This window comes from Streptomyces sp. NPDC024698, from assembly GCF_055559015.1.
Genome location: NZ_JBVHLK010000021.1, coordinates 1 through 57,032, shown reverse-complemented (window position 1 = coordinate 57,032; position 57,032 = coordinate 1). Strand labels below are relative to the sequence as shown.

50 protein-coding genes are annotated in these 57,032 nt (G+C 72.0%); 8 read left to right on the top strand and 42 right to left on the bottom strand.

Translation table 11 applies throughout. The features are described from left to right. Nucleotides 1–354: 354 nt before the first annotated feature. Nucleotides 355–1,575: an ROK family transcriptional regulator gene (locus ACZ4AA_RS31530; protein WP_467610309.1), complete on the bottom strand. Its 1,221-nt coding sequence runs from the start codon at nt 1,573–1,575 to the stop codon at nt 355–357. Between the two features lie 131 nt (nt 1,576–1,706). Here ACZ4AA_RS31530 and ACZ4AA_RS31525 point away from each other — a divergent pair, with 131 nt between their 5' ends. Continuing rightward, on the top strand, nt 1,707–2,918 hold the full coding sequence (locus ACZ4AA_RS31525) for an MFS transporter (RefSeq protein ID WP_467610306.1): 1,212 nt from the start codon (nt 1,707–1,709) through the stop codon (nt 2,916–2,918). On the opposite strand, the gene ACZ4AA_RS31520 is transcribed toward ACZ4AA_RS31525, so the two are convergent. Beyond that, nucleotides 2,878–3,336 carry an acyl-CoA thioesterase gene (locus ACZ4AA_RS31520; protein WP_467610302.1) on the bottom strand — a complete coding sequence of 153 codons (459 nt, stop codon included), beginning with the start codon at nt 3,334–3,336 and terminating at the stop codon, nt 2,878–2,880. The genes ACZ4AA_RS31525 and ACZ4AA_RS31520 overlap by 41 nt on opposite strands. A 349-nt stretch (nt 3,337–3,685) precedes the next feature. On the opposite strand from ACZ4AA_RS31520, the gene ACZ4AA_RS31515 reads away from it, so the two are divergent. From ACZ4AA_RS31515 to ACZ4AA_RS31505, 3 genes are all read left to right on the top strand, one after another. Further along, complete coding sequence (locus ACZ4AA_RS31515) at nt 3,686–5,077, top strand: uracil-xanthine permease family protein (RefSeq protein ID WP_467610299.1); 1,392 nt, start codon at nt 3,686–3,688, stop codon at nt 5,075–5,077. 138 nt (nt 5,078–5,215) lie between these two features. Then, nucleotides 5,216–5,890, top strand: a complete 675-nt coding sequence (locus ACZ4AA_RS31510) for a DUF5995 family protein (RefSeq protein WP_467610296.1) — start codon at nt 5,216–5,218, stop codon at nt 5,888–5,890. Nucleotides 5,891–5,982: 92 nt separating this feature from the next. After that, entirely contained in the window at nt 5,983–6,912 is a 930-nt protein-coding gene (locus ACZ4AA_RS31505; protein ID WP_467610293.1) for an LLM class F420-dependent oxidoreductase, read from the top strand. Between the two features lie 28 nt (nt 6,913–6,940). Here the strand turns inward: ACZ4AA_RS31505 and ACZ4AA_RS31500 are convergent, their stop codons facing one another. From ACZ4AA_RS31500 to ACZ4AA_RS31455, 10 genes are all read right to left on the bottom strand, one after another. Then, nucleotides 6,941–8,635 carry a flavin monoamine oxidase family protein gene (locus ACZ4AA_RS31500; protein ID WP_467610290.1) on the bottom strand — a complete coding sequence of 565 codons (1,695 nt, stop codon included), beginning with the start codon at nt 8,633–8,635 and terminating at the stop codon, nt 6,941–6,943. A gap of 77 nt (nt 8,636–8,712) precedes the next feature. Further along, the gene (locus tag ACZ4AA_RS31495) at nt 8,713–9,519 is read right to left on the bottom strand and encodes a carbon-nitrogen hydrolase family protein (protein ID WP_467610285.1); all 807 of its coding nucleotides are present in this window, start codon (nt 9,517–9,519) and stop codon (nt 8,713–8,715) included. A gap of 262 nt (nt 9,520–9,781) precedes the next feature. Continuing rightward, the gene (locus ACZ4AA_RS31490; protein WP_467610455.1) at nt 9,782–10,123 is read right to left on the bottom strand and encodes a DUF742 domain-containing protein; all 342 of its coding nucleotides are present in this window, start codon (nt 10,121–10,123) and stop codon (nt 9,782–9,784) included. 46 nt (nt 10,124–10,169) lie between these two features. After that, nucleotides 10,170–10,673: a roadblock/LC7 domain-containing protein gene (locus ACZ4AA_RS31485; protein ID WP_467610281.1), complete on the bottom strand. Its 504-nt coding sequence runs from the start codon at nt 10,671–10,673 to the stop codon at nt 10,170–10,172. Then, nucleotides 10,663–13,035 (bottom strand): sensor histidine kinase, encoded by a 2,373-nt coding sequence (locus ACZ4AA_RS31480; protein ID WP_467610276.1) that lies wholly within the window; start codon nt 13,033–13,035, stop codon nt 10,663–10,665. The genes ACZ4AA_RS31485 and ACZ4AA_RS31480 overlap by 11 nt, the downstream gene beginning before the upstream one ends. A 175-nt stretch (nt 13,036–13,210) precedes the next feature. After that, entirely contained in the window at nt 13,211–14,749 is a 1,539-nt protein-coding gene (locus tag ACZ4AA_RS31475) for an HAD-IA family hydrolase (RefSeq protein ID WP_467610273.1), read from the bottom strand. 202 nt (nt 14,750–14,951) lie between these two features. Beyond that, nucleotides 14,952–16,013 (bottom strand): ABC transporter ATP-binding protein, encoded by a 1,062-nt coding sequence (locus ACZ4AA_RS31470; protein WP_467610270.1) that lies wholly within the window; start codon nt 16,011–16,013, stop codon nt 14,952–14,954. A 2-nt stretch (nt 16,014–16,015) separates the two neighbouring features. Further along, a complete protein-coding gene (locus ACZ4AA_RS31465; protein WP_467610267.1) occupies nt 16,016–16,834 on the bottom strand; it encodes an ABC transporter permease in 819 nt (272 codons plus the stop codon). Next, nucleotides 16,822–17,727: an ABC transporter permease gene (locus ACZ4AA_RS31460; protein ID WP_467610264.1), complete on the bottom strand. Its 906-nt coding sequence runs from the start codon at nt 17,725–17,727 to the stop codon at nt 16,822–16,824. The genes ACZ4AA_RS31465 and ACZ4AA_RS31460 overlap by 13 nt, the downstream gene beginning before the upstream one ends. Next, nucleotides 17,724–18,881: an ABC transporter substrate-binding protein gene (locus tag ACZ4AA_RS31455; protein ID WP_467610262.1), complete on the bottom strand. Its 1,158-nt coding sequence runs from the start codon at nt 18,879–18,881 to the stop codon at nt 17,724–17,726. The genes ACZ4AA_RS31460 and ACZ4AA_RS31455 overlap by 4 nt, the downstream gene beginning before the upstream one ends. A gap of 210 nt (nt 18,882–19,091) precedes the next feature. On the opposite strand from ACZ4AA_RS31455, the gene ACZ4AA_RS31450 reads away from it, so the two are divergent. Continuing rightward, nucleotides 19,092–19,832: a GntR family transcriptional regulator gene (locus ACZ4AA_RS31450; protein WP_467610260.1), complete on the top strand. Its 741-nt coding sequence runs from the start codon at nt 19,092–19,094 to the stop codon at nt 19,830–19,832. A gap of 127 nt (nt 19,833–19,959) precedes the next feature. Here ACZ4AA_RS31450 and ACZ4AA_RS31445 read toward each other — a convergent pair whose 3' ends face one another. The 7 genes from ACZ4AA_RS31445 to rpe form a co-directional block, all read right to left on the bottom strand. Beyond that, nucleotides 19,960–20,412 (bottom strand): Lrp/AsnC family transcriptional regulator, encoded by a 453-nt coding sequence (locus tag ACZ4AA_RS31445; RefSeq protein WP_037621108.1) that lies wholly within the window; start codon nt 20,410–20,412, stop codon nt 19,960–19,962. 30 nt (nt 20,413–20,442) lie between these two features. Next, the gene (locus tag ACZ4AA_RS31440; protein WP_467610258.1) at nt 20,443–21,927 is read right to left on the bottom strand and encodes an amino acid permease; all 1,485 of its coding nucleotides are present in this window, start codon (nt 21,925–21,927) and stop codon (nt 20,443–20,445) included. A 308-nt stretch (nt 21,928–22,235) separates the two neighbouring features. After that, nucleotides 22,236–23,678, bottom strand: a complete 1,443-nt coding sequence (locus tag ACZ4AA_RS31435; RefSeq protein ID WP_467610452.1) for a GuaB1 family IMP dehydrogenase-related protein — start codon at nt 23,676–23,678, stop codon at nt 22,236–22,238. A gap of 107 nt (nt 23,679–23,785) precedes the next feature. Continuing rightward, nucleotides 23,786–24,163: a barstar family protein gene (locus ACZ4AA_RS31430; RefSeq protein WP_467610254.1), complete on the bottom strand. Its 378-nt coding sequence runs from the start codon at nt 24,161–24,163 to the stop codon at nt 23,786–23,788. After that, nucleotides 24,160–24,606, bottom strand: coding sequence for a guanyl-specific ribonuclease (locus ACZ4AA_RS31425; protein WP_467610251.1), 447 nt, complete (start codon nt 24,604–24,606; stop codon nt 24,160–24,162). The genes ACZ4AA_RS31430 and ACZ4AA_RS31425 overlap by 4 nt, the downstream gene beginning before the upstream one ends. A 52-nt stretch (nt 24,607–24,658) precedes the next feature. Continuing rightward, nucleotides 24,659–25,702 (bottom strand): sugar-binding transcriptional regulator, encoded by a 1,044-nt coding sequence (locus ACZ4AA_RS31420; RefSeq protein ID WP_467610248.1) that lies wholly within the window; start codon nt 25,700–25,702, stop codon nt 24,659–24,661. Nucleotides 25,703–25,780: 78 nt separating this feature from the next. Further along, nucleotides 25,781–26,467 carry a ribulose-phosphate 3-epimerase gene (rpe, locus tag ACZ4AA_RS31415; protein WP_467610245.1) on the bottom strand — a complete coding sequence of 229 codons (687 nt, stop codon included), beginning with the start codon at nt 26,465–26,467 and terminating at the stop codon, nt 25,781–25,783. 134 nt (nt 26,468–26,601) lie between these two features. Between rpe and ACZ4AA_RS31410 the strand changes: the two genes are divergently transcribed. After that, the gene (locus tag ACZ4AA_RS31410) at nt 26,602–28,854 is read left to right on the top strand and encodes an MMPL family transporter (RefSeq protein WP_467610242.1); all 2,253 of its coding nucleotides are present in this window, start codon (nt 26,602–26,604) and stop codon (nt 28,852–28,854) included. 129 nt (nt 28,855–28,983) lie between these two features. On the opposite strand, the gene ACZ4AA_RS31405 is transcribed toward ACZ4AA_RS31410, so the two are convergent. Both ACZ4AA_RS31405 and fmt read right to left on the bottom strand, forming a co-directional pair. Beyond that, nucleotides 28,984–30,417, bottom strand: coding sequence for an RsmB/NOP family class I SAM-dependent RNA methyltransferase (locus ACZ4AA_RS31405; RefSeq protein ID WP_467610239.1), 1,434 nt, complete (start codon nt 30,415–30,417; stop codon nt 28,984–28,986). Between the two features lie 62 nt (nt 30,418–30,479). Next, nucleotides 30,480–31,412, bottom strand: coding sequence for a methionyl-tRNA formyltransferase (fmt, locus tag ACZ4AA_RS31400; RefSeq protein ID WP_467610236.1), 933 nt, complete (start codon nt 31,410–31,412; stop codon nt 30,480–30,482). A 621-nt stretch (nt 31,413–32,033) separates the two neighbouring features. On the opposite strand from fmt, the gene ACZ4AA_RS31395 reads away from it, so the two are divergent. Continuing rightward, complete coding sequence (locus ACZ4AA_RS31395) at nt 32,034–32,576, top strand: hypothetical protein (RefSeq protein ID WP_467610234.1); 543 nt, start codon at nt 32,034–32,036, stop codon at nt 32,574–32,576. A 94-nt stretch (nt 32,577–32,670) separates the two neighbouring features. On the opposite strand, the gene ACZ4AA_RS31390 is transcribed toward ACZ4AA_RS31395, so the two are convergent. The 14 genes from ACZ4AA_RS31390 to pyrR all read right to left on the bottom strand — a co-directional run bounded on the left by ACZ4AA_RS31390 (nt 32,671) and on the right by pyrR (nt 49,374). Beyond that, nucleotides 32,671–34,827 (bottom strand): primosomal protein N', encoded by a 2,157-nt coding sequence (locus ACZ4AA_RS31390; RefSeq protein WP_467610232.1) that lies wholly within the window; start codon nt 34,825–34,827, stop codon nt 32,671–32,673. Nucleotides 34,828–35,040: 213 nt separating this feature from the next. Next, nucleotides 35,041–36,249 (bottom strand): methionine adenosyltransferase, encoded by a 1,209-nt coding sequence (gene metK / locus ACZ4AA_RS31385; RefSeq protein WP_467610230.1) that lies wholly within the window; start codon nt 36,247–36,249, stop codon nt 35,041–35,043. Nucleotides 36,250–36,486: 237 nt separating this feature from the next. Next, the gene (gene coaBC / locus ACZ4AA_RS31380) at nt 36,487–37,689 is read right to left on the bottom strand and encodes a bifunctional phosphopantothenoylcysteine decarboxylase/phosphopantothenate--cysteine ligase CoaBC (protein WP_467610228.1); all 1,203 of its coding nucleotides are present in this window, start codon (nt 37,687–37,689) and stop codon (nt 36,487–36,489) included. Nucleotides 37,690–37,781: 92 nt separating this feature from the next. Next, complete coding sequence (gene rpoZ, locus ACZ4AA_RS31375; protein WP_003982715.1) at nt 37,782–38,054, bottom strand: DNA-directed RNA polymerase subunit omega; 273 nt, start codon at nt 38,052–38,054, stop codon at nt 37,782–37,784. Between the two features lie 37 nt (nt 38,055–38,091). Further along, entirely contained in the window at nt 38,092–38,685 is a 594-nt protein-coding gene (gene gmk, locus ACZ4AA_RS31370; protein ID WP_467610226.1) for a guanylate kinase, read from the bottom strand. A 37-nt stretch (nt 38,686–38,722) separates the two neighbouring features. Then, nucleotides 38,723–39,046, bottom strand: a complete 324-nt coding sequence (locus tag ACZ4AA_RS31365; RefSeq protein WP_081223334.1) for an integration host factor — start codon at nt 39,044–39,046, stop codon at nt 38,723–38,725. Nucleotides 39,047–39,354: 308 nt separating this feature from the next. After that, nucleotides 39,355–40,197 (bottom strand): orotidine-5'-phosphate decarboxylase, encoded by an 843-nt coding sequence (gene pyrF / locus ACZ4AA_RS31360; protein WP_467610223.1) that lies wholly within the window; start codon nt 40,195–40,197, stop codon nt 39,355–39,357. Then, nucleotides 40,194–41,300 carry a quinone-dependent dihydroorotate dehydrogenase gene (locus tag ACZ4AA_RS31355; RefSeq protein ID WP_467610219.1) on the bottom strand — a complete coding sequence of 369 codons (1,107 nt, stop codon included), beginning with the start codon at nt 41,298–41,300 and terminating at the stop codon, nt 40,194–40,196. The genes pyrF and ACZ4AA_RS31355 overlap by 4 nt, the downstream gene beginning before the upstream one ends. A gap of 99 nt (nt 41,301–41,399) precedes the next feature. After that, nucleotides 41,400–44,708, bottom strand: coding sequence for a carbamoyl-phosphate synthase large subunit (gene carB, locus ACZ4AA_RS31350; RefSeq protein WP_467610217.1), 3,309 nt, complete (start codon nt 44,706–44,708; stop codon nt 41,400–41,402). Then, nucleotides 44,701–45,873 (bottom strand): glutamine-hydrolyzing carbamoyl-phosphate synthase small subunit, encoded by a 1,173-nt coding sequence (gene carA / locus ACZ4AA_RS31345; protein WP_467610215.1) that lies wholly within the window; start codon nt 45,871–45,873, stop codon nt 44,701–44,703. Before carA ends, carB begins: the two co-directional genes overlap by 8 nt. After that, nucleotides 45,870–46,436: a PH-like domain-containing protein gene (locus ACZ4AA_RS31340; protein WP_467610213.1), complete on the bottom strand. Its 567-nt coding sequence runs from the start codon at nt 46,434–46,436 to the stop codon at nt 45,870–45,872. Before ACZ4AA_RS31340 ends, carA begins: the two co-directional genes overlap by 4 nt. Next, nucleotides 46,433–47,719, bottom strand: coding sequence for a dihydroorotase (locus tag ACZ4AA_RS31335; protein ID WP_467610211.1), 1,287 nt, complete (start codon nt 47,717–47,719; stop codon nt 46,433–46,435). The genes ACZ4AA_RS31340 and ACZ4AA_RS31335 overlap by 4 nt, the downstream gene beginning before the upstream one ends. Before the next feature lie 4 nt (nt 47,720–47,723). After that, nucleotides 47,724–48,701, bottom strand: a complete 978-nt coding sequence (locus ACZ4AA_RS31330) for an aspartate carbamoyltransferase catalytic subunit (protein ID WP_467610209.1) — start codon at nt 48,699–48,701, stop codon at nt 47,724–47,726. Nucleotides 48,702–48,783: 82 nt separating this feature from the next. Further along, nucleotides 48,784–49,374, bottom strand: coding sequence for a bifunctional pyr operon transcriptional regulator/uracil phosphoribosyltransferase PyrR (pyrR, locus tag ACZ4AA_RS31325; RefSeq protein ID WP_467610207.1), 591 nt, complete (start codon nt 49,372–49,374; stop codon nt 48,784–48,786). 245 nt (nt 49,375–49,619) lie between these two features. On the opposite strand from pyrR, the gene bldD reads away from it, so the two are divergent. After that, the gene (bldD, locus tag ACZ4AA_RS31320; RefSeq protein ID WP_037621142.1) at nt 49,620–50,120 is read left to right on the top strand and encodes a transcriptional regulator BldD; all 501 of its coding nucleotides are present in this window, start codon (nt 49,620–49,622) and stop codon (nt 50,118–50,120) included. A gap of 194 nt (nt 50,121–50,314) precedes the next feature. On the opposite strand, the gene nusB is transcribed toward bldD, so the two are convergent. The 7 genes from nusB to aroC form a co-directional block, all read right to left on the bottom strand. Further along, nucleotides 50,315–50,749 (bottom strand): transcription antitermination factor NusB, encoded by a 435-nt coding sequence (nusB, locus tag ACZ4AA_RS31315; protein WP_339128176.1) that lies wholly within the window; start codon nt 50,747–50,749, stop codon nt 50,315–50,317. Nucleotides 50,750–50,751: 2 nt separating this feature from the next. Continuing rightward, nucleotides 50,752–51,318 carry an elongation factor P gene (gene efp, locus ACZ4AA_RS31310; protein ID WP_261702763.1) on the bottom strand — a complete coding sequence of 189 codons (567 nt, stop codon included), beginning with the start codon at nt 51,316–51,318 and terminating at the stop codon, nt 50,752–50,754. A gap of 59 nt (nt 51,319–51,377) precedes the next feature. Next, on the bottom strand, nt 51,378–52,481 hold the full coding sequence (locus ACZ4AA_RS31305; RefSeq protein WP_467610204.1) for an aminopeptidase P family protein: 1,104 nt from the start codon (nt 52,479–52,481) through the stop codon (nt 51,378–51,380). 242 nt (nt 52,482–52,723) lie between these two features. After that, nucleotides 52,724–53,677 carry a Pro-rich N-terminal domain-containing protein gene (locus ACZ4AA_RS31300; protein ID WP_467610202.1) on the bottom strand — a complete coding sequence of 318 codons (954 nt, stop codon included), beginning with the start codon at nt 53,675–53,677 and terminating at the stop codon, nt 52,724–52,726. A 191-nt stretch (nt 53,678–53,868) separates the two neighbouring features. Then, nucleotides 53,869–54,960, bottom strand: coding sequence for a 3-dehydroquinate synthase (gene aroB / locus ACZ4AA_RS31295; protein WP_467610200.1), 1,092 nt, complete (start codon nt 54,958–54,960; stop codon nt 53,869–53,871). Beyond that, nucleotides 54,957–55,439, bottom strand: coding sequence for a shikimate kinase (locus ACZ4AA_RS31290; RefSeq protein WP_467610450.1), 483 nt, complete (start codon nt 55,437–55,439; stop codon nt 54,957–54,959). Before ACZ4AA_RS31290 ends, aroB begins: the two co-directional genes overlap by 4 nt. 29 nt (nt 55,440–55,468) lie before the next feature. Then, nucleotides 55,469–56,653 (bottom strand): chorismate synthase, encoded by a 1,185-nt coding sequence (gene aroC / locus ACZ4AA_RS31285; protein WP_467610198.1) that lies wholly within the window; start codon nt 56,651–56,653, stop codon nt 55,469–55,471. Between the last annotated feature and the right edge of the window lie 379 nt (nt 56,654–57,032).

Here is a 57,032-nt window from a genome sequence, read left to right as displayed (position 1 = left end):
TTCGCGCAACTGGTCCATACCTATTGACGCTCTGGTCTAGTCCTCTTAATGTCCTCGATCAAGACTGCGTGATCATTCATTGCCGGTCCCCCCACGATCGACCCGGCGGCGGTGACGAAGGCCCTTGCCCCGCCGCCGGGTCTCCAACCGGCCGCGACCGCCCAGAGAGTGCCGGGCATCGCCGGGCACGCGCGGCTTCGCGAACGCCGGCGGCTTCACGGATACCCGCGGCTTCGCGGACAGGCGCGGCTTCGCGAACACCCGCGGCTTCGCGGACACCCGCGGCTTCACGGACACGCGCGGCTTCGCGGACACCCGCGGCTTCACGGACACCCACGGCTTCACGGACACGCCCTACCGCGACGAGGCCGGGGCGAACAGCTCGTCCTGGGCACCGTCGCGCGCGGTCAGCAGGGCTCCGCGCAGCACCGCGCCCCCGCCCACCGTGGTCGCGCGCACCTCGGTGGGGAGCGGCGAGATCCGGGCGAGCCGCCGCTCGACCCGCGCCGCGAGCGCCGCGCCGCCGGCCTGGCCGACCTCGCCGCCGAGGACCACACAGCCGGGGTCGAGCACCGCGCCTACGGACGCCGCCCCGATCGCGAGGCGCTGGGCGAGAGCGTCGAGGAAACCGTCGGACGCCGGGGAGCCGGGGGCCGCCAGCGCCTGCCGCACGAGCGCCGCGGCATGCGGTTCGTAGCCCTCGGGCCGCGCCGAGACGCCGTGCTGCGCCGCCAGCTCCGTGATCGCCGCGGACCCGACCAGGGAGTGGAAGCCGCCCCCGCAGTCGGTCGCCGAGGGCAGGCCCGTGGTGCCCGGCACCGGCAGGAAGCCGATCTCGCCGGTTCCTCCGGAGGCGCCTCGGCGCAGGGCGCCGTCGAGGACCACGGCGGCGCCGGTGCCGTGGCCGAGCCACAGCAGGACGAACGTGTCCCGGTCGCGGGCGACGCCCTCGCGCTGTTCGGCCAGGGCCGCGAGGTTGGTCTCGTTCTCGACCAGGACGCGGGCCTCGGGAAGCCGTTCCTGGAGGGCCGCGACGAGCCTTCGGTGCCACTCGGGCAGCCCGGTGGAGTCGCGGAGTTCACCGCTGGCGGGATCGATCAGACCGGGCGCCCCGATGCCGACCGTGTGCAGCCTGCCCCACCCTCCGGCCCCTTCCCGTTGGGGCGCGCCGGCCTCCTTCGCCACCCGCTCGACCAGCGCGACCGCGCGCTCCACCGCCGGTCCGGTGCCGACACCCTCGCCGATGGGCGCGGACGCCTCGGCCAGGACGCGGCCGACCAGGTCGGAGACGACGACGGAGACTCCCTCCGTACGGACGTCCAGCGCGGCCAGGTGGGCGCGGTCCGCGACGATCCCGTAGACCCGGGCGTTCGGCCCCCGCCGCTGCTCCCCCGATTCCCCGACGACGGTGACGAGACCGGAGACCGTCAAGCGTTCCACGAGGTCGGCGACGGTCGGCCGGGACAGTCCGGTGAGCTGCTTCAGCCGCGTGGCCGTCAACGGGCCTTCCTGCTGCAACAGCCGCAGGGCGAGCCGGTCGTTGATGGCCCGTGCGGTGCTCGGGGATGCGGGCATGGCGGGAATCCTCCCAGATCGGCGAGGCCACCGGGCGACCGGGCGGCGAGCGGGCATCTATTTATCAGGCAGGGTTCCTGATAGTTTACGGCGGCACACCGTGGAAGCATCACCCGGGGAGGGGCCCGAGCATGAGTGGAGCGGTCGAGGACCAGCGCGAGGTCAGGCGCGCCCGGTACGCCGTGGCGGCCGTGTTCGCCGTGCACGGAGCCGTCACCGGGTCCTTCGCGACCCGCGTGCCGTGGATCCAGGACCACGCCTCGGTCAGCGCGGGGCAGCTCGGCTTCGCTCTCGCCTTCACCGCGCTCGGCGCGTCCTGCTCGATGCCGCTGGCGGGCCGGATCACCCACCGCTTCGGCAGCCGCAGGGCACTGCGCGGGCTCATCGCGCTATGGACACTCGCACTGGTCCTGCCGTCCCTGGCACCGAACCTGCTCACCCTGTGCCTCGCGATGTTCGTGTACGGCGCCACGGCGGGAATGGCGGATGTCGCCATGAACGCGCTGGGCGTCGAGATCGAGAACCGGCTCGACAAGTCGATCATGTCCGGGCTGCACGGCATGTGGAGCGCGGGTGCGCTGATCGGCGCGGCGGCCGGCACGCTCGCCGCGCACCTGGGCGCGGACGCGCGCCTGCACCACGCCCTGGCCGCGGCGACCCTCACGCTCCTCGGTCTCGCCGCCTGCCAGTGGGTGCTCGATCTCCAGCCCACCGAGGACGAGGAACCGCCGCCGCGGTTCGCGCTGCCGCCCCGGTCGGCCCTGCTCATCGGCACGGTCGGCTTCTGCGCGGTCTTCGCGGAGGGCGCGAGCCTGGACTGGTCGGCGGTCTATCTGCGTGACCGGCTGGACAGTTCGGCCGCTCTCGCCGCGGCCTCGACCACCGGCTTCATGCTCACCATGGCGGTGGCCCGACTGGTCGGCGACACGGTGGTGAACCGTTTCGGCGCCGTGCGTACCGTGCGGGCAGGCGGTGTCCTCGCCGTGTTCGGCGGGCTGCTGATCGTCCTCGCGGAGGGTCCGGTGGTGGCGATGACCGGCTTCGCGCTGCTCGGACTCGGCATCGCGGTCGTCGTCCCGCTGTGCTTCGCGGCGGCCGGACGCAGCGGCCCCAACCCCAGTCAGGCCATCGCGGGCGTCGCGACCATCACGTACACCTCGGGGCTCATCGCGCCGAGCCTGATCGGGTCGGTGGCACAGGCGACGAACCTGATGGTGTCGTTCGCCCTGGTCACGGTCCTGGCGTTCGGGCTCACCGCGCTCGCCGGCGTGCTGCGCGCGGGAGACCGCACCCCCGCGAAGGTCACTCCCCCGAGCGCAGCAGTTCCCGGCCCACGGTCCTGAACCGCTCGCTCCACGGCGCCGGGCGCAGCGTCCCGGCGTCGAGCCGGACCAGCACCCGGGTCCCGTGGGCGTAGGTGAGCGCGCCGTCGGACGAGCAGAAGCGGAAGCCGTACGTCAGCCCGGTGGTCCCGAGCCTCTCCAGCCAGAGGTGAACGGCGTACCCGCCGGGGCGGTTGACGGGGGCCTCGTAGGTGATCCGCAGTTCCTTGACGGCGTTGCACGAGTCGCCCGCCGCCTCCCAGTCGCCCTCGAAGCCGAAGCCGCGCTCGTTCCACAGCGCGGTCCAGGCGCGCTCCACCAGGACCGGGTAGCGGGCGTTGTGCAGCAGTCCGAGCGCGTCGAGGTCGTCGAAGTGGACGGTGACGGGCAGCAGCCGTCCGTACGGGAGGGCGGGTGCTGCGAGGGCTTCGGCGGTCACGGGCGGGGCTCCTGGGACGTGCTGCGGCACGCGGGCGGGCGGGCCTGACGGAAACGACACCCCCATCCTAAGCAAACGCTCAGGAGATCCTTCCGGGCGGGATCGGCCCGCGGTCGAGTCGAGCCGCTCGGCGGCCGGCCCGGCCGCCACAGATCAGCGCCGGGCGGCGCCTCCGCCTTCGGCCCGGCGCACCCACGCGGCCCGGACCCGCACGGGTGCGCCGGAGTCGGCCGACTCCGGTCATACATATGAATGATGTTCATGAGGTGGACCGGGTGAACCTAAAGCAGCTGGTCGGACGTGACAATGGTCCGGACACATTCACGTACGGAGAAAGCGACCTCTCGACATGGACCTAGGCGTGCGCTGGAAACTGCACGGCGACGGGCGGACCCCCGCCCCGGGAGCTGTCGTCCGCCCCGACGAACGCCTCTCCTGGCCCCGGACCTTCGGACTCGGCGCCCAGCACGTGGTGGCCATGTTCGGGGCGTCCTTCGTGGCTCCCGTCCTGATGGGACTCGACCCCAACCTCGCGATCATGATGTCCGGTGTCGCGACGGTCGTCTTCCTCCTCGCCACCCGTGGCCGGGTGCCCAGCTATCTGGGCTGTTCGCTCTCCTTCGTGGGCGTCGCCGCCGTGATCCGCGCCCAGGGCGGCACCAGTTCCACGGTGACCGGCGCGTGCTTCGTGGTCGGCGTCGCGCTGTTCCTCGTGGGTCTGACCGTCCGGCGCTTCGGGGCGAGGATCATCCACGCCGCGATGCCGCCGATCGTGACCGGCGCGGTCGTCATGCTGATCGGCTTCAACCTGGCGCCGGTGACCGCGTCCACCTACTGGCCGCAGGACCAGTGGACCGCGCTGCTCACCATGCTGGTCACCGGCGCGGCCGTGGTGTGCCTGCGCGGCTTCTGGTCACGCATCGCGATCTTCCTCGGACTCGTCTTCGGCTACGCGATCTCCTGGGCCTTCGACCGGATCTTCGGCCGGATCCACGCGGCGGACGCGAGCGGCAAGGTCACCGACCACTGGCGTCTGAACCTCTCCGCGGTCGAGCAGGCCGACTGGATCGGGCTCCCCTCCTTCCACGGACCGACGTTCCAGTGGTCCGCGATCCTCGTGGCGCTGCCCGTGGTCATCGCGCTGGTCGCCGAGAACGCCGGACACGTCAAAGCCGTCGGCGAGATGACCGGTGACCCGCTGGACGACGAGCTGGGCACCGCGATCTCCGCGGACGGCGCCGCCTCCATGCTCTCCACCGCGGTCGGCGGCCCGCCCAACACCACCTACTCCGAGAACATCGGCGTCATGGCCGCGACCCGCGTCTACTCCACGGCCGCCTACTGGGCCGCCGCCGGCTTCGCCCTGCTCTTCGGGGTGTGCCCCAAGTTCGGCGCGGTGGTCGCGGCGATCCCGGGCGGTGTCCTCGGCGGCATCACCGTCATCCTCTACGGCATGATCGGGCTGCTCGGCGCCCAGATCTGGCTCAACGCCCGGGTGGACCTGCGCAATCCGCTGAACCTGGTACCGGCCGCCGCGGGCATCATCATCGGCATCGGCGGGGTCTCCCTGAAGTTCACCGACCACTTCTCCCTGAACGGCATCGCGCTCGGCACCATCGTCGTGATCACCGGCTATCACGCGCTGCGGGCGATGGCCCCGCCCCACCTGCGCACCGAACCGCTGCTCGACGCGGGGACCTCGGCGTACGACGATCCAGGGGACCAGCGCGCCGGCGCCTAGGCGGAGTCGGCCCGTGCCTCGGCGCGGCGGGGGGACTCGGGCGTGAGCGTCCCGTGCCGCCCGGCCGCGTTCCCCCGTTCCGGGGAAACCGGCGGCCCGGCGGCGCGCCGGCGGGCCCGGTGCTGGGACGCTGCCGTCATGGCCCAGCCGGCACAGCTCACCACCCCCGTCGACATGGTCGTCGCCCGGATGCGCGCCCTGGACACGACGCTGCCCGCGCGCGACGGACTCGCGGTCTTCAACCGGGTCTACCTCACCGTCACCGAGGAGTTCGACCGCCGGCTCGACGCCGGGGCCTTCCCCGACCGGCGGGCCGCGACGGCCCTGGACGTGCGCTTCGCGGAGCGCTATCTGACGGTGGCCGAGGAGGGCCCGGCACCCGCCTGCTGGCGCCCGCTGCTGCGCTTCCGCCGCCATCCCGGGGTACGACCGCTCCAGTTCGCGCTCGCGGGCATCAACGCGCACATCGGACACGACCTCGCGCTCGCCGTGGTCGACAGCTGTCACACGCTCGCCTGCGAACCGGCCGACCTGGAGGACGAGTTCGACCTGGTGGGCGATCTGCTCGTCTCGCTGGAGGAACGCGTCCGCGAGGAGCTGATGCCGGGCCCCGACCTGCTCCAGATCGCCGATCCGCTCACCCACCTGCTCGGCTCCTGGAGCCTGGAACGGGCCCGCGAGGCGACCTGGGCGGCGGCGCGGGCCCTGTGGGCGCTGCGCGGACTCCCGGACCTGGCCGAGGAGTTCGGCGACCGCCTCGACGCGGCGGTGGGCCTGGCCGGCCGGATGCTGCTCACTCCCCTGCCGGGCTGATCCGGCCACCCGGCGCGGTCCTCGCCGGAACATCCGGACGCTCACTGTACGTTGACACGTCGGCACACCCCGATGCGAAGGAGTACACCGGTATGACGACGCGACTCGGCCTCGCCCTCCCGCAGATGAAGCAGTACGACCTCGGACGGGACGTGCCCGACGTGGCACGCGCCGCCGAGGCGATCGGGTACGACAGCCTGTGGGTCTTCGAGCGGGCCCTGTTCCCGGACCCGCCGACCCAGGGTCTCTACGGCATCGAGGGACTGGCCTGGCCGGACGCCTACCGGGGTGTCGCCGACCCGCTGGTGACCCTGACGCTCGCGGCCGCGGCCACCGAGCGCGCCGAACTGGGCACCAGCGTGCTGGTCGCGCCGCTGCACGCGCCCTTCCAGCTGGCCAAGGCCCTCGCCTCGCTCGACGCGGCCGCCGGCGGCCGGGTCGTGGCGGGCCTCGGCACGGGCTGGTCGCTCGACGAGTACGCGGCGGCCTCCGCGCGGCCCTTCGAGGAGCGTGGGGACGCCCTGGACGAGGTGATCGCGGTGTGCCGCGCGGTGTGGGGTCCCGACCCGGTGGTCCACGATGGTCACCTCAGCAGGATCGCCTCGGCCGCGGTCGGACCCAAACCGGCCCGGCCGATCCCCGTCCTGCTCGCCGCCAACACGGGAAGGGCGCGGCGCCGGCTCGTCGACCGGGCCGACGGCTGGATGCCGATCGGCATGGGGGTCGAGCGACTGACCGCGCAGTGGCGGCAGTTGCGGGACCTGGCCGACGAGCGCGGGCGCACCAGGCCGCTGCGGACCGTCCTGCGCACCAACCTCGTCTACACGCCGAAGCCGTACGCGGGCGACGACCGTCAGCCCTTCCAGGGCGCCGTCGACCAGATCGTGGCGGACCTGGTCGACCACGCCGGGATCGGCCTCGACGAGATCTTCCTCGATGTGCAGAGCCAGGTGCGGGACGCCGCGGAACTGAAGGACGTGGCGGCCGAGTTGTACGAGGCGGCACGCGCGGCCGGGGTCTGACCCGGCCGCCCTCGCCGCGGGGTGGGGATCAGTCCTCGGGCAGTTCCACCGGGGCGATCTCGTCGTAGACGTCGCCGGGACCGGGGTTGGTCGGGTCGGTCGTGCCGCCGAGCTGGTGCATGACGCCCCAGACCGCGTTCAGCGCGGTCTGGACGGCGCCCTCGGCCCAGCCGGCCGTCCAGGAGATGTCGTCGCCCGCGAGGAAGATGCCCCGCTTGTCCTCGGGCAGCGACTCCTGCATGAAGTGCGTGAACAGGCGGCGCTGGTAGCGGTAGTGGCCCGGCAGGTTGGCCTTGAACGCGCCCATGAAGTAGGGCTCGTTCTCCCAGGACACGGTCACCGGGTTGCCGATGATGTGCCCCCGGATGTCGACCTTCGGGTAGATCTCGCCGAGCGACTTCAGCATGACCTCCATCCGCTCGCTCGCGGACAGCGGCAGCCACTTCAGGCTGTCGTCGCACCACGTGTACGAGAGGCAGATGACGGCGGGCTTGTCCGGGCCGTCGTCGAGGAGGTAGGTGCCGCGCGTCATCCGGTCGGTGAGCGTCATCGACATGACGTCACGGCCGGTCTCCTCGTCCTTGTCCAGCCAGAACGGCCGGTCGACGGGCACGAAGAGCTTGCTCGACTCCATGTAGTGCGTGCGCTCGATCGCGGTCCAGTGGTCGATCGGGAAGAGCGAGTCGTCGCAGGCGACCTTGGAGAGCAGCATCCAGGACTGGGCGGTGAAGATCGCCGCCTTGTAGGTGCGGATGTCGCCGTTCGCGTCCGTCACCGTGATGCCGTTGCCCGCGGTGCGGTTCAGCCGGGTCACGGCCGGGCGGGGGGTGCCGTCGTGCAGGGTGGAGAGGGAGGTGCCGTACGCCCAGTGGACGATCTTCTCCGGCTCGCGCTCCCACAGGCGCAGCGGGAGCTGCTGGGAGCCGCCGACGATGCCGCGGTGGTGGTCGTCGGCCTCGGTGTAGACGACCCGCAGGATCTCCAGGATGGAGTTCGGGAAGTCGGTGTCCCAGCCGCCGGTGCCGAAGCCGACCTGGCCGAAGATCTCGCGGTGGCGGAAGGACTTGAAGGACTCGGACTCGCAGAGGAAGCCGTAGAAGGTCTGGTTGTCGAGCTTCTCGACGAGCTTCGACCAGATCTCCCGGATGCGCGGGACGTCGCGCTCCCGCATGGCCTGGTTCATGTCGGAGAAGTCGGCGCCGTCCTCCAGACAGGCGTTCCAGGCGTTCATCACGTCGCGGTAGACCTGCGGGAGGTCGTCGACGGAGGTCGCGTAGTGCGACTCGCCCTTGAGGTCGACGACCGTCGAGGGCGTGGACTCGGCGAGGGGGTTGGGGAACGGGCTGGTCTCCAGATCCACCAGGTCGATGTAGTGCTGGAGGGCGGTGGAGGACGGCGGGAAGCGCATCGCGCCCATCTCGGCGGTCAGCGAGGGGTCGCAGCCCTCGAAGCCGACGGTGCGCAGCCGGCCGCCGATCTCGTCGGCCTCGTACACGACGGGCTTGAGGCCCATCTTCATCAGTTCGTACGCGGCCACGATGCCCGACAGTCCGCCGCCGATGACGGCGACCTCGGTGCCGTGCTCGGTGGCGGGTATCTGGCCGAGGCCGGCGGGGTGCGCGAGGAAGTCGTCGTAGGCGTAGGGGAAGTCCGGGCCGAACATGGTGATCGGCGGCTGCTGCACGTCGGCGTGCTGGACGGCGTTGGGCACGGTGGACGTCATGGGGTACGGACTCCTTGCGCGAAAACTGGTGAGGGGAGGGCTGGTCGGACCGGCCGGGGGCGGGCCGGGCGGTCGATTCAGACGAGGGACCCGTAGAGGCCGGGGCGGCGGTCCTTCAGATACGGGTTCGTCTCGCGCGAGGCGGACAGGAGGACCGGGTCGGCGTCGGCCAGGACCAGTTCCTCGCCGCGGCCGGCGCGGGCGCGGGCGACGCCGTCGGGGCCGGCCAGCGTGGACAGTCCGACGAACTCGAAGTCCCCTTCCGGGCCGGTGCGGTTGACGTAGGCGACGTACATCTGGTTCTCGAAGGCGCGCACCGGGACGACGGACTCGGCGACGAACTGGAACGGGTGCATCTGCGCGGTCGGCACGAGCAGCAGGTCGGTGCCGGCGAGGGCGTGGGCGCGGACGTTCTCCGGGAACTCGACGTCGTAGCAGATCATGAGGCCGACCCGGAGTCCGTTCAGCTCCGCCTGGACGACGGACTGTTCGCCGGGCGTGAAGTGATCGTGCTCGAAGCAGCCGAAGAGGTGGGTCTTGCGGTAGTTCGCGAGCCGGGTGCCGTCCGCGGAGATGAGCTGGACCGCGTTGAAGACCGCCGCCTCGCCGTCGGTGCCGGGGACCTCGCGCTCGGGGTAGCCGTAGGCGACGGCGATGCCGTGCCGGGTGGCGATCTCGGCCACCGCGTCGGCGGAGTCGCCGTCTGCGGGCTCGGCGAGGCGCGCGATGTCGTCGCCGATGGCGTAGCCGGTCAGGAACATCTCCGAGGTCACGACCAGCCCGGCCCCCGCCGCGGCGGCGCGGCCCGCGGCCTCGTCGAGGACCTTGAGGTTCTCGACGACCGAGCCGGGGCGGCCGGAGCTCTGGAGCAGGGCTGTGCGCATGCGGGTTCTCCACCGGTACGAGGGGGTTCGGGGGGTCAGATAGACGGTACGGTCGGCCGGCGCGGGGGGACAAGAAGGACCCGTTGCGCGCCGGTGGACGATTCGTTGCGCGCCTCCGGCCCCCGGCGGCGATTCGTTGCGCGGCCCGTCGCGCTCCCCCGTTCAAGGTCCCGAACGTCCCGAACCCCTGGAGACGCAGGTCACAGGAGGGGCCGGCCCGACATCCCCCGCTCCGGGTTGCCCGGTCCGGCCCGGCGGGCGATCACAGCTCGCGCAGACGCTCCACGATCTCGCGGAGCAGTTCCGGGCCGGCCACGGGGGCGCCGTCCGGGGGGCGGTACGGCTCGGCGATGGTCACCAGGCCCGCCTCGGCCAGATCACCGAGCAGCACCCGTACGACGGTCAGCGGCAGGTCGGCGTCCGCGGCGAGCTCCACGACCGGCCGGGGGCCGCGGCGGGCCAGGTCGAGCAGCGCGGCCGCCGCGTGATCGAGACCGGGCCGGCCCTCGTCGGTCTCCAGGACCGTGACCCGGGACATCAGATCGATGACGTGCCGGTCCGAGGGCCGGGTCCGGCCCCCGGTGACGGTGTAGGGCCGCACCATGGGCCCGGTCTCGTCCTCGTACCAGTGCTCGTCGGTCACAGCCGGGTCAGCGGCCCGCGGGGTCGGCCGCCGAACGGACGGCGGCGGCCATGTGGCGGCCGACGCGCCGGACGAGCAGTTCCATCTCGTGGGCGAGCTGTCCGACGTCCGTCTGCACCTCGCTGAGCACGGCGAGCCTGCTTCCGTCGCCCGCGGGGGTGATGAAGAGGTAGGCGTCGTCGAGCATCACCATGGTCTGGCGCACCCCGCCGGCGGCGAAGCGCTCGCCGACCGAGCGGGCGAGGCTGTGGAAGCCCGAGCAGACCGCCGCGAGGTGTTCGATGTCCCGTCTGCGCATGCCGTCCGAGCAGCTCAGGGGCAGACCGTCGGCGGTCAGGAGCACGGCCTGGCGTACGTGGTCGGTCCTGGCCACGAGATCGTCGAGCAGCCAGCCGAGGTCGGTGCCGGGCCGGTCGGCGTCGTCCCCGGTCCCGAGGGCGCCGTCCGCCCGGTCCGGGTGCCGGGCCCCGAGGGTCCGGGCGGGGTGCTCTGGGAGCTGGTCAGGGCGCATCGTGGACGTCCGTTCCTTCCTCGGTGTCGGTTCGCCGCGCCGCGTCGTGCCGCGCGGGGCCGGGCCGCCCGTCGGGGTGCCCTGGGCCGGTGTCTCCCTCTCCGCCCGTCCCGCCGGTCTCCGGCCGGGAGGGCAGGCCCCTGCGGCCCCGGTCGAGGCCGCGTTGGAAGGCTCCGAAGACCGCGCGCATCTCCTCCGGAGTGATCTCGCGCTCCGGCGCCTCGTCGGCCACCGGCGCCTCGGTGCGCAGCTCCGGGGCGAGGGCCTGCTGGCGGACCCGGGTGGGCAGCACGGGCGGTTCCGGTGCCGGGGCCTCGGGCGGTGCGGAGGAGACCTCAGGCGTCGCGGAGGTCCGCTCCCCGGACGCTGTCCGCTGGGCCGGGAGGACCGCGGTGGCCGTCCGTGAGGGCAGCGGCGCCGGAGCCGTGTCCGCCATCGGCAGGTGTGTGGTCTCCACCGGTGCGAGAACCGCCTCCGGCAGCAGCACGACCGCCGTCGTACCGCCGTACGGCGAGCGGCACAGCGTGACCTTGATGCCGTGCCGTGCGGCGAGCCGGCCCACCACGTAGAGCCCGAGCCGGTCGTGCCGGGTCGGGTCGAAGTCCTCCGGCGTGGTGAGGGTGCGGTGCGCCTCGTCGATCTGGTCCTGCGCCAGGCCGAGGCCCCGGTCGTCGATCTCCAGGACGAACCCGCTTCCGGCCCGCCCGGTGCGCAGGGTGACCTGGGTGCGGGGCGGTGAGAACACGGTCGCGTTCTCGACCAGTTCGGCGATCAGATGCACGACGTCGGCGACGGCGTCGGCCGCGACGCCCACCTCGGGCATCGGCGGGACCACCACCCGTGTGTACTGCTCGATCTCGCTCACCGCGGAGGACACCACCTCGGCGACGGGCACCGGCCGCCGCCAACGGCGGCCGGGGGCCGAGCCGGAGAGGATGATGAGGCTCTCCGCGTGCCGCCGCATACGGGTGGTGAGGTGGTCGATCCGGAACAGGTCGTCCAGGACGTCCGGGTCGTCGGTCCGGCGCTCCAGCGTGTCGACGAGCTTGAGCTGCCGGTGGACGAGGGCCTGGTTGCGGCGCGCGATGTTCAGGAGCACCGCGAACAGCCCGCGGCGCAGGGTGGCCTGCTTGACGGCGGCCTCGACGGCGGCGAGCCGGGCGGTGTTGAAGGACCGGCCGACCTGTCCGATCTCGTCGGCCACCGCCTCCACGTCCGCGAGCGGTGGCGCCTCGGCGGCCGCGTCGACCTCCTGGCCCGCGCCCAACCGCTCCATGACCTGCGGTAGTTGACGGTTGGTCAGCAGGTCGGCGGCGTCGCGCAGCGACTCGAGGCGGCGCGAGATGCGCCGGGCGCCGCGTACCGCGAACCAGAGCGAGAGGCCCACGGCGGCCAGTCCGAGGACGCCGACGATCGCGGCCTTGGTGAGCTCCTGGTAGGCGAACGCCCGTCCGCGCGTGGCGGAGTTGAGCGCCGACTGGGTGCACAGCAGCATGTACCGCTTGACGGCGTGGTCGGTGGTGGTGCGCCAGGAGCCGGCCGTGACGGCCTCGCCGGCCTTGCGCGCACCCGCCCGCAGCAGGGCGTCCTCGTCCCGGGTCAGCTCCTGGTGGAGGTCGCCCCGCTGGAAGGTCTCGAAGAGGGAGCGCGAGTCGGACGGCAGGTCGGGCACATAGGTCCGCTCGAAGACCCGGCGGTCCTCGATGGTCGCGGTGAGGGTGTCGTACTGCTGGTCGCTGAGCGTGCCGGCGGCCCGTGCCCCGGCGACGAGGGCGTCCTCGCGCGAGACGAAGTCCCGTACCCGCACCAGCTCGACGACGACCTGTGACTCACGGGCCAGCTGTCCCGCCTGGAGTGCCGTGAGCGCGGACTCGACGTCGAAGGACGGCTCGACCAGGGTGCTGTATTCGGCCACGGCCCGGTCCCAGGTGACCGTGTGCGCCAGGACCCGGCCGCGCAGCCCCTCAAGGCCGTCGACGGAGCGGAGCAGGGCGTCGAGCGCCCGCCGCTGCTGTCCGGAGAGCCGGCCGCGGTCACCGTCGCGGACCGCCGCGCGCAGCGCTGTCACGGCGCGGTCGGTGCGGCGCTCCTGTGCCAGCAGCTCGACTCCCGCCGTGGTCCCGCGCGTCGCGCCCAGGTACGCGGCGGCGAGGCGGCGTTCGATCTGGATCTGGCCGATCGCCGTGTCGACGGGCGTGCCGAAGTCGCTGTAGACACCCTGGAGACGGACGAGTGCGCGCAGGTCACCGGTGACGGACACCATGGCGAAGCTCCACAGCGTCATGAGTGCGATCACCGGGGCGATCGAGAGGGCCACGATCCGCGAACGGACCGTGGGCGGACGGCCGAAGGGCCAGCGCATGGTCTCCCCAGAACGACGGGACGGGTCGGATGGCCGGGTGACGTGTGGTAACCCATGTGTTACTCGCGGGTAGCGGGCGCGCGGCTCAAACTAGTCGATGGTGCGCCCGGACCGCAATGGTCCGGACTGACTGAGCGTTCAACGCGCACTGCACGCCGTCACCGGATCCGCCCTCTCACTCGGCGCCGGGCAGGGCGAAGACGGTGACGACCGCGGCGTGGTCGGAGGGCCAGTCGTTGCCCGTCACGTCCGGCCAGGTCCGCGGGGTGCCACGGACCAGCGTGCGGGAGTCGAGGACGGTCAGCCCCCGGTGCAGGACGAAGTCGATCCGGTCCTGCGGCTCCGGCCGTCCGCTGCCGTCCTCGTGCTCGGCGTGGACGGGCGACCAGGTGTGGCCGGGGTCCCGCGCCGGGTCGGGACGCGCCTGCCGGTAGGAGTCCCGCAGGCCCGCCTCCTCGGTCGCCCGGGTCACCGGCCACGCGACATCCGGCCAGTCCAGATGCGAGGGCACGTTGAAGTCACCGGTCAGGACGACGGGAACGGACGCGTCGCCCGTGTCGGCGATCCGGCGCAGGATCTCCCGCATCCGGGCGAGCCGGCCGCTCTCGTGCGCGATCAGCGCGGCCTCCGGAAGGCCGTCGAAGCGCGCCTCGTAGGGGCCGTACGGCGCGCAGTCGAGGTGCGCGCTCCACACGTCCACCCGCTGCCCGCCGTCCAGTTCGATCCTGACGCCGGTGCCGCCGTAGAAACCGACGTCCGGGTCGCCGAGCCGGGCGGTGATCGGGTGGCGGCTGATGACGCCGAGGTTGTCACCCGCCTGGTGGTGGTACCAGCCGAGGGCGTCGGCGAGTTCGCGCGCCGCGTTCCCGTTCGTCTCCTGGAGCCCGACGACGTCCGCCCCGGTCTCGGTGATGGCCTTGAGCTGCTTCTCGCGGTACCCGTCGACCCTGGTGCCGCCGAACCACAGGTTCCAGCTCATCACCCGCAGCTCGCCCGGGGCGACCATGGCCCGCAGCCGGGCCGGGGAGACTCCTTCCAGGCTGCCGAGCACGGTGCGGCCGGCCGCGGGCGCGATCGGTGCGAGCGAGGGCACCGCGAGGACGGCACAGCCGGCCGACTCGGCCGAGGTGACGCCGGTCTGGGTGTCCTCGACGGCCACGCAGGCGGCGGGGTCGACGCCGAGGGCGCGGCAGGCGGCGAGGTAGGGGTCGGGGGCGGGCTTGGTGCGCCGGGTGTCGTCGGCGGTGACGGAGACGGCGAACTGGTCGGCGCCGAGCGCTTCGAGGACGGTGTCGGCGACCGCGCGCGGGGATGCGGTGACCAGGGCGGTGGGCACTCGTTCGCGGGCGAGCGCCCGGAGCAGTTCCCTCGCCCCGGGGCGGGGCACGATGCCGGTGCGGACCCGGTCCGCGAACTGCCGGTGCAGTTCGGCGGCGGTGTCCTCCATCGGTGCGCCGGTGACGCCGGCCAGCCAGGCGGCGGTGTGCTCGACGGGCCGTCCGAGGACGCGCGGCTGATCGGCCCCCGTCAGCGCGTGCCCGAGCCCGCCGGCCACCTCCTCCACCGCCTCCCACCACAGCCGCTCGGTGTCCACGAGCGTGCCGTCCATGTCGAACAGAACGGCCTGAAGGGGAGGCCGAGCGGTGGTGCGGTGGGTCACTGGGGTCTCTTTCTTCGTGGGGGGGTACGGGGCAGGATCCAGCCCCTCCGGCATCCTCGGACGCGAGGGCAGCATCCAGCCCCTCCGACGGCATCCTCGGACGCGGGGACAGGATCCAGCCCCTCCGGCGTTCGAGGAGCGGGGTCTGGGGCGGAGCCCCGGGACGGGACGGGCAGGGGCGGAGGGGGCGAGAAAAGGTTGTGGGCGGTGGGGGCCTCGACAGGGCACCCACGGTCCGGGGCGGCAGCGGACGCTGTCAGCTCGGACGCGCGGCGACCAGGACCGGACGGTCCGGCAGGGTGACGGTCACGGCGGCGCCCGACCCGAGCACCGCGGCCTCGTGCGTGGGCAGGTCGGCCTTGACCTCGGTACCGTCGGCGAGCCGCACGGTCACCCGGGTGACGGCGCCGAGGAACGCGGTGGCCACGACCCGGGCGTCCCCCGAAGCGTCGGCGCTCACCCGGACCGCCTCCGGCCGCACCAGCACATCGACCGCCCCCGGCGCCGGCGCGTCCCCGTCCACCGGCAGCCGCCGGCCGAGCACGTCGACCCGGTCACCGTCGAGGGTCCCCGGGATCCTGCTCATCGTGCCCACGAACTCGGCGACGAAGGCGGTGGCGGGGCGGCCGTACAACTCGGCGGGAGACGCGCACTGTTCGAGCCGTCCGGCGCGCATCACCGCGACCCGGTCGGCCATCGACAGCGCCTCCTCCTGGTCGTGGGTCACGAACAGGGTGGTGATGCCGAGTTCCAGCTGGAGCCGGCGGATCTCCTCGCGCAGCGAGAGCCGCACCTTGGCGTCCAGCGCCGACAGCGGCTCGTCGAGCAGCAGGACGCGGGGCCGCAGGGCGAGGGCGCGGGCCAGGGCGACGCGCTGCTGCTGACCGCCGGAGAGCTGGTGCGGGAACCGCTCGCCCTTGTCCCCGAGTCCCACGAGATCGAGCAACTCGGCGGCACGGGAACGCCGTTCGGCCGTGCGCACCTTGCGCATCCGGAGCCCGAAGGCCACGTTGTCCAGGGCGCTGAGATGCGGGAAGAGGCTGTACGACTGGAAGACCATCCCGGCGTCGCGGCGGTGGGCCGGGACCCGGGTGATGTCCTGGCCGTCGACCAGCACCTCGCCCGAGTCGGGGTGCTCGAAGCCGGCGAGCATGCGCAGCGCGGTGGTCTTGCCGCAGCCGGAGGGGCCGAGCAGGGCGAGGAGTTCACCGGGCCGGACGGTGAGGTCGAGGCCGTCGAGAGCGAGGGTCGGGCCGAACTCCCGCCTGAGTCCTCGGAATTCGACGGTGGCGGCCTTGTCGAGCGTGGCGACGGTCATGTTCATCCCCGGGAGGCGGAAGCGGTACGGGAGCGGCCGCCGAGGACGGCGAGCGCGAGGAGCAGTGCCCAGGTGAGGAACAGGCTGAGCACGGAGACGGCGACGGACATCTGAGCCTGCGAGCCGCCGATGTCGTAGATCCACACGGCGAAGGGCTGGTAGCCGAGCAGGCTCGCGACCGTGAACTCGCCGAGCACCAGGGCCAGGGTGAGGAAGGAGGCGTTGAGCAGCGCGCCGCGCAGATTGGGCAGCACCGTGCGCACGAGGGCCTGCGGCATGCTCGCGCCGCAGCTGCGGGCCGCCTCGACGAGGGTGCGCACGTCGACGGCGCGCAGTCCCGCGTCCAGGGCCCGGTACACGAACGGCAGCGCCATCACGACGTACGCGAGGACGAGGACGACCGGGAAGCCCGGGTCCTGGATCGCCACGAAGGTCTGGAACAGCGGGGTGCGCGAGAGGTGTTCGGGCCCCCACTTCAGGACGGTGGCGATACCGGCGACGAAGGCGATCGGGGGGACGACCAGCGGCAGCGAGCACACCACCTCGACGACCGGCCGCAGCCGGGCCGATCCGAGCCGCAGCGCGACGGTGGCGGGCACCATCAGGAGCAGCACCACGACGATGGTCGCGGCGGCGAGTTCCAGGGAGAGCAGCAGGCTGGAGAGGAAGCCGTCGGTGGACACGATCCGGCTGTAGGCGTCGAAGGTGACGCCCTGTCCCGGCACGTCGACCGTGAAGATCACGGACGCTGCCATGGGCACCAGGAAGTACAGCGCGGCGAGGGCGAGGACCACCCAGCGCCACGGGTTCAGGCGAGCCATCGCGCGCTCCGTCGTTGCAGGGGCAGGTACACGGCCATGACCAGGCCCGCGATGAGGACCATGTCGAGGCTGAGGGCGAGCGCCACGTTCTCCTGGCCGACCAGCACGTTGCCGGAGATGGCGTCGGCGATCTGGAGGGTGACCAGCGGCACCGCGCTGCCCACCATGGCGGCCGCCGTGGCGTACGCGGCGAAGGCGCTGCCGAAGAGGAGCACGAGTCCGCCGAGGAGCGAGGGGGCGAGGACCGGCAGGGCCACGTGCCGCCAGTACTGGACGGTGGTCGCGCCGTTGTTCCGCGCGGCCTCGCGCCACTGGGAGCGCAGGCCGTCGAGGGCGGGGGTGATGGTGAGGACCATGAGCGGGATCAAGAAGTACAGGTAGACGACGACCAGGCCCCAGAAGCTGTAGAGGTCCCAGCCGTGGTCGGTGAGGCTCAAGTGCCTCGTCAGCACGCCGGAGTTGCCGAGGGTGGCGACGAAGGCGAAGGCCAGCGGGACACCGCCGAAGTTGGCGAGGACGCCGGAGGCGGTGAGCACGGCCTCGCGCAGCGCGCGGAAGCGGGAGGTCACCACGGCCTGGGCCAGCGGCAGTCCGAGGACGGTCGCGAGCCCCGCGGAGACGGCGGACAACTTCACGCTGCCCACGAGGGCGGTCAGGTAGGCGCCCTGGAACGAGCCGGTCAGATTGGCCGTGGTGTACGAAGTGGCGCCGGTGGCCTGGTCCTTGACGGTGAAGGCGCCGTTGAGCATGGCGAGCGCGGGGACGCCGAAGGAGACCGCGACGAAGACGAGCAGCGGGAGGACGGCGAGCGGGCCGGTGGCGCGGCGCCGCCGCTGCCGGTGGGCAGCGGCGGGCGCGACGTCGGCCGGGGCCTCGGTGAGGGCGGTGGTCATCCGGAGACGGCCTTGCCCCAGCCCTGGGCGAGCACGGTCTTGGCCTTGCTCTGCTGGGCCTCGGTCGGGAAGCTCGGGGTGCCCGAGACGGCGGGGAGCTTCGCGGCGGCGGTCTTGTCGAGCGTGCCGGCCTTTTCCATCGCGGTCATCAGGGCCGGACGGGCGTACCCCTTGAGCCAGAGGTTCTGTCCCTCGGCGCTGTAGAGGTACTCCTGCCACAGGCGGGCGGCCGCGGGGTGCGGGGCGTCCTTGTTGACGGCCTGGGAGTAGTACTGCGAGAACTGGCCGTCGCTCGGCACGGCGACCTTCCAGTCGACGCCCTTGGACTTGAACTCGTCGGCGTAACCGGCGTTGAGGTAGTCCCAGTCGATGCTGATGGGCGTCTCGCCCTTCTCGACGGTGGCCGGGGTCGACTCGACGGGCGTGTAGTTGCCGTTCTTCTTCAGCTTCGCGAAGAAGTCGAGGCCGGGCTGGATGTCGTCGAAGGAGCCGCCGCTCGCGAGCGAGGCCGCGTACACGCCGGCGAACGCCGAACCGGACTTGGTGGGGTTGCCGTTGAGCGCGACCTGTCCCTTGTACTGCGGCTTGAGCAGGTCCTTGAAGGTCGTCGGGCACTCCTTGACCTTCTTGGCGTCGCAGCCGATGGAGATGTAGCCGCCGTAGTCGTTGAACCAGCGGGCCTGCGGGTCCTTCTGGCCCTCGGGCAGGTCGGCGAAGCCGGCCACCTTGTACGGGGCGAGCAGGCCCTGCTGGGCGGCGCTCAGCGCGAAGGAGCTGCCGAGGTCGAGGACGTCGGGGGTGCGGTCCTGGCCCTTGCGCGAGGTGACGGCGTTGATCTCGTCCTGGCTGGAGCCGTCCGGGCTCTCGACCTGGATCTTGATGCCGTACTTCTTGGTGAACCCGTCGATGAGGGCACCGTAGTTGGCCCAGTCGCGGGGAAGGGCGATCGCATGCAGCGTGCCCTCCTTCTTGGCGGCCTTGGCCAGGGCGTCGAGACCGCCGAAGTCCGCGGCGGAGGTCGCGGTGGCCGCGCTCTTGCCGTCGGCGGTGGTCGCCTTGTCGTCGGGAGCGGCGCCGCAGGCGCTCAGGGTGAGCGCTGCGGCGACGGCGAGGCCGCCGGTGAGGAGGGCGGTCCTCGGCAGGAACACGGTCACGGTCTCTCCAGGGTGACGCACGAGGGTGGGTGGAACGGAGAACTTGTCTGAACAAGTTGGCCCCAGTAGGCCCGCCGATGGTGTCTTGTCCGTAAACTTTGGTGAAACCGTGACCCCCTATTCCCTGCACAATCCCGGCCGACGCGGATCACCGTCAGATGTCGATTAGGCTGATCACGCTGTACACAGCGGTCGAATCAGAGGGGAAGAATGGCGGCGCGACACGAGGAGATCGCCGAGGAGCTGCGACGGGCCATCGACCGCGAGGAGTACACCGTGGGCAGTCTGCTGCCGGCGGAGACCGACCTCGCGGCCCAGTACGGCGTCTCGCGCGGCACGGTCCGTCAGGCCGTCGCGTCCCTGACCGCCGAGGGGCTCATCGGATCGCGCCAGGGCGCCCGGCGCGTGGTCCTCGCGGGCCGCCGCAGCCAGAGCTTCGCCGAACTGCGGAGCTTCGCGCAGTGGGCACGGGCGATGGGGCGCGAGGCGACGGGACACGTGGTGGCCCAGGAGTACCGCCCGGCGACGGCGGAGGACGCCGTACGGCTCCAACTATCCGAGAAGGCACGGGTGTTGCACGTCCTGCGGGTGCGCGGGCTGGACGGCGAACCGGTGCTGCTCGAACGCACGGTGTACGCGGACTGGATCTCCCCCGCCGTCGCGGCGATCGAGCCCGGGTGCCCCTCGGTCACCCAGCGGCTCCTCGACGACACCGGCCTGGTCTTCGCGTACGGCGAGCACGTCATCGACGCGGTCGCGGCGGGGGCCCAGGACGCCGACCTCCTCGGCGTCCGCCGCACCAGTCCCCTGCTGCGCGTCCGCCGCGTCACCACCACCCGCGAGGGCCGCCCGGTGGAATGGTCCGACGACCGCTACCGCTCGGACGCCGTGACCTTCAGCGTCCACAACTCGATCGGCAACAACGCCTTGGCGAGAAAGACAGCCGAGTAGACACCTGTCAGGAACGCGGGGCCCCGTCAGGGGCGCGAGGAACTGCGCGACAGGCCACGAAGCACCCGCAGCCGCCTGCGGAGGCGGGGCCCCACCCCTGGGGCGCCCCGCACTTCCGGGAACCGGACTACGTCGGCGACCCCGACGAGAACCTCCGCAGGAGGGGCGAGAGCACCAGGACGGACTTCGTCCGCTCGACGAACGACTCCCCCGCGATCCGCTCCAGCACCCGCTCGAAATGCCGCATGTCCGAGGCGAACACCTGCACGACCGCATCGGCCTCCCCGGTGACGGTGGAGGCGGCCACGACCTCCTGGTACCGCTCCAGACCGCGCTGGATCGTCTCCGGCGAGGTGTTCCGGCGGCAGTAGATCTCGACGAAGCCCTCCGTCTCCCAGCCGAGGGCCGCCGGGTCCACCCGTACGGTGAACCCGGTGATGGCCCCGGTGGCCCGCAGCCGGTCGACGCGCCGCTTCACGGCCGGCGCGGACAGGCCGACCAGTTGTCCGATGTCCGCGTAGGACCGGCGGGCGTCCTCGGCGAGGGCGTGCACGATGCGTTCGTCGAGATCGTTCAGCACTGCGGGCGGTTCACTTTTCTGCGAGGAGTTCTACGGTTGCTCGGCGACGGCGGGTTCCGCGGCCGCCATCCGGGACCGGCGGTAGCCGTAACTGAAGTAGAACACGAGCCCGACGGCCATCCAGACGCCGAAGACCACCCAGGTGACGGCGGACAGACTGGCCATCATCCACAGGCACAGCAGGAAGCCGATCGCGGGCACCACCGGCGCGAGCGGCACCCGGAAGGTGCGGCGCATGGCCGGGCGCGTCCGGCGCAGCACGACGACGGCGACGTTGACCAGCGCGAAGGCGAACAGGGTGCCGATGCTGGTGGCGTCGGCGAGCTGCCCGAGGGGGATCGCGGCGGCGAGGACGCCGCAGAACAGCGAGACGATGACCGTGTTGGCGCGGGGGGTGCCGGTCTTCGGGTGGACCCGGGCGAACACCTTGGGCACGAGCCCGTCCCGGCCCATCGCGAACAGGATGCGCGTCTGCCCGTACAGCACGGTCAGCACGACACTGGCGATGGCGACGACGGCGCAGGCGGCCAGGAGCGTGCCCCAGAAGGTCTGCCCGGTGACCTCCTTCATGATCTCCGCGAGCGCTGCGTGCGCGTCGCCGAACTGCCGCCAGGGCTTCGCGCCGACGGCGACGGCCGCGACCAGGACGTACAGGGCGGTCACGATGGCCAGCGAGAGCATGATCGCGCGGGGCAGGTCGCGCTGCGGGTCCTTGGCTTCCTCGCCCGCGGTGGAGGCGGCGTCGAAGCCGATGTAGGAGAAGAACAGGGTGGCGCCGGCGGCACTGACGCCCGCCATGCCGAGCGGCATGAAGTGCTCGTAGTTGCCGGAGCGCAGCCCCTGGACCCCGATCGCACAGAACAGCACCAGCGCGGCGATCTTCACGGACACCATGATGGTGTTGGCGCGCGCCGACTCGCGCGCGCCGCCGAGCAGGAACGCCATCGCGAGCAGGACGACGATGAGCGCGGGCAGGTTGAAGATGCCACCGTCACCGGGCGGCGCGGAGAGCGCGTCGGGAATGGTGACGCCGATGGTGCCGTCGAGCAGTTCGTTCAGGTACTCGCCCCAGCCGACCGCGACGGCCGCGACCGAGACGCCGTACTCCAGGACCAGGCACCAGCCGCAGATCCAGGCGATCAGCTCGCCCATGGTTGCGTACGCGTACGAGTACGAGGACCCGGCGACGGGGATGGTGCCGGCGAGTTCCGCGTAGGAGAGGGCGGAGAAGAGCGCCGTGACACCGGCGATGACGAAGGACAGGGTGACCGCGGGTCCGGCCTTGGGGACGGCCTGGCCGAGGACCACGAAGATCCCGGTGCCGAGCGTGGCACCGATGCTGATCATGGTGAGCTGCCACAGGCCGAGGGAGCGCCGCAGCGAGCCCCCCTCACCGTGTCCGCCCTCCTGCACCAGGCGTTCCACCGGCTTGCGGCGCATGAGACGGGCGCCGAGGCCCGGGGAGGACGGGGCGGAGGTGGGTGGGGACTGCGGGGGTGCGCCTTGGTCGAGCACGCGCTCACTCCTTCATCGCTGCCGGTCGAGGAGGACGGGGACCGGCGGCACCCCTGACAGCCGGGACCCACCGAGCGGGGTCCCCGCCACGCCTTGTACAGCGCCCGACCCTATGAGTTCGGGCTTCACGGGCGTAATGCAGCAACCTTGCGCATCTCCGCAAGATCGTTGCGTTCATCGCATCCCGGCGCCTGTTCGTTGCGCAGGGCACGCCGATGGTTGCGCAAGGCGACCACCGGCCGGGCGAACACGCCTACGGCCCCCGCTCCCGCGAGGGGAACAGGGGCCGTAGGGGGAACTCCCTCGGATCAGCTCCAGCTGGCGTGCAGCGGCTTGCCCTCGGCGTAGCCGGCCGCGCTCTGGATGCCGACGATCGCGTTCGCGGCGAACTCCTCGAGGGAGTTGGCGCCCGCGTAGGTGCAGGAGGAGCGGACACCCGCGATGATCGAGTCGATCAGGTCCTCGACACCCGGACGGGACGGGTCGAGGAACATGCGCGAGGTGGAGATGCCCTCCTCGAACAGGGCCTTGCGGGCCCGGTCGTACGCGGACTCCTCGCTGGTGCGGTTCCTGACGGCCCGCGCGGACGCCATGCCGAAGGACTCCTTGTACAGGCGCCCGTGCGCGTCCTGCTGGAGGTCGCCCGGGGACTCGTACGTGCCGGCGAACCAGGAGCCGATCATGACGTTGGACGCACCGGCGGCCAGCGCCATGGCGACGTCACGGGGGTGGCGGACACCGCCGTCGGCCCACACGTGCTTGCCGTACTTCTTCGCCTCGGCGGCGCACTCCAGGACCGCCGAGAACTGCGGCCGGCCGACGCCGGTCATCATGCGGGTGGTGCACATGGCGCCGGGGCCCACACCGACCTTGATGATGTCGGCGCCCGCGTCGATCAGATCCTTGACGCCCTCGGCGGCGACGATGTTGCCCGCGACGATCGGCACCTGCGGATCCAGCGCGCGCACGGTCCGCACGGCGCTGATCATCGACTCCTGGTGGCCGTGCGCCGTGTCGATGACGAGCGTGTCGACGCCCGCGTCCAGCAGCTGCTTGGCCTTGCCGGCCACATCGCCGTTGATGCCGACGGCGGCGGCGACGCGCAGCCGGCCCCTCGCGTCGGTGGCCGGCGTGTACAGGGTGGCGCGCAGGGCACCCGTGCGGGTCAGGATGCCGGCGAGCTTGCCGTCCGCGTCCACGGCGGGGGCGTAGCGGCGGTTGGCGGCGTCGAGCCGGTTGAAGGCCTCACGGGGCTCGATGCCGGCGTCCAGGAGCAGCAGATCCTTGGACATGACCTCGGAGAGCTGGGTGAAGCGGTCCACGCCGGACAGGTCGGTGTCGGTGACCACACCGACGGGGCGGCCGTCCTCGTCGACGACGACGCCCGCGTTGTGCGCGCGCTTGGGCAGCAGCGCGAGCGCGTCGGCGACGGTCTGGTGGGGCGCGAGGACGATCGGGGTGTCGAGCACCAGATGGCGTCCCTTGACCCAGGTGACGACCTCGGTGATGACGTCGATCGGAATGTCCTGCGGAATGACGACAAGGCCACCGCGGCGGGCGACGGTCTCGGCCATCCGGCGGCCCGCGATCGCCGTCATGTTGGCGACCACGAGGGGGATGGTGGTGCCGCTGCCGTCGGGGGAGGAAAGGTCCACTCCCTGACGCGAGCCCACGGCCGAACGGCTGGGCACCATGAAGACGTCGTCGTACGTCAGGTCGTACGGGGGCTGGATGTCGTTGAGGAAACGCACGTGCTGCACATCCCAGTCGATCAGAGGTGGCCCCCGGACAGGTCAGCCAGGGGGATGAGCACGTACTTCATTGTCCCATGACAGTCGGCGCGCGGTCCCCGGGCGGATCATCCAGGCTGGTCAGGGGGCAGCTGGTCGGATCCTCCAAGGGACAGCACGACCGAGAGGGCCGCGTCGGAGTCCTGGTAGTGGCCGGAGGCCGATTCCAGCACCTCCTGCGCGGTCTCCCACTCGTCGGGCCGGGCCCGCGCGTAGGGGCGCCAGCCGGTCACCACGAGCAGTCTGCCCGGGCTGGCCGGTCCCCAGTCGGGGTCGCCCAGGAGGTCGCCGAGCGCGTCCCAGTTACGCCCGAACCACTCCGGCAGGTCGAGGCAGCGGACACAGCGCGCCATGAAGGCGGCCTTGTCGAGGACCCCGGTGAGGTCGAGCTCGGTGACCTGCCACCCGGCCGAACGGCACACCGCGGCAAGCGGACCGTGCGTCATCTCAGCACCGCCTTGAACGAGTTGTAGTGATCGTCGGTGTAGAAGATCTCCCCGCCCTGCCCGGTGACGATGCGCCGGGCTCCCCGGTCGCGCTCCCCCGGGGTCGGCACCGTGTACTCGTGGTAGTAGCCCCGGGTGTGCCCGGGCAGCACCCGCTCGAAGTTGCCGAAGACGGTGCCGTCCTTGGCGTACGGGAAGGGGCCGCCCCGGTCGATGAGGGCGAGGGTCGAGCGTGCCTCGGCGGGCAGCGCGGTCGCGGGGACGGCCGGCAGCCCGCCGGCCCAGGACGGGGCCGCCCCGGCGCGGCTCACGGCGGTGGCCGCGGGGTCCGGCGGACCGGCCCGGCCCGTCGCCGAGCAGCCCGTCAGCAGGACGGTCAGACAGACCAGCAGTCCCGCGAACAGGCGGACCGTGAACGCCCGAGGGGGCGACCGCAGCAACATGATGTCGATGCTGCCACGGCCGCCCCCTCGGGGCGCGCTTCGCGTGCCGTCCTCAGGCCCCGTCCGGGTCCGCCCGGTTCAGCGCCGGACGCGGCGGCGGGCCCGCCGTCATCAGCGCGTCCGCGGCCGAGGTGTCCGTCACCAGGCTGGTGACGAGCCCGGACCGCAGCACCGCGTCGATGGCGGCGGCCTTGCGCTGCCCGCCCGCTATGGCGACGACCTCGGGGATGCGGCGCAGCCGGTCGGCCTCGACCGTGATGCAGCGCTCGCCCAGGTCACGCCCGACCCGGCGGCCCTCGGCGTCGAAGAGGTGCGCGGACATCTCGGCGGCGACACCGAGCGAGGCGTAGTGCGCGCGCTCCGCGTCGCTGAGCATGTCGTGCACCGTGGAGATGCCGGGCTCCCAGGACCCGATGGAGACACAGGCGACCGTCACCTTGTCGAAGTACTCGAAGGCGCGGGCGATCCCCGTCTGGTGGCGCAGCGCCGCCGCGGTGGCCGCGTCGGGCAGCAGCATCGGCGCGTAGATGGGGTGGGCGTCGCCGCCCGACACCTGCGCGGCACGCCGGACGGCCTCGACGGAGCCGCGTTCGGCGGTCCCGGCGTCGTACACGCCCGTCAGCTGCACCACGGTGCACGGCGGGAGCCGGTCGAGGGCCGCCGCCATGTGGATCGTGGAGCGGCCCCAGGCGAGGCCGAGCACGTCGCCCTCGTTGACGAGTTCGCCGAGCAGGTCCGCGGCCACCTCGCCGAGGTTCTCCGGGTCGGGCGACTCCTCGGCCTCGGCCGGGGACTCGACGACCACGGCGTGCCGCAGGCCGTAGCGGGCACGCAGAGCGTCCGAGCGCTCCGCGTCGAGTTCTGCGGGGACGCGGATCTCGATCCTCACGAGATCCCGTTCGAGAGCGGTCTCCAGGACCCGGGCCACCTTGAAGCGGCTGACGCCGAACTCCTCGGCGATCTGGATCTTGGATTTGCCCTCGAGGTAGAAGCGGCGGGCCATGGCCGCCGCCTGGACCAGCTCAGCGGGTCCCATCCGCATGGCTGACCGGCCCGCCGACATACCCGACACGGCGATCTCCTCACTTCTGTTCACACTCTGGATTCGCCGTTCATCCTTGCAGATCCGGCGCACTTGATCCGCCCTGATGGGCGGCGTTCACGTTCCCTTGGCTCAGTGGCCGCACGCCCACGACGCACGGCTCGTCGCCCCCTCGGCCTGGGTGCGCAATGCACGTACCGCCTCGGCCGGGTCCGCGGCCCCGTACACCGCCGAACCGGCGACGAACACGTCGGCGCCCGCCTCCGCGCAGCGCTCGATGGTGGAGGCCGAGACACCTCCGTCGACCTGGAGCCACAGTTCCAGGCCGTGCTTGCTGATCAACTCGCGCGTGCGGCGGATCTTGGGGAGCATGATGTCAAGAAAAGACTGGCCCCCGAATCCGGGCTCGACCGTCATGATCAGCAGCATGTCCAGCTCGGGCAGCAGATCCTCGTACGGCTCGATGGGGGTCGCGGGTTTGAGCGCCATCGAGGCCCGGGCGCCCTTGGCCCGGATCTCGCGGGCGAGCCTGACGGGCGCGGCGGCCGCCTCCACATGGAAGGTGACGGAGCCGGCACCGGCTTCCACGTACTGGGGCGCCCACCGATCGGCGTCCTCGATCATCAGATGGCAGTCCAGCGGAGTGTCGGTCGCACGGGCCAGAGACTCCACGACCGGGACCCCGAGGGTGAGGTTCGGTACGAAATGGTTGTCCATGACGTCGACATGGAGCCAGTCCGCGCCTTCCACCGCCTTTGCCTCCTCGGCAAGACGGGCGAAGTCGGCGGACAGGATGCTGGGGTTGATCTGCGCGGCCATGCCCCAAGACTGCCACGTCCCGGGGCCGTTGCCCGCCTCGGTCCGGACCTGGTTCGCTCCGTGGACACCGTACGAGCGCCCGCCGTGCCCTGCGGAACGGTCCGGCGGCGCCGCGTCCGGTCCCGGGGGTGGGCGTGAACCGGCTCGACGACTGGAAGCACGGGGCCATCTCGGCCGTGTGCGGCAAGCGGTCCAAGTGGCTGGTCCTGGCCCTGTGGCTGCTGGTCCTCCTCTTCCTGGCACCCCTCGGAACCAAGCTCAGCGGAGCCGAGGACAACGACGCCCAGTCCTGGCTACCGGGCTCGGCCGAGTCCACCCAGGTCCTCGACATCTCGAACGGGTTCAGGCCCGAGCAGATCCCCGCGGTCGTCGTCTACGCGCGCCCGGACGGTCTGACGGCGCAGGACCGCAGGCAGATCGCCGAGGACGTCGGGCAGCTGAAGACGCTGCGGGAGCACGGCGTCCGCGGCGAGGAGACCCGGGGTCCCGTCTTCGACCGGCGGCCCGATCCACGCGCGGCGCAGATCTACGTCCCCATCACCATGGACGCGTCCGGCTGGCAGCGGATCGCGCCCGCCGTCTCCTCCATCCGTGACCAGGTGGGCAAGGGCGGCGACGGGCTCTCGGTGCACATCACCGGGCCCGGTGGCACGGCGGCCGACTCCTCCAAGGCCTTCGAGGGCATCGACTCGACGCTGCTCTTCGCCGCGATGGCCGTCGTCATCGTGATGCTGCTGATCACCTTCCGCAGCCCGATCCTGCTCTTCGTGCCCCTGCTCGGCGTGGTCGTCGCCCTGTTCACGGCCCAGGCGCTGATCTATCTGCTGGCCAAGCACGCGGGGCTGACCGTCAACGGGCAGAGCGCCGGTATCCTGACCGTGCTCGTGTTCGGGGCGGGAACCGACTACGCGCTGCTGCTGGTCGCCCGCTACCGCGAGGAACTGCGCCGCCACGAGGACCGGCACGAGGCGATGAAGCTCGCCATGAACCGGGCCGGCCCCGCCGTCCTCGCCTCCGGCGCGACGGTCGTGCTGAGCATGCTGGTGCTCCTGGTCGCCGAGATGAACTCGACGCGGGGCCTCGGCCCGGTCGCGGCGATCGGCGTGGCCGTCGCCCTGCTCGCCATGCTCACGCTCTTCCCCGCGCTGCTGCTCGTCTTCGGCCGCTGGATCTTCTGGCCCGCCGTCCCGCACGTCGGCTCGGCCGACCCGACCAGGAGCGGTGTCTGGGCGCGTACGGGCCGCCGCATCGCCCGCCGGCCCCGGACCACCTGGGTGGCCACCGCGCTGGCGCTGGGGCTGCTGTCGCTCGGCCTGATCCAGCTGCGGGCCGCGGGCATCCCCAACGCCGACCAGTTCACCGGGAAACCCGACTCCATCGTGGGTCAGCAGGTGTCGGCGCGGTACTTCCCCGCGGGCGACGGGGATCCGCTGGTCATCGTGTCCAACACGGCCCAGGCCAGGGAGGTCGGCCGCACCGTGGCGGCGGATCCGGACGTGGTGCCGGCGAGCATCGGTGTGCCTCCGGGCACCGCGCCCGTGCACGACGGCAGGGTGCTCTTCGAGGCGACCACGCGCGCTCCCTCCGACAGCGCGGCGGCGAAGACAACGGTGGAGCGGGTACGCGAGGCGGTGCACGCCGTGCCGGGGGCGGACGCGAAGGTGGGCGGCGGGGCGGCGGCGCTGCTGGACATGGAGAACGCCCAGACGCACGACAACTATCTGGTCATCCCGCTGGTCCTGCTGGTCGTCCTGCTGGTCCTGAGCGTCCTGCTGCGCGCGCTGGTCGCACCGCTCCTGCTGATCGGGACCGTGGTGCTGTCGCTGGCCACCGCCCTCGGGGTGAGCGCGCTGGCCTTCCGGCACGTCTTCGACTACGCGGGCGAGGACGTGGCCTTCCCGCTGTTCGTGTTCGTGTTCCTGGTGGCGCTCGGCATCGACTACAACATCTTCCTGACCACCCGCATCCGCGAGGAGGCTACGCGCCACGGCACCCGGCAGGGCGTGGTCACGGGACTCGCCACCACCGGCGCGGTGATCACCTCGGCCGGGCTGGTGCTCGCGGGCACGTTCGCGGCCCTCGGCACCCTGCCGATCGTGGGTTTCGCGGAGATCGGCTTCGCGGTCGCGCTCGGCGTGCTCCTGGACACCTTCGTGGTCCGCTCGGTCCTGGTCACCGCGCTCTTCCTCGACGTCGGCCCGAAGGTGTGGTGGCCGAACCGGCTGGCGCACGAGGACGGCGGCTCCCCTCCGGGGGACCCGAGGGCGCCCGGCGGGCCGGGGGAACCAAGGGGGCCCGGAGAACCCGGGGAGCCTGGGCAGCCCGGGATGTCGCCGGATGCCGGGGGCACCGGAGACTCCACGCCCCCGCCTCGGCCGCCCGGCTGAGGGGAGGGAGCGGTACGGCGCGTACGCGACCGGGCGAGGCGGCGCGGGCCGCGCCGTGGTCGGGCGGGCGCGCGAAGCCGCACGAACCGGCCGGGTCAAGCGGCCCGGCTGGTCAGGCGGTCCGGCGGATCAGGCGGTCCGGCGGATCAGGGCCAGGTACATCGCGTCCGTTCCGTGCAGGTGCGGCCACAGCTGGATGTCGGGGCCGTCCCCGAGGGCGGGCACCCCGGGCAGCAGCGGGCGGGCGTCGAGCAGTTCGGCGGAACCGTCCTCGAAGTGCTTGAGGACGTCGTCGACGACGGCGCGGGTCTCGGCGAGGTGCGGTGAGCAGGTCGCGTAGCCGACGACGCCGCCCACCCGTACGGACGCGAGCGCCGTGCGCAGCAGCCCGCGCTGGAGCGGCGCGAAGCCGTCGAGGTCCTCGGGGCGGCGGCGCCAGCGGGCCTCGGGACGGCGGCGCAGCGCGCCCAGGCCCGTGCAGGGCACGTCCATGAGCACCCGGTCGAACGTGCCGGGCCGCCACGGCGGGCGGGTGCCGTCGGCGGCGATGACCTGGTAGGGACCGGGGTTCCCGGCGAGCGCCTTGGCGACCAGCCCCGCGCGGTGCGGCTGCTTCTCGGAGGCGAGCAGCGTCGCCCCCCGCTGCGCGGCCAGACCCGCCAGCATCGCGGCCTTGCCGCCGGGCCCGGCGCAGCCGTCCAGCCAGAGCCGGTCGGGCCCCTCGACCGGGGCGTTCGCCAGGGCGATCGCGACCAGCTGGCTGCCCTCGTCCTGGACGCCCGCACGGCCCTCGCGCACGGCCTCGACGGCACCGGGTTCACCGCCCTCGGTGAGCCGCACGGCGAACGGGGACCAGCGCCCGGGAAGCGCCGAGTCCTCGTCGAGGGAGTCGAGGAGTTCCTCGGAGGTGGAGCGTCCGGGCCGGGCGACGAGGGTGACCTCGGGCCGTTCGTTGTCGGCCTCCAGCAGGTCCTCGATACCGGCCCGGCCGCCGCCGAGGGAGTCCCAGAGCGCGGAGACGACCCAGCGCGGATGCGAGTGCACGACGGCGAGGTGGTCCTCGGGGTCCTCGTCGTAGGGCGGCGCGACCTGTTCGAGCCAGGTGTCGAGGTCCTGGCGCGCGACCTTGCGCAGTACGGCGTTCACGAACTTGGCCCGCCCGTCGCCGAGCACCACCCGGGCCAGCTCGACGGAGGCGGAGACGGCCGCGTGGGTCGGGATGCGGGTGCCGAGCAGCTGGTGGACGCCGAGGCTGAGCACGTCGAGGACCGGCGGGTCGACCTCCCGCAGGGGCCGGTCGACACAGGCCGAGATGACGGCGTCGTACGTCCCCTGGCGGCGCAGCGTGCCGTACACCAGCTCGGTGGCCAGCGCCGCGTCCCGGGTGTCGAAGTCGCCCTTCTCGCGTGCCTTGCGCAGCAGCGGCGGCATGACGAGGTTCGCGTACGCGTCCCGTTCGTCCACGGCCCGCAGCGCCTCGAAGGCGAGCATGCGGACCGGGTCCTTCTGGGGGCGGCGGTAGGGCTTGCCGGGCTTCTGCGGCCGACGGGGCTGCTCACTCACGAAAAAGGTGCTCCGGATCCAGGAAAAAGGTGCGTCTATCAGCGTACGCCGCGGGTCCGGCGTCAGACTCCGAGGCGTTCGCCGGAGGGAATCCGCACCCCGCGGGCCCAGTCCGCCGCGCGCATCGGCTTCTTGCCCTGGGCCTGCACCCAGAGCAGTTCGACGGCGTACGAGCCGGTGCCGACGTACACGTTGTTCTTGGCGACGGACAGCTCGCCCGGGGCGAGGTCCGCGCGGTCGGGCACCGTGGCGGCCTGGATGAGCTTGAGCCGCTCGCCCCGGAAGACGGTCCAGGCGCCGGGGGCGGGCGTGCACCCGCGCACCATGCGGTCGACCCGCAGCGCCGGGGCGGCCCAGTCGATGTGGGCGTCCTCGACGCTGATCTTCGACGCGGTGCTGATGCCGTCCGCGGGCTGCGGCACGGCCTTGAGGGTGCCGTCCTCGATCCCGTCCATCGTCGCGGCGAGCAGTCCGGACCCGGCGAAGGCGAGCCGCGTGAGCAGGTCCCCGCTGGTGTCGGTGGGCCGGATCTCCTCGGTGACGGTCCCGTAGACCGGTCCCGAGTCCAGGCCCTCCTCGATGAGGAAGGTGGTGGCGCCGGTGATCTCGTCACCGGCCATGATCGCGTGCTGGACGGGGGCGGCGCCGCGCCAGGCCGGCAGCAGCGAGAAGTGCAGGTTGACCCAGCCCTGGGCGGGGATGTCGAGGGCGACCCGGGGCAGCAGCGCCCCGTACGCGACGACGGGGCAGCAGTCGGGGCCGATCTCCCGCAGCCGGGCCAGGAACTCCTCGTCCCGCGGCTTCACGGGCTTGAGCACCTCGATCCCGGCCTGTTCCGCCCGCTCGGCGACCGGGCTCGCGACGAGGTGTCGACCCCGTCCGGCCGGCGCGTCCGGCCGGGTCACGACGGCGGCCACCTCGTGCCGCCCGGAGGCGATCAGGGCGTCCAGGGCGGGAACGGCGACCTCGGGGGTGCCTGCGAAGACGAGCTTCATGGGTGGCGGTTGGCCTCTCGGGCGGGAGCACTTCCGTCCCCCGCGCGCGTGCCGGTTCAGGCGGAGCACGGGGCAGCGCACCAGTCTATGCCGCGCGCGGCACAAGGGCTCGGGGGTTCCCCGAGGGGCCATGTCCCGGCGCCCGTACGGGCGGTACGGGCCCGGCGGTACGGACACGAAGCGGGCCCCGCCGGTGAACACCGGGCACGGGCGGCACCGACCGCACGCGAGGCCGGGCCGGGGGCCTACCGGGAAGGGCAGGCGGTACGACAGGGAGGGGCCGGGTGCCTACCGGGAAGGGGGCAGGCGGTCCGACAGGTACGGGCCGAGGACGGTGCGCCGGGCAGGGGTCAGGCGGTCCGGTGGGTACGGGCCGCGTACGGGCCCAGGAGGCGCGGACCGGACGTCGGCGCAGGTGGCGGGCACCGTCCGTGGGCGCACGGGGCGCGTCCGCCGCACGACGGGGGGCGTACAGCGCGTGACGCGCCCCGTTCATATGCTCTTGCGCCCTTGCACCCGTGACCACTCACCCGTCCACGCGTTGGTCAAGAAAGAGTTGACCACTGCGGGCCGCGCACCAGCGGCCCGCTCCCTTTCAACGCCGGTTCGAGAGGTTTGTTCATGGCCGACCATGCAACCCACGACGCCCAGGCTCGGGCCAGCCTGCACCTGCTGGTGCGCGACATCGAGCGGGTCCGTCGGCAGGTGGACGCACTGCGCACGCTCACCGCCCAGTTGGGCAACGTCTACCGTCCGCGCCGTGCCGGCCCCTCGACGGGATTCGTCGTCTACGGTCGCGCACCCGCCCCGACCGTCCGGCTCGCCCAGGAGCTGCGGGACAGCGTCGAGACCCTGGTCACCGCCGCCGTGGACTTCGACCGCTCCCTCGGCTTCTCCTGGGACGCGGTGGGCTCCGCCCTCGGGGTCACCAAGCAGGCCGTGCACCGGCGTTACGGCGCCCGCCGTGCCGCCGCCCAGGCCGCCGCCGAGGCGGAGCGCGCGACGGAGACGGCCGACTCGTGCTCGGTCGCCGTCGACAGTGTCATCGCCTCGGTGCCGACCGTGCCCGCGGCCCGCTCGATGCCGACCCAGCCGACGTCCGGCAGTCCCGCGTTCCGCGACGAGGTCAGGCCCACGGCCTTCCCCGGCCCGCGCAACGGCTGATCCGACGCACCGGGGCGACACCTGCCTCCCGGCGCCAGCCCGGGGGGCAGTCCCACGCGTACCCGCGCCCCCGAGCCCGTACCCCCGCCGGGTCTCACCCGATGTCGGGCGGATCGATCCGGATGCGTACGGGCTCGGCGCCCCCGCGGGCCATGCGTGCCGCCTGGGCGCTCTTCAGCGCCGCCGCCAGAGCGGCCCCGCTGCCCGGGGGCACCCGGACCAGCACCCGCTCCCCGGGCTCCCCCACGGACGGCGCCCCGGGCCGCCGGGGCCGCCCCGGCTCGTCGGCCGGAAGCGGCACGGGCCCCAACACCTCGGCGTCACGCGGCAGTTCGGCCGCCGCGAGGAATCCGGCGAGCGCTGCCGGTGCCCCGGACACCGCGGCCATCCGGGAGACCGGCGGAAATCCCAGCTCGGCCCGTTCGGCGAGTTCACGCACCGCGTGCCCGACCGGATCCCAGCGCACGAGCGCCTGCACGGGCCGCAGGGTCGGTTCGGCCACGATCACGACCGTACCCCCCTCCCCCTGCGGACGGACCAGCGCCGCGGCCCCCGTCCAGCGGCGCAGCGCGTCCTCGCCCGCCCGCAGATCGGGCCGTCCGAGCATGGCCCAGCCGTCGAGCAGCAGGGCCGCCGCGTACCCGCCCTCGGCGACGGGCTCGGCGCCCGGTGTGCTGACCACCAGCGCGGGCGTCTCGGGCACCGTGTCCAGCACCTGCTCCCGCCCGGACGTCCGCACGGGGACGGCCGGGAAGGCCCGCCCCAGCTCCTCGGCGGTCCGCCGGGCGCCGACGACCTGCGCCCGCAGCCTGAACCCGCCGCACTCCTGGCAGTGCCAGGACGGCTCGTCCCGCCCGCACCACGCACAGCGCAGCGCCTGGGCGTCCTGCGCCTCCAGCGGCCCCGCGCAGTGCCGGCACCGCGCGGGCTCACGGCATCGCGCACAGGCCATCCGGGGCACATAGCCGCGCCGGGGCACCTGCACCAGTACGGGCCCCTGCTTCAGCCCCTCCCTGACGACCTGCCAGGCGAGGGACGGCAGCCGGGCGGCCCTGGCCGCCTCGTCGCGCGCGAGATCGGCGTCCGAGACGGTCCGCACCAGCGGCGCGCTCGTACGCACCTGTTCCCGGTCGGCGGCCAGCGGCAGCGCCCAGCCACCCTCGACCAGTTGCGCCGCCTCCACCGTGCAGGTCCAACCCCCCAGCAGGAAGCCGCACTTGTCGCGTGAGGCGCGCAGCTCCAGCACTTCCCTGACATGCGGGAAGGGAGCGTTGTCGTCGCTGTGCGCGCCGTCGCCGTCGTCCCAGACGACGACGAGCCCGAGGTTGCGCACCGGCGCGAACATGGCGGCCCGGGTGCCGACCACCGCCCGCACCGACCCTCGTCGTACGGCGAGCCAGTCGCGGTAGCGCCGCTCCGGTCCGGCGTCCGCGGTCAGCACGGCGTGCTGCCCCTCCCCCATGAGGGCCGTGAGGGCCGCGTCGACACGGGTGGCGGGCCGGCCCGCCGGTACGACGACGAGCGCGCCGCGCCCGGAGGCGAGCGTCGCCTGCACCGCGCGGGCGATCTCCTCGGCCCACTGGGGACCGGGCAGTGCCGTCCAGACCGCGCGCGGGGCGCCGCCCGAGGCGAGGGAGGCGAGAAAGTCCGCCCCTCGTCCGTACCGCCGCCAGGTCCCGGGGTCGGGCGCGGCGGGCGGCGGCGGGGGCGCCGGTGACTCCCGCGCCTCGGCACGCGCGTGCCGGGGCGGGACGGCCAGTTGCACCACATCGGCGAGCGATCCCGCGTACCGGTCGGCGACGGCGCGGGCGAGTCCCAGCAGTTCGGGTCCGAGGACGGGTTCGGGCGAGACGACCTGGGCCAGCGCGGCCAGCGGCCCGGAGTAGTCGGACTCGGCGACCCGCTCGACGAGGTAGCCGTCGATCAGACCGCCGCCCTCGCGCCGCCCCTCCCGCACCGTGCGGCCACCGGCGCCGAACCGGACCCGGACCCGCACGCCCGGCTGCGCGACCTCGTCCAGGTCCTCGGGCACGGCGTAGTCGAAGTAGCGGTCGAGGTGCAGCACGCCCTTGTCGACGAGTACCCGCGCGACGGGCAGTTCCTTGGCCAGCGCGGCACCCCGCCACGTCCGCGGCTTGGCCTTCGGCGCCTTGGCCTGCCGCACGGCCTCCCGGATCAGCGCAAGCTGCTCGGGCGGTGCGCCCTCCGCTCCGCCCGCGCTGTCGTCGGATCGCCCGTTCGCGCTGCTCACAGCAGTATTCCTACCAGACCGCACCGACAGCGCCGCCCGCCCGAGATCGGTGCGGGAGCGGAGAAGCGCTCCCTGAGCGCGGGTCCGCGGCCGTCGCGCCGGGAGGTCATCGGCGTACGGACTCCGGTCGGGCCACCGTTCCTCCCGCGCAGCCGTGAGGCCCGGCACCCCGAGGGGTGCCGGGCCTCACGGCTCTGGCGAATCTTTCGGGGACTACAGGCCGGCGGCCTTGCGCAGCGCGTCCACCCGGTCCGTGCGCTCCCACGTGAAGTCGGGCAGCTCGCGGCCGAAGTGGCCGTACGCGGCGGTCTGGGAGTAGATCGGACGGAGCAGGTCGAGGTCCCGGATGATCGCCGCCGGGCGGAGGTCGAAGACGTCCGTGATGGCGGTCTCGATCTTCTCGGCGTCGACCTTGGCGGTGCCGAAGGTCTCGACGAACAGACCGACGGGCTCGGCCTTGCCGATCGCGTAGGCGACCTGGACCTCGCAGCGCGAGGCGAGGCCCGCGGCGACGACGTTCTTGGCGACCCAGCGCATGGCGTACGCGGCGGAGCGGTCGACCTTGGACGGGTCCTTGCCGGAGAAGGCGCCGCCGCCGTGGCGGGCCATGCCGCCGTACGTGTCGATGATGATCTTGCGGCCGGTGAGGCCGGCGTCGCCCATCGGGCCGCCGATCTCGAAGCGGCCGGTCGGGTTCACCAGCAGGCGGTAGCCCTCGGTCTCCAGCTTGATGCCGTCCTCGAGGAGGGCCTTCAGCTCCGGCTCCACCACGAACTCGCGGATGTCGGGAGCGAGCAGGGACTCCAGGTCGATGTCGGAGGCGTGCTGCGAGGAGACCACGACGGTGTCGAGACGGACGGCCTTGTCGCCGTCGTACTCGATGGTGACCTGGGTCTTGCCGTCGGGGCGCAGGTACGGGATGGTCCCGTTCTTGCGGACGTCGGACAGCCGGCGCGAAAGCTGGTGCGCGAGGTGGATCGGGAGCGGCATCAGGTTCGGGGTCTCGTCCGTCGCGTACCCGAACATCAGGCCCTGGTCGCCGGCGCCCTGCTTGTCCAGCTCGTCCTCGTCGCCCTCGACACGGGACTCGTACGCCGTGTCGACACCCTGCGCGATGTCCGGGGACTGGGAGCCGATCGACACCGACACACCGCAGGACGCCCCGTCGAAGCCCTTCTTCGACGAGTCGTAGCCGATCTCCAGGATCTTGTCGCGGACCAGCTGGGCGATCGGCGCGTACGCCTTGGTCGTGACCTCTCCGGCCACGTGCACCAGGCCGGTGGTGATGAGCGTCTCCACGGCGACCCGGGACGTCGGGTCCTCGCGCAGAAGCGCGTCGAGAATGGTGTCGCTGATCTGGTCAGCGATCTTGTCGGGGTGACCCTCGGTCACGGACTCCGAGGTGAACAGGCGACGGGACACAACGCTCCCTGTGGTTGCAGCGGCTGCTGGCTGATCATTGGTGGACAGGCCGGGGGCTGCGCCCGGCGCCGTCCGAGAACAGTTTATCGGTCGCACTCGGCCGCGGGACCCCTGTCTCGCCTCTCGGAAGGCCTGTGACCTGCGGCACGGGCATTCTGCGCCATGGCCGGGGGTCTCCGCCAGGGTCGCCACGCCCGATTTTGCGCGATTTGTGTGACAGGTGCGACGGGAGAGGATTCACACCAGTCGGCGTGTCACCAGGTCCCATACGGTCTCGGCCAGTGCTTCCTTGGGTCCGTGGGGCACCGGGGTCTCCCTCCCGTCGGCCGCGAGCACGACCGCCTCGTTCTCCTCGGAACCGAAGGTCTTGCGCTCGCCCACCTCGTTCACCACCAGGAGATCGCAGCCCTTGCGCTCCAGCTTCGCCCGCCCGTTGGACAGGACGTCGTCGGTCTCGGCGGCGAATCCCACCACGACCTGGCCGGGGCGCGCTCGGTCCGCGGAGATCTCCGCGAGAATGTCCGGATTGCGGATCAGAACGATCGGCTCCGGTTCCTTGCCGTCCTTCTTCTTGATTTTTCCGGCCGCGTACGCCTTCGGGCGGAAGTCCGCCACCGCGGCCGCCATCACCACCGCGTCGGCGTCGGAGGCCGCCTTCAGCACGGCCTCCCGCATCTGCACGGCCGTGCCCACCTGGACCACGTCGACCCCGGCCGGGTCCGCGAGGCCCGTGTTCGCCGCGATCAAGGTGACCCTGGCGCCACGGGCGGCGGCGGTGCGGGCGAGCGCGTAGCCCTGCTTGCCGGAGGAGCGGTTGCCGAGGAAGCGGACCGGGTCGAGCGGCTCGCGGGTGCCGCCGGCACTGACGACGACGTGCCGTCCGGCCAGATCCGGCTCGGTGACACCGCGGGCGAGGACACGGCGGCAGACCTCGAAGATCTCCCCCGGGTCGGGCAGCCGCCCCTTGCCGGTGTCGACGCCGGTCAGGCGCCCCACGGCGGGCTCGATGACGACGGCACCGCGCCGCCGCAGGGTCGCCACATTCTCCTGCGTCGCCGGGTGCTCCCACATCTCGGTGTGCATGGCGGGCGCGAAGACGACCGGACAGCGGGCGGTGAGCAAGGTGTTGGTGAGGAGGTCGTCGGCGAGTCCGTGGGCGGCCTTGGCCAGCATGTCGGCCGTCGCGGGGGCGACGATCACGAGATCGGCGTGCTGTCCGATGCGCACGTGCGGGACCTCGTGGACGTCCGACCAGACCTCGGTGGACACGGGGTGGCCCGAGAGCGCGGACCAGGTGGCGGCGCCGACGAAGTTCAGCGCGGACGCCGTGGGCACGACCCGCACGTCGTGGCCCGACTCCGTCAGCCGTCGCAGCAGCTCACAGGCCTTGTACGCGGCGATGCCACCGCTGACCCCCAGAACGACCTTGGGCTTGTCCACCGTCTCTCCCCGGGCTCGGAAACGTACGACTCCATGACACACCACAGGCCCGGCGGTCGCGCCGCCGGGCCTGTGGTGAGCGATTGATACGACTACTGAGCGGGGCCCTCGACGGCCTCGGAGGTCAGCAGACCCGCGTTGATCTCGCGCAGGGCGATCGACAGCGGCTTCTCGTGGACGTGGGTGTCGACGAGCGGACCGACGTACTCGAGGAGGCCCTCGCCGAGCTGCGAGTAGTACGCGTTGATCTGACGGGCACGCTTGGCCGCGTAGATCACCAGGCTGTACTTCGAGTCGGTGGCCTCGAGAAGCTCGTCGATCGGAGGGTTGATGATGCCCTCGGGAGCAGTGATGGAAGAGGACACGCTCTGCCTTCCGAATGGTGGAAATTGACCTGAAAGATCAAACAACTGCCACCAAGGCTAGCAGCTCACGCGCCACGTCCTCGACGGAGGTGTTGACCAGGGTGACGTCGAACTCCGGCTCGGCCGCCAGTTCGATCTTGGCCGCGCCCAGTCGGCGCTCGATCACCTCGGGCGATTCGGTACCCCGCCCGGTGAGCCTGCGCACCAGTTCCTCCCACGAGGGCGGTGCCAGGAACACGAGCAGCGCGTCCGCCATGGACTCACGGACCTGCCGGGCACCCTGGAGGTCGATCTCCAGGAGGAGCGGCGCACCCGACTCCAGGTGCTCCAGGACCGCGGCCCGCGGAGTGCCGTAGCGGTTGCCGGCGAATTCGGCCCACTCCAGGAGCTCGCCGTTGGCGATCAGCTTGTCCATCTCGTCGTCGGTGACGAAGAAGTAGTGGACTCCGTGCTTCTCGCCGGGGCGCGGCTTGCGGGTCGTCGCCGACACCGAGAGCCAGACCTCGGGGTGTGCCTTGCGCATATGAGCGACGACCGTGCTCTTGCCGACCCCGGAGGGGCCGGAGAGCACGGTCAGCCGCGGACGTACGTCCGGGGGTACGGGGGACGTCCCCCGGGGTGTTACAGCCATACAGCGATTATTCCAGCAATCCCGGTGTGTCCAGGACTCAGGCGCCGGAACCGCCGAACTCGCGCTCCAAAGAGGCGATCTGGTTCGAGCCGAGACCGCGAACGCGGCGGCTCTCGGAGATCCCGAGTCGCTCCATGATCTGCTTGGCGCGGACCTTGCCCACGCCCGGCAGGGACTCCAGGAGAGCGGAGACCTTCATCTTGCCGACGACGTCGTTCTCCTGGCCCTGCTTGATGACCTCGTGAAGGGACGCGCCGGAGTGCTTGAGTCGATTCTTGACCTCGGCCCGCTCCCGGCGAGCCGCGGCGGCCTTTTCGAGCGCGGCTGCGCGCTGTTCAGGGGTAAGGGGCGGAAGAGCCACGCCTACGTCACCTCGGATGTCGAACTGTCGGATACGGACCGGTGAGGGACCTGGTCGCCCCTCACCGGGGAGCCCGGGCAACACGCTCGCCCGTGGATTCCCGCCGCCTTGACAGCGCGGGAGGTGCTCCCACTCGTCGGAGACTAGCGGGCAAGTGCGCCGGAGTCAGCGAGAACAGAGGAAAAGTCCTGGTCAGCCTCCCTGGAGCCCGACATTTACGACATACCTCCCCGGATTTGAGAATGTATTCAGACTCATGGCGCCGGGAAGGCACCCGTCGGAGGCCCCTCGAACTGCTGTCGCAGCTCTCAGGCGGCCGCCACGGCGGCCCTGATCTCCTCCGCGAACCCCTCGGCGGACTCACGCAGGGCCATGACGTCGGGACCGTGACGCAGAACACCCCGGCTCACGTTCGGGACGACGTTGCGCACGGCGGACCCGAACACCCCCGCGAGGTCCGCGGCCGTCGCTCCCTGGGCACCGATACCGGGCGCGAGGAGCGGGCCGTCGATGTCGAGGTCGTAGGAGGAGAGATCGCCCAGGGTGGCGCCGACGACCGCTCCGAAGGACCCCAGGGGCCTCTCGTCCGCGTTCTCGGCGGCCAGGTGCGCGAGCATCGTCGCCCCGACGCTGCGCCCGTCCGCGCGGACGGCGTGCTGCACCTCGCCGCCCTCCGGGTTGGAGGTGAGCGCGAGGACGAAGAGTCCGGCCCCGCTCTCGCGCGCCAGCTCCACCGCGGGCTTCAGCGAGCCGTAGCCCAGATACGGCGACACGGTCAGCGCGTCCGAGAAGAGCGGCGCGCCCTCGCGCAGGAAGGTCTCGGCGTACGCGGCCATGGTCGAGCCGATGTCGCCGCGCTTGGCGTCCATCACGACCAGCGCGCCGGCCGCCCGCGCCTGTTCGACCGACTTCTCCAGGACGGCGATCCCGCGCGAGCCGAAGCGCTCGAAGAACGCGCTCTGCGGCTTGAGGACGGCGACCCGCTCGGCGAGCGCCTCGACGACCGTGCGGCTGAACCGCTCCAGACCCGCGATGTCGTCGCCGAGCCCCCAGTCGGCCAGCAGGGAGGCGTGCGGGTCGATGCCCACGCACAGGGGACCGCGCTCGTCCATGGCACGGCGCAGCCGCGCGCCGAAGGGTTCCGGGCTCATGCGGGCTTCCTCACGTCGGCGCCGACCGCGTCGGCGAGGGTGGCGTACGGGCTCGTCCGCAGACGGGCGGCGAGGCCCTTGTGGACGGCGCGGCCCCAGAAGGGACCCTCGTAGATGAAGGCGCTGTAGCCCTGGACCAGCGTGGCGCCGGCCAGGATGCGCTGCCAGGCGTCCTCGGCGTTCTCGACGCCGCCGACACCCACCAGGGTGATCCGGTCGCCCACGCGCGCGTAGAGGCGGCGCAGGACCTCCAGGGAGCGCGCCTTGAGCGGGGCTCCGGAGAGACCGCCGGTCTCCTTCACCAGGGAGGGGTCGGACGTCAGACCGAGGCCCTCGCGCGCGATGGTGGTGTTCGTGGCGATGATCCCGTCCAGGCCGAGCTCGACGGCGAGGTCGGCGACCGCGTCGACGTCCTCGTCGGCGAGGTCGGGCGCGATCTTGACGAGGAGCGGGACGCGCCGGTCGGTGACCGCGCGGTCGGCGGCCTCGCGCACGGCGCTGAGGAGCGGGCGCAGGGCCTCGGTGGCCTGGAGGTTGCGCAGGCCGGGGGTGTTCGGGGACGACACGTTCACGACCAGGTAGTCGGCGTGCCGGGCGAGGCGCTCGGTGGACTTCACGTAGTCGCCGACGGCTTCGGCCTCGGGGACGGTCTTGGTCTTGCCGATGTTGACGCCGACGACGGTCCTGAAGACGGGCGTACGGGCCGCCAGGCGCTCGGAGACGGCCGCGGAGCCCTCGTTGTTGAAGCCCATGCGGTTGATCAGCGCGCGGTCCTGCACGAGGCGGAACAGCCGCTTCCTGGGGTTGCCCGGCTGGGCCTCCCCGGTGACGGTGCCGATCTCGATGTGGTCGAAGCCGAGCATCGCCATGCCGTCGATGGCCACGGCGTTCTTGTCGAAGCCGGCGGCGAGTCCGAAGGGGCCGTGCATGCGCAGGCCGAACGCCTCGGTGCGCAGCTCCTTGTGGCGGGGCGCCAGCGCGGCGGCCACGAAGGTGCGCAGGACCGGGACGCGGGCGACGAGGCGGATCCAGCGGAAGGCGAGGTGGTGGGCCTGCTCCGGGTCCATCCGCTTGAACACGAGGCCGAAGAAGAGCTTGTACATGATCATGTCCTCTGAGGGACCCGGTGGGGGACGCCTCTGGAAGGGGCAAGGGGCTCATGAAGAGGGGGACACCGTTTTCCGGTGTCCCCCTCGGGGCTGCTAGTCGCGCGCCGCGATCAGATGCTCGGCGTGTTCCTGGAGCGAGCGCACGCCCACGTCTCCGTGGTTGAGCGCGTCGATGCCCTGGACGGCGGCGGCGAGCGCCTGCACCGTCGTGAGGCACGGGACCGAGCGGGCCACGGCCGCCGTGCGGATCTCGTAGCCGTCGAGGCGGCCGCCGGTGCCGTACGGCGTGTTGACGATGAGGTCGACCTCGCCGTCGTGGATGAGCTGGACGATGGTCTTCTCGCCGTTCGGGCCCTCGCCCTCGCTCTGCTTGCGCACGATCGTGGCGTTGATGCCGTTGCGCTTGAGCACCTCGGCCGTCCCGGAGGTGGCCATCAGCTCGAAGCCGTGGGCGACGAGTTCACGCGCGGGGAAGATCATCGAGCGCTTGTCGCGGTTGGCGACCGAGATGAAGGCGCGGCCCTTGGTGGGCAGCGGGCCGTACGCGCCCGCCTGCGACTTGGCGTACGCCGTGCCGAAGACGGAGTCGATACCCATGACCTCGCCGGTGGAGCGCATCTCCGGGCCGAGCACCGTGTCGACGCCGCGGCCGTGGATGTCGCGGAAGCGCGACCACGGCATGACGGCCTCCTTGACCGAGATCGGCGCGTCGAGCGGCAGGGTGCCGCCGTCGCCGTTCGCGGGGAGCAGGCCCTCGGCGCGGAGCTCGGCGACGGTCGCGCCCAGCGAGATGCGGGCGGCGGCCTTCGCGAGCGGCACCGCGGTCGCCTTCGAGGTGAAGGGGACGGTGCGCGAGGCGCGCGGGTTGGCTTCGAGGACGTAGAGGATGTCCCCGGCCATCGCGAACTGGATGTTGATCAGGCCGCGGACGCCGACGCCCTTGGCGATGGCCTCCGTCGAGGCGCGCAGCCGCTTGATGTCGAAGCCGCCGAGGGTGATCGGGGGCAGGGCGCACGCCGAGTCGCCGGAGTGGATGCCGGCCTCCTCGATGTGCTCCATGACGCCGCCGAGGTAGAGCTCCTCGCCGTCGTAGAGCGCGTCGACGTCGATCTCGATCGCGTCGTCGAGGAAGCGGTCGACCAGGACCGGCCGGGAGGGGCTGATCTCGGTCGACTCGGCGATGTAGGAGGACAGCCGGGTCTCGTCGTAGACGATCTCCATGCCGCGTCCGCCGAGGACGTACGAGGGGCGGACCAGGACGGGGTAGCCGATCTCGTCGGCGATGGCCTTGGCCTCGGCGAAGGTGGTGGCGGTGCCGTGCTTGGGGGCCGGCAGACCGGCCTCGGCGAGGACCCGTCCGAAGGCGCCGCGGTCCTCGGCGGCGTGGATCGCCTCGGGCGGGGTGCCCACCACCGGTACGCCGTTGTCCTTGAGCGCCTGCGCGAGGCCGAGCGGGGTCTGGCCGCCGAGCTGCACGATGACACCGGCGATCGGGCCGGCCAGCGACTCCGCGTGCACGATCTCCAGCACGTCCTCCAGCGTCAGCGGCTCGAAGTACAGGCGGTCGGAGGTGTCGTAGTCCGTGGAGACGGTCTCGGGGTTGCAGTTGACCATCACGGTCTCGTAGCCCGCGTCGCTGAGCGCGAAGGAGGCGTGGACGCAGGAGTAGTCGAACTCGATGCCCTGGCCGATGCGGTTGGGGCCCGAGCCCAGGATGATCACCGCGGGCTTCTCGCGCGGGGCGACCTCGCTCTCCTCGTCGTAGGAGGAGTAGAAGTACGGCGTCTTCGCCGCGAACTCGGCGGCGCAGGTGTCGACCGTCTTGTAGACCGGGCGCACGCCCAGCGCGTGCCGCACCTCGCGGACGACGTCCTCGCGCAGCCCGCGGATCTCGGCGATCTGGGCGTCGGAGAAGCCGTGCCGCTTGGCCTCGGCGAGCAGCTCGGGGTAGAGCTTGTCGGCGGCGGCCAGCTCGTCGGCGATCTCCTTGATCAGGAAGAGCTGGTCGACGAACCACGGGTCGATCTTCGTGAACGCGAAGATCTCCTCGGGTGTGGCGCCGGCGCGGATGGCCTGCATGACGGAGTTGATCCGGCCGTCAGTGGGGCGCACGGCCTCGCGCAGCAGCTCGGCCTTGTCACCGGGTTCACCCACGAAGGTAAACTGGCTGCCCTTCTTCTCCAGCGAGCGCAGCGCCTTCTGGAGCGCCTCGGTGAAGTTGCGGCCGATCGCCATGGCCTCGCCGACCGACTTCATGGTGGTCGTGAGGGTGGAGTCGGCGGAGGGGAACTTCTCGAAGGCGAAGCGCGGGGCCTTGACGACGACGTAGTCGAGGGTCGGCTCGAAGGAGGCCGGGGTCTTCTCGGTGATGTCGTTCGGGATCTCGTCGAGCGTGTAGCCGACGGCGAGCTTGGCCGCGATCTTGGCGATGGGGAAGCCGGTCGCCTTGGAGGCGAGCGCCGAGGACCGTGAGACGCGCGGGTTCATCTCGATGACGATGACGCGGCCGTCGTCGGGGTTGATCGCGAACTGGATGTTGCAGCCGCCGGTGTCGACGCCGACCTCGCGGATGATCGCGATGCCGATGTCGCGCAGCCGCTGGTACTCGCGGTCGGTCAGCGTCATGGCCGGGGCGACCGTGATGGAGTCGCCGGTGTGGACGCCCATCGGGTCGAAGTTCTCGATGGAACAGACGACCACGACGTTGTCGTTCTTGTCGCGCATCAGCTCCAGCTCGTACTCCTTCCAGCCGAGGATGGACTCCTCCAGGAGCACCTCGGTGGTCGGGGAGAGCGTGAGGCCCTGGCCGGCGATGCGCCGCAGCTCCTCCTCGTCGTGCGCGAAGCCGGAGCCGGCGCCGCCCATGGTGAAGGAGGGGCGCACGACGACGGGGTAGCCGCCGAGCGTGTCGACGCCCGCGATCACGTCGTCCATGGAGTGGCAGATCACGGACCGGGCGGACTCGCCGTGGCCGATCTTCTCGCGGACGGCCTCGACGACACCCTTGAAGAGCTCGCGGTCCTCGCCCTTGTTGATGGCCTCGACGTTGGCGCCGATCAGTTCGACGCCGTACTTCTCCAGCACACCCTGCTCGTGCATGGAGATCGCGGTGTTCAGGGCCGTCTGGCCGCCGAGGGTCGGCAGCAGGACGTCGGGGCGCTCCTTGGCGATGATCTTCTCGACGAACTCGGGGGTGATCGGCTCGACGTAGGTGGCGTCGGCGATCTCCGGGTCGGTCATGATCGTCGCCGGGTTGGAGTTGACGAGGATGACCCGCAGCCCCTCGGCGCGCAGGACGCGGCACGCCTGGGTGCCGGAGTAGTCGAACTCGGCGGCCTGGCCGATGACGATCGGGCCGGAGCCGATGACCAGGACGGACTGGATATCGGTGCGCTTAGGCACGCTGGCCCTCCATCGGGACTGTTTCCATCAAAGACGTGAAGCGGTCGAACAGGTAGGCCGCGTCGTGCGGCCCCGCCGCCGCTTCGGGGTGGTACTGGACGCTGAAGGCCGGCTGGTCGAGCAGCTGGAGGCCCTCCACCACGTTGTCGTTGAGGCAGACGTGGGAGACCTCGACGCGGCCGAAGGGAGTCTGGGAGACCTCGTCGAGCGGGGCGTCGACGGCGAAGCCGTGGTTGTGCGCGGTGACCTCGACCTTGCCGGTCGTACGGTCCTGCACGGGCTGGTTGATGCCGCGGTGGCCGTACTTGAGCTTGTACGTGCCGAAGCCGAGCGCGCGGCCGAGGATCTGGTTGCCGAAGCAGATGCCGAACAGAGGCGTCCTGCGGGCGAGGACCTCTCTCATCACGGCGACGGGACCGTCGGCGGTGGCCGGGTCACCGGGGCCGTTGGAGAAGAAGACGCCGTCCGGGTTCACGGCGTAGACGTCCTCGGCGGTGGCCGTCGCGGGCAGCACGTGCACCTCGATGCCGCGTTCGGCCATCCGGTGCGGGGTCATGCCCTTGATGCCCAGGTCGACGGCGGCGACGGTGAACCTCTTCGTGCCGATCGCGGGGACGACGTACGTCTCCTTGGTGGCGACCTCGGCGGAGAGGTTCGCGCCCGTCATCTCGGGCGCCTGGCGCACCTGGGCGAGCATGGTGCCCTCGTCGGGCAGCGCGTTGCCGGAGAAGATGCCGACGCGCATGGCGCCGCGCTCACGCAGATGGCGGGTGAGGGCGCGGGTGTCGATACCGCTGATCCCGACGACGCCCTGGGTGCGCAGTTCGTCGTCCAGGGAACGCCGCGAGCGCCAGTTGGAGGGGACGCGCGCGGGGTCGCGGACCACGTATCCGGCGACCCAGATCCGCTGCGACTCGGGGTCCTCGTCGTTGACGCCGGTGTTGCCGACGTGCGGGGCGGTCATCACCACGACCTGGCGGTGGTAGGACGGGTCGGTGAGGGTCTCCTGGTAGCCGGTCATGCCGGTGGAGAACACCGCTTCGCCGAAGGTCTCCCCCACGGCCCCGTAGGACCGGCCGCGGAAGACGCGGCCGTCCTCCAGGACGAGTACGGCGGGAAGCGCCTTCTGCCTCTGCGAGGCGTTCCCCTGAGTGGAGGTCGTCATCGTGCGCCTTCCGTTTCCGTCTTGTTGATCATGTCGTTCAGGGTGTCGGCCCATTCGTTGTGCTCGGCCGCGCGGTCCGAGCGGAATCCGGAGTCGAGGAGCCTGTCGCCGTGCGCCCAGGTGACGACCAGGAGTCCGCCCTCGGTGAGGACCTTGCCCGCGATGCCCTTGTCGAGCCGAGCCTCGCGCAGCTGCGAGGCCGGGATGAAGAAGTCCTCCGCTCCGGGGCGTACGACGTCGAGACCCGCGTCCGTCAGGGTGAGCTCGACCCGGCTGCGGGTGCCCAGGCCGTGCGCCACGATGCGGTCGAGCCACTGCCCGGCGGTGGTGGAGCCGTGGTAGCGGCCGCTCATGCTCAGTCTCGCCGGGCCAAGCTCTTCCGGCGCGTCAGGCAGCTCCGGCAGGTCGCCCTGGAGGGTGCCCCGCCACTTCCAGCCCTCGCGCATCAGCCAGTAGACGAGCGCGACGAACAGGGCGAGGCCGACGAGCCAGCCGATCCGGGCGGACCAGTCGGTCACTTCCGCGGACTTCTGCGCGGCGGCGATGGAGAGGTGAGGTGTCACGCGAGCTTCCCGTCGACGAGGGTGGCCTTGCCCCGCAGCCAGGTGTGGGTGACCCGGCCCGGCAGCTCACGGCCCTCGTAGGGGGTGTTGCGGCTGCGCGAGGCGAAGCCAGCGGGGTCCACGGTCCCACGGTATGCCGTGTCGACGAGCGTGAGGTTGGCGGGCTCACCTGCCGAGACGGGACGTCCGTGGCCGGTGGCCCGGCCGATCGCGGCGGGCCTGACGGACATGCGGTCGGCGACGCCGGCCCAGTCGAGGAGTCCGGTCTCGACCATCGTCTGCTGGACGACGGACAGCGCGGTCTCCAGACCGACCATGCCCATCGCCGCGGCGGCCCACTCGCAGTCCTTGTCCTCGTGCGGGTGCGGCGCGTGGTCGGTGGCGACGATGTCGATCGTGCCGTCGGCCAGCGCCTCGCGCAGCGCCAGGACGTCGCGCTCGGTGCGCAGCGGCGGGTTGACCTTGTAGACCGGGTTGTACGAGCGCACCAGCTCGTCGGTCAGGAGCAGGTGGTGCGGGGTGACCTCGGCGGTGACGTCGATGCCGCGGGACTTGGCCCAGCGGACGATCTCGACGGACCCGGCGGTCGACAGGTGGCAGATGTGGACGCGGGAGCCGACGTGCTCGGCGAGCAGGACGTCCCGGGCGATGATCGATTCCTCGGCCACCGCGGGCCAGCCGCCGAGCCCGAGTTCGGCGGAGACGACGCCCTCGTTCATCTGGGCGCCCTCGGTGAGGCGGGGCTCCTGGGCGTGCTGGGCGACGACGCCGCCGAAGGCCTTCACGTACTCCAGCGCGCGGCGCATGATCACCGCGTCGTCCACGCACTTGCCGTCGTCGGAGAAGACCGTGACGCCCGCGGCGGACTCGTGCATGGCGCCGAGCTCGGCGAGCTTCTTGCCCTCCAGGCCGACGGTGACGGCGCCGATGGGCTGCACGTCGCAGTAGCCGTGCTCCTGGCCGAGCCGGTAGACCTGCTCGACCACGCCGGCGGTGTCGGCGACCGGGAAGGTGTTGGCCATGGCGAACACGGCCGTGAAGCCGCCGCTCGCGGCCGCCCGGGTGCCGGTCAGGACGGTCTCGGAGTCCTCGCGGCCCGGCTCGCGCAGATGCGTGTGCAGGTCGACCAGGCCCGGCAGCAGCACCTTGCCGTCGGCCTCCACGACCTCGGCGCCCTCTGCGGACAGGCCGGTGCCGACGGCCTCGACGACCTCGCCGTCGATCAGGACGTCCTGCGGCTCGCCGCCGAGCACCCGCGCACCACGGATAAGGATCTTGCTCATGGTCTTACTTCTCCTCGGTACGGGTGTGGGTGACGGCGGGCTCGTTGCCGCCCAGGAGCAGGTACAGGACGGCCATGCGGATGGAGACACCGTTGGCGACCTGCTCCACGACGGTGCAGCGCTCGGAGTCGGCGACCTCGGCGGTGATCTCCATGCCGCGGACCATCGGGCCGGGGTGCATCACGATGGCGTGCTCCGGCATTTTCGCCATGCGCTGGCCGTCGAGACCGTAGCGACGCGAGTACTCGCGCTCGGTCGGGAAGAACGCCGCGTTCATCCGCTCGCGCTGCACGCGCAGCATCATCACGGCGTCGGACTTGGAGAGGGTGCTGTCGAGGTCGTAGGAGATCTCGCAGGGCCAGCTCTCCACGCCGACCGGCACCAGGGTGGGCGGGGCGACGAGGGTGACCTCGGCGCCGAGGGTGTGCAGCAGGTCGACGTTGGAGCGGGCGACGCGGCTGTGCAGGACGTCGCCGACGATCGTGATGCGCTTGCCGGACAGGTCCTGGCCGATCCCGGCGTCCCGGCCGACGAGCCGGCGGCGCATGGTGAAGGCGTCCAGCAGGGCCTGCGTGGGGTGCTGGTGGGTGCCGTCGCCCGCGTTGATCACGACGGCGTCGATCCAGCCGGAGGTGGCGAGGCGGTAGGGGGCTCCCGAGGCACCGTGCCGGATGACGACGGCGTCGACGCCCATGGCCTCCAGGGTCTGGGCGGTGTCCTTGAGGGACTCGCCCTTGGAGACGCTCGACCCCTTGGCGGTGAAGTTGATGACGTCCGCCGACAGGCGCTTCTCGGCGGCCTCGAAGGAGATCCGGGTCCGGGTCGAGTCCTCGAAGAAGAGGTTGACGACGGTGCGGCCGCGCAGGGTCGGCAGTTTCTTGATCGGCCGGTCGGCGACCCGGGCCATCTCCTCGGCGGTGTCGAGGATCAGGACGGCGTCGTCGCGGGTGAGGTCGGCGGCCGAGATGAGATGACGCTGCATCTGTCAGGCTCCGTAAGGGAATTCAGGGAGGATTCGGGCATGCGGGCGCGCGGGGGCGCACTGCGCGGCGTGAGCCGGAGTGCTACCGGGGCTCGCCCGTGGAGGTCCGCTTGGCACCGAGCAGCACGGTGTCGCGACCGTCCTCCTCGGCGAGCTGGACCTTGACCGTCTCCCGCAACGACGTGGGGAGGTTCTTGCCGACGTAGTCGGCGCGGATGGGCAGTTCGCGGTGGCCCCGGTCGACGAGGACGGCGAGCTGCACGGCGCGCGGCCGGCCGATGTCGTTCAGCGCGTCGAGCGCGGCGCGGATGGTGCGGCCGGAGAAGAGCACGTCGTCGACGAGGACGACGAGGCGGCCGTCGAGGCCGTCACCGGGGATCTCGGTGCGGGCCAGCGCGCGCGGCGGGTGCATGCGCAGGTCGTCGCGGTACATCGTGATGTCGAGGGATCCGACCGGGATCTTGCGGTCGGTGATCTCTTCGAGCTTGTCGGCCAGCCTGCGGGCCAGGAAGACACCCCGGGTCGGAATGCCGAGGAGTACCACGTCGTCGGCGCCCTTGGCGCGTTCGACGATCTCGTGCGCGATGCGGGTCAGCACCCGGGCGATGTCGGGCGCCTCCAGTACGGGACGCGCGTCGGCTGCTTCGTGCTGCTTGTCGTGCTCGGTGTCCATGGGAAACGGACCTCCTTCTCCGCCTCACGGGACGGATCATTAAAGGACGTCGGATTTGCGCCATCAACGGTACCAGCCCGGCAACGCTGCTGATCACATCGGTTTGAGCCACCCCTGGTGACACCCGCCCGGGGGCCGGTCGAAAATCCTTCGGCTTGACGGGGGAGAGTAACGCTGCGTAACCTCACAGTGAGTCACCAGCCGCGCGGCGGAGCCGCACGTTGATACAGCGTCCGGGGAGCTATATGTCCAGCGAATACGCCAAACAGCTCGGGGCCAAGCTCCGCGCCATCCGCACCCAGCAGGGCCTTTCCCTCCATGGCGTGGAAGAGAAGTCGCAGGGCCGCTGGAAGGCGGTCGTGGTCGGTTCGTACGAGCGCGGGGACCGCGCCGTCACCGTGCAGCGTCTCGCCGAGCTGGCGGACTTCTACGGAGTGCCGGTCCAGGAGCTGCTTCCCGGCACCACGCCGGGCGGGGCCGCCGAGCCGCCGCCGAAGCTGGTCCTCGACCTGGAGCGGCTGGCGCACGTGCCGGCCGAGAAGGCGGGCCCGCTCCAGCGCTACGCGGCGACGATCCAGTCCCAGCGCGGCGACTACAACGGCAAGGTGCTGTCGATCCGCCAGGACGACCTGCGCACTCTCGCCGTGATCTACGACCAGTCCCCCTCGGTCCTCACCGAGCAGCTGATCAGCTGGGGTGTCCTGGACGCGGACGCGCGCCGCGCGGTCGCCCACGACGAGGGCTGAATCTCCTAGGGACAGCTCAGCAGAAACGTGCCGCCGGGGTGGCCGGAACCTGATGGTTCCGGCCACCCCGGCGGCCGTCTGCGGGCCTGGGACGTCTTCCGGGTACAGGAACGCCGGAGGGCCCGCAGCGAACACGCTGCGGGCCCTCCGGCGTTCCGTACGCCCCCTCGGGGCCGTACGGCTCTGGCTGTCGGTCAGTCCTCGTCACGGCGGAGCGAGGGCTTCAGGTCCTTCAGCCGGCCCAGCAGGCCGTTCACGAACGAGGGCGACTCGTCCGTGGAGAACTCCTTCGCCAGCTGTACCGCCTCGTCGAGCACCACGGCGTCCGGGGTCTCGTCGACCCAGATCAGCTCGTAGGCACCGAGGCGCAGGATGTTGCGGTCGACGACCGGCATCCTGTCCAGCGTCCAGCCGACGGAGTACTGCGCGATGAGGTCGTCGATGCGCCGCGCCTTGACGGCGTAGCCCTCGACGAGCTCCATCGTGTATTCGCTGACCGGGGGCTGCCGGGTGTCGGACCGGGAGTGCCGGATCCAGTCCGCGAGAACCGTCAGGACGTCCACACCGCGCTGGTCGCCCTCGAAGAGGATCTGGAAGGCGCGCTTGCGGGCCGTGTTGCGGGCAGCCACGGTTAGCTGTTCACCCGGCCGAGGTAGTCGCTGGTGCGGGTGTCGACCTTGATCTTCTCACCGGTGGTGATGAAGAGCGGGACCTGGATCTGGTGACCGGTCTCCAGGGTGGCGGGCTTGGTGCCACCGGTGGAGCGGTCGCCCTGGACGCCCGGCTCGGTCTCCTGGATGACCAGCTCGACGGCGGCCGGCAGCTCGACGAAGAGCACCTCGCCCTCGTGCTGGGCGACGCTGGCCGTGAAGCCCTCGATCAGGAAGTTGGCGGCGTCGGCGACGGCCTTGCGGTCGACCATCAGCTGGTCGTACGTCTCCATGTCCATGAAGACGAAGTACTCGCCGTCCATGTAGGAGAACTGCATGTCGCGCTTGTCGATCGTGGCCGTCTCGACCTTGACGCCGGCGTTGAACGTCTTGTCGACGACCTTGCCGGAGAGCACGTTCTTCAGCTTGGTGCGCACGAAGGCCGGGCCCTTGCCGGGCTTGACGTGCTGGAACTCGACGACGGACCAGAGCTGGCCTCCGTCGAGCTTGAGCACCAGGCCGTTCTTGAGGTCGTTCGTGGAAGCCACGGTTGCGGAATCTCCTGGACTGACGTGGACGACCCCGGCGCTCGCGCGCAGCTCTGAAGCTAGAGCGCGAGCAGTTCCTTGGTCGTGATGGTGAGTAGCTCGGGTCCGCCGTCCGCCTCAGGGCGTACGACGAGCGTGTCATCGATCCTGACACCGCCCCGGCCCGGAAGGTGGACCCCCGGTTCGACGGTGACCGGCACGCAAGCGTCCAGTTTACCCATGGCCGCGGGGGCAAGCTGCGGGTCCTCGTCGATTTCGAGCCCGACGCCGTGCCCCGTCAGGGGCGGAAGGCCTTCGGTATGGCCGCCGGAGGCCAGTACCTGGCGGGCCGCGCGGTCCACGTCCCGGTAGGCGGCGCCGGGTGCCAGGGCCTCCCGTCCGGCGCGCTGGGCGGCGAAGACGAGGTCGTAGAGCTCGATCTGCCAGTCGGCCGGCGAGGTGCCGATCACGAAGGTACGACCGATCTCACACCGGTAGCCGCGGTAGGTCGCGCCGAGACACACCGAGAGGAAATCACCCTCCTCGACACGCCGGTCGGTGGGCCGGTGACTCCGTCGTCCGGAGTTCGGGCCGGTGCCCACCGAGGTCGCGAAGGCCGGTCCGTCCGCGCCGTGGTCGACCAGCCGGCGCTCCAGTTCCAGGGCCAGATGGCGTTCGGTGCGGCCGACGAGGATCGATTCGAGGAGTTCGCCTAGGGCCTGGTCGGCGATCTCGGCGCCGATCCGCAGTGCGGAGATCTCCTCCTCGTCCTTGATCACGCGCAGCTGTTCCACCGCGCCGCCCAGGTCGGCCAGGCGCAGCCGCGGCGCGACCGAACCGAGGGCGCGGTGGCGGGTCACGGTCAGATGGTGTTCCTCGACCGCGAGGGACTCGGCGCCCTGGCCGGCCGCGAGTCCGGCGGCGGCGACGGCCGGATCACCTCCGGCGGGCAGCACCCGGATGTCCAGCGCCTCGTCGGGGCGCCCCTCCGCGGGTTCGCCGGACGGCGGGCCGCCGCACAGCAGCAGGTCCTCGTCGGCGCCGAGCAGGAGCACCGCGCCGAGCGGCGCGGCGCCGGCGAGATACCTCACGTTGGCGGGACGGGTGACGAGCGCCGCCGCGCTGCCGCCCGCCGTACTGCGCTCCCGGAGCCGCTCTCTGCGGGTCGCGTACACCTCTGGCATGCACCGAGCCTACGAGCGCTCGGCCGATGCCGCCGGTCCAGAGGGCCGGACGGGTACTCCCGCGCCCACGGGGCCGGATACGCGGCTCCCCCGACGCCCGGCCCGGACGGGCCCGCACCGGCGGGACCCCGGCCGTCCACGGCGTCGCCCCCGTACAGCCGGAGCCCCGGGCCGCGCGCGGAGCCGATCCGGTCGCTCGGTGCCGGGGCGGTGGTCTCAGAGGCGTGACGGGGTAAGCGACCTCACCACTGCGGTGGGCTGGCGATCGAGCGGGCCAGGACGTCGTCCAGGACACGGGCCGTGGCCGCCACGTCGAGCTGGGAGTTGTCGATGATCGGGAGCCCGGAGCCGTACCAGCCCGCCATGCGGCCGTGGATCCGCGCGACCTCCTCGTCACTGAGCCTGCGGTTGCCCGAGCGCTCCGCGTTGCGCTCCAGGACGACCTCAAGGCCCGGCAGGAGCACGACCGGCAGCAGCCCGGGGCCCACGTGCCGCTTCCAGCCGCCGAGGCCGACGACCGGCCGGTCGGGGAAGACGGCGTCGTCGAGGATGCACGAGATGCCGTTGGCCAGGAAGTTGCGGGCGGCGAAGCCGCAGGTGCGGCGAGCGAGACGGTACTGCGCCTCGGAATGGTCGTTCCACCCCGACTGCGGGTCGGCGAAGCCCGAGCGCACCCATTCGCGTACGTCGTCGAGGCTGATGTGGGCCGTGGGCACCCGTCGGTGATCCGCCCAGTACTTGGCGACGCTGGTCTTCCCGGCGCCCGCGGGGCCGATGAGCAGGACCGCGAGCGTGGTCGCCGCCGGGTCGGGCGCGCCCGTGGCGGCCTGCAGGCTCGGCATGGCCACCGAGACGCCCGGGGGCAGTCGCACATGGCCGGTGCTGTCCGGCGCGGACGGATGCGGCGGAGGCTGGGCCGACGGGTACTGAGGATGCTGCGGAGGGTGCGCCGACGGGTGCTGGGGATGCTGCACCGCCGGGTGCTGCGGAGGCTGCTGGGGCATCTGCTGCGGCGGCAGATGATGCTGCGGCGCCTGGGCGGGCGGGGCTCCGGGAGGCACCGGCGCTCCGGCGAAGCCCGGCGCGGGCGCGGAGCCCTGCTGCCCCGGGTACGGTCCGGCCGGCGGCCATCCGGCGGCCGGCCCTTGCCCCGGCTGGTGGGGCGGCGGCAGCGGAGCCCCCACTGCGTGCTGCATCCGGTGCCACTCCGTCTCGTACAGGCGATGTGCGCTGGTGGACGGGACCCGGTCCCGTCGCTACCGAACGGTACCTTCCCCGGCCGTCGTTGTGTGAACGGCCGGGGACCGTGCGAAGTGCCCGGGAAGGAGAGGCAAAACGGGCTGAGCAGGTGTCCTTCGGACCATAAGGCCCGGCGGCACGCGGCCGGTTACTCGCCGACCTCGCCGTAGGCCGCGAGCAGGACGGCCGGATCCGGGCCCTCCAGGACGGTCGGCTTGGCCAGTCCGTCGAGGACGATGAAGCGCAGCAGGTCGCCGCGGGACTTCTTGTCGACCTTCATGTTCTCCACGAGCTTCGGCCACTGGTCGTAGCGGTAGCTGAGCGGGAGACCGACGGACTCCAGGATCGTGCGGTGCCTGTCGGCGGTCGCGTCGTCCAACCGGCCCGCGAGGCGGCCGAGTTCGGCGGCGAAGTGCATGCCGACGGAGACGGCGGCGCCGTGCCGCCACTTGTAGCGCTCGTTCTTCTCGATGGCGTGGGCCAGCGTGTGGCCGTAGTTGAGGATCTCGCGCAGCCCCGACTCCTTGAGGTCGCCGGAGACGACCTCGGCCTTGACCTTGATGGAGCGCTCGATCAGCTCGGCGGTGTGCGGGCCCGCGGGTGTCCGGGCCGCCTCGGGGTCGGACTCGATGAGTTCCAGGATCGCCGGGTCGGCGATGAAGCCGGCCTTGATGATCTCCGCGAGCCCGGAGACGTAGTCGTTGACCGGCAGCGAGTCGAGCGCGGCCAGGTCGCAGAGCACGCCCGCGGGCGGGTGGAAGGCGCCGACGAGGTTCTTGCCCTCGGCGGTGTTGATGCCGGTCTTGCCGCCGACCGCCGCGTCGACCATGGCGAGCACGGTGGTGGGGACGGCGATCCAGCGGACCCCGCGCAGCCAGGTCGCCGCCACGAAACCGGCGAGGTCCGTGGTGGCGCCTCCGCCGACGCCGACGACGACGTCGGTGCGGGTGAATCCGGACTGGCCCAGCGCCTTCCAGCAGTAGGCCGCGACCTCGGCGGTCTTGGCCTCCTCGGCGTTGGGCACCTGGATGGCGACCGTCTCGAAGCCCTGCTCCGCCAGGTCGGCGCGGAGCGCCTCACCGGTGTCGGCGAGCGCCTCGGGGTGGATCACGGCGACCCGCTTGGCCTTGCCGCCGATCAAGGCGCCGAGCTCACCGAGGAGCTGACGGCCGATCAGGACCTCGTAGGGGTCGGTGCCCGCACTGCCGCCGACCTGGACGCGGGTCACTGCCTCGCTCATGCTTCCTTCAACTCCAGTGCGTCGAGGACCTCTTGGGCGACCTCTTGGGGGGTGCGTCCGTCGGTCGCCACGACCGCGCGGGCGACTTCGGTGTACAGGTGGCGACGTGCCTCCATCAGCTCGCGCCACTGCTTGCGGGGGTTGACGGCGAGCAGCGGACGGGCCACGTTCAGGCCGGTGCGCTGGACCGCCTCCTCCACCTCCATGGAGAGGTAGACGACCTGGTGCCCGGCGAGCAGCGCGCGGGTGTCCGCGTCGAGGACCGTGCCGCCGCCCAGCGCCAGCACGCCGTCGTGTCCGGCGAGCGCCTCGCCCACCGCCCGCTTCTCGATCGCGCGGAACGCGGGCTCGCCCTCGTCGACGAAGATGTCGGCGATGCTGCGGCCCTCGGCGGCCACGATGTCCTCGTCCGTGTCCCGGAAGGCGCAGCCGAGCCGCTCCGCGACGAGCGCGCCCACCGTGGACTTGCCGACTCCCATGGGACCGACCAGGACCAGCCGTGGGGCGGTCACCGGATGGCCAGGTTCTCGAGGTAGGACCGGATGTTGCGGCGGGTCTCGGTGACCGAGTCGCCGCCGAACTTCTCGGCCACCGCGTCCGCGAGGACGAGGGCGACCATGGCCTCGGCGACGATGCCCGCGGCCGGGACGGCGGAGACGTCGGAGCGCTGGTGGTGGGCCTTGGCGGCCTCGCCGGTGGCGACGTCGACGGTGGCCAGCGCGCGCGGCACGGTGGCGATCGGCTTCATCGCGGCGCGGACGCGCAGCAGTTCGCCGGTGGTCAGACCGCCCTCGGTGCCGCCGGCGCGGCCCGACGTCCGCCTGATGCCCTCGGGCGTGTTGACGATCTCGTCGTGGGCCTGGGAGCCGGGCACCCGGGCCAGTTCGAAGCCGTCGCCGATCTCGACGCCCTTGATCGCCTGGATGCCCATCAGGGCACCGGCGAGACGGGCGTCCAGCTTGCGGTCCCAGTGCACGTGCGAGCCGAGGCCCACCGGTACGCCGTACGCGAGCACCTCGACGACACCGCCGAGCGTGTCGCCGTCCTTGTGGGCCTGGTCGACCTCCGCGACCATCGCCTTCGAGGTGTCGGCGTCCAGGCAGCGCAGCGGGTCGGCGTCGAGCTTCTCGACGTCGGCCGGGGTGGGGTAGTTGCCCTGCGGGGCCTTCACGGAGCAGAGCTCGACGACGTGCGAGACGATCTCGATCCCGGCCGTCTCCTTGAGGTACGAGCGGGCGACGGCGCCGAGCGCCACGCGGGCCGCGGTCTCGCGGGCGGAGGCGCGCTCCAGGATCGGGCGGGCCTCGTCGAAGCCGTACTTCTGCATGCCGGCGAGGTCGGCGTGGCCGGGCCGCGGGCGGGTCAGCGGGGCGTTGCGGGCGAGTTCGGCGAGGATCTGGGGGTCGACCGGGTCGGCCGCCATGACCTGGTCCCACTTGGGCCATTCGGTGTTGCCGACCATGATCGCGACCGGGGAGCCGATGGAGAGGCCGTGCCGTACGCCGCCGAGGAAGGTGACCTCGTCACGCTCGAACTTCATCCGGGCACCGCGTCCATAGCCCAGGCGCCGCCGGGCGAGGTGGTCCGCCACTATCTCCGTGGTGATCGGGACGCCGGCGGGAAGGCCCTCCAGCGTCGCGACGAGTGCGGGACCGTGGGACTCCCCCGCGGTCAGCCAGCGCAACCTGCTCAACGGTGCTCCTCATGCTCGCGCCCTGTGGTGCTGCTGCGTACACGCGTCCTCGCGTACGGCGACGGCGCGACCGGGTGCGTGGCCCTGGCCCGCCATGTCCGATCCTCCCACGTCCGGGTGCGGGAACCGGCCGGAGGTCCATCAAGCGGACGCGTCCGGCCGGGTCGCGGGACCGCGCGGACGCCGCGGACGCCCCACCGGGACACGCCGCGGCGGGCCGCCGAGGCACCTGGGGCGCGTCCGACGATTCCCGTCCGTCCGGCGGACGCCACGCACGCCCTAGCTGTATTGATCACGAGCGTTGTTGACACTGGCGGGTCTTGAACATGGCGAAGACCTCCGATGTGGTGGAGCTGTCTAGGACTGCACCGCACGGAGG

Coding starts and splice junctions, on each gene's coding strand:
- ACZ4AA_RS31530 (WP_467610309.1), bottom strand. CDS start 1,575: ATGCCCGCATCCCCGAGCACCGCACGGGCCATCAACGACCGGCTCGCC.
- ACZ4AA_RS31525 (WP_467610306.1), top strand. CDS start 1,707: ATGAGTGGAGCGGTCGAGGACCAGCGCGAGGTCAGGCGCGCCCGGTAC.
- ACZ4AA_RS31515 (WP_467610299.1), top strand. CDS start 3,686: ATGGACCTAGGCGTGCGCTGGAAACTGCACGGCGACGGGCGGACCCCC.
- ACZ4AA_RS31510 (WP_467610296.1), top strand. CDS start 5,216: ATGGCCCAGCCGGCACAGCTCACCACCCCCGTCGACATGGTCGTCGCC.
- ACZ4AA_RS31505 (WP_467610293.1), top strand. CDS start 5,983: ATGACGACGCGACTCGGCCTCGCCCTCCCGCAGATGAAGCAGTACGAC.
- ACZ4AA_RS31500 (WP_467610290.1), bottom strand. CDS start 8,635: ATGACGTCCACCGTGCCCAACGCCGTCCAGCACGCCGACGTGCAGCAG.
- ACZ4AA_RS31495 (WP_467610285.1), bottom strand. CDS start 9,519: ATGCGCACAGCCCTGCTCCAGAGCTCCGGCCGCCCCGGCTCGGTCGTC.
- ACZ4AA_RS31490 (WP_467610455.1), bottom strand. CDS start 10,123: ATGGTGCGGCCCTACACCGTCACCGGGGGCCGGACCCGGCCCTCGGAC.
- ACZ4AA_RS31485 (WP_467610281.1), bottom strand. CDS start 10,673: ATGCGCCCTGACCAGCTCCCAGAGCACCCCGCCCGGACCCTCGGGGCC.
- ACZ4AA_RS31480 (WP_467610276.1), bottom strand. CDS start 13,035: ATGCGCTGGCCCTTCGGCCGTCCGCCCACGGTCCGTTCGCGGATCGTG.
- ACZ4AA_RS31475 (WP_467610273.1), bottom strand. CDS start 14,749: ATGCCGGAGGGGCTGGATCCTGCCCCGTACCCCCCCACGAAGAAAGAG.
- ACZ4AA_RS31470 (WP_467610270.1), bottom strand. CDS start 16,013: ATGACCGTCGCCACGCTCGACAAGGCCGCCACCGTCGAATTCCGAGGA.
- ACZ4AA_RS31465 (WP_467610267.1), bottom strand. CDS start 16,834: ATGGCTCGCCTGAACCCGTGGCGCTGGGTGGTCCTCGCCCTCGCCGCG.
- ACZ4AA_RS31460 (WP_467610264.1), bottom strand. CDS start 17,727: ATGACCACCGCCCTCACCGAGGCCCCGGCCGACGTCGCGCCCGCCGCT.
- ACZ4AA_RS31450 (WP_467610260.1), top strand. CDS start 19,092: ATGGCGGCGCGACACGAGGAGATCGCCGAGGAGCTGCGACGGGCCATC.
- ACZ4AA_RS31430 (WP_467610254.1), bottom strand. CDS start 24,163: ATGACGCACGGTCCGCTTGCCGCGGTGTGCCGTTCGGCCGGGTGGCAG.
- ACZ4AA_RS31425 (WP_467610251.1), bottom strand. CDS start 24,606: ATGTTGCTGCGGTCGCCCCCTCGGGCGTTCACGGTCCGCCTGTTCGCG.
- rpe (WP_467610245.1), bottom strand. CDS start 26,467: ATGGCCGCGCAGATCAACCCCAGCATCCTGTCCGCCGACTTCGCCCGT.
- fmt (WP_467610236.1), bottom strand. CDS start 31,412: ATGAAGCTCGTCTTCGCAGGCACCCCCGAGGTCGCCGTTCCCGCCCTG.
- ACZ4AA_RS31395 (WP_467610234.1), top strand. CDS start 32,034: ATGGCCGACCATGCAACCCACGACGCCCAGGCTCGGGCCAGCCTGCAC.
- gmk (WP_467610226.1), bottom strand. CDS start 38,685: ATGGCTGTAACACCCCGGGGGACGTCCCCCGTACCCCCGGACGTACGT.
- pyrF (WP_467610223.1), bottom strand. CDS start 40,197: ATGAGCCCGGAACCCTTCGGCGCGCGGCTGCGCCGTGCCATGGACGAG.
- ACZ4AA_RS31355 (WP_467610219.1), bottom strand. CDS start 41,300: ATGTACAAGCTCTTCTTCGGCCTCGTGTTCAAGCGGATGGACCCGGAG.
- carA (WP_467610215.1), bottom strand. CDS start 45,873: ATGACGACCTCCACTCAGGGGAACGCCTCGCAGAGGCAGAAGGCGCTT.
- ACZ4AA_RS31335 (WP_467610211.1), bottom strand. CDS start 47,719: ATGAGCAAGATCCTTATCCGTGGTGCGCGGGTGCTCGGCGGCGAGCCG.
- ACZ4AA_RS31330 (WP_467610209.1), bottom strand. CDS start 48,701: ATGCAGCGTCATCTCATCTCGGCCGCCGACCTCACCCGCGACGACGCC.
- pyrR (WP_467610207.1), bottom strand. CDS start 49,374: ATGGACACCGAGCACGACAAGCAGCACGAAGCAGCCGACGCGCGTCCC.
- bldD (WP_037621142.1), top strand. CDS start 49,620: ATGTCCAGCGAATACGCCAAACAGCTCGGGGCCAAGCTCCGCGCCATC.
- ACZ4AA_RS31305 (WP_467610204.1), bottom strand. CDS start 52,481: ATGCCAGAGGTGTACGCGACCCGCAGAGAGCGGCTCCGGGAGCGCAGT.
- ACZ4AA_RS31300 (WP_467610202.1), bottom strand. CDS start 53,677: ATGCAGCACGCAGTGGGGGCTCCGCTGCCGCCGCCCCACCAGCCGGGG.
- aroB (WP_467610200.1), bottom strand. CDS start 54,960: ATGAGCGAGGCAGTGACCCGCGTCCAGGTCGGCGGCAGTGCGGGCACC.
- ACZ4AA_RS31290 (WP_467610450.1), bottom strand. CDS start 55,439: ATGGGAGTCGGCAAGTCCACGGTGGGCGCGCTCGTCGCGGAGCGGCTC.